This is a genomic window from Martelella sp. NC20, from assembly GCF_013459645.1.
Taxonomy (GTDB): domain Bacteria; phylum Pseudomonadota; class Alphaproteobacteria; order Rhizobiales; family Rhizobiaceae; genus Martelella.
Genome location: NZ_CP054861.1, coordinates 980,001 through 1,037,671, shown reverse-complemented (window position 1 = coordinate 1,037,671; position 57,671 = coordinate 980,001). Strand labels below are relative to the sequence as shown.

General features: G+C 64.1%; 49 protein-coding genes and 1 tRNA gene (2 of these 50 cut by a window edge). 36 read left to right on the top strand and 14 right to left on the bottom strand.

Annotation, left to right across the window (positions count from 1 at the left end; translation table 11 throughout):
- Positions 1-336: the 5' portion of a TetR/AcrR family transcriptional regulator gene (locus HQ843_RS05070; RefSeq protein WP_180899543.1), read on the bottom strand. It extends 219 nt beyond the left edge of the window; only the first 336 of its 555 coding nucleotides appear in the window; its start codon is at positions 334-336; its stop codon lies beyond the left edge, outside the window.
- Between the two features lie 44 nt (positions 337-380).
- On the opposite strand from HQ843_RS05070, the gene HQ843_RS05065 reads away from it, so the two are divergent.
- A complete protein-coding gene (locus tag HQ843_RS05065; protein ID WP_180899544.1) occupies positions 381-926 on the top strand; it encodes a dihydrofolate reductase family protein in 546 nt (181 codons plus the stop codon).
- On the opposite strand, the gene nadC is transcribed toward HQ843_RS05065, so the two are convergent.
- The 4 genes from nadC to HQ843_RS05045 all read right to left on the bottom strand — a co-directional run bounded on the left by nadC (position 905) and on the right by HQ843_RS05045 (position 5,310).
- Positions 905-1,753 (bottom strand): carboxylating nicotinate-nucleotide diphosphorylase, encoded by an 849-nt coding sequence (nadC, locus tag HQ843_RS05060; RefSeq protein WP_180899545.1) that lies wholly within the window; start codon positions 1,751-1,753, stop codon positions 905-907. The two genes, HQ843_RS05065 and nadC, sit on opposite strands and share 22 nt — an antisense overlap.
- Before the next feature lie 11 nt (positions 1,754-1,764).
- Positions 1,765-3,291, bottom strand: coding sequence for an L-aspartate oxidase (locus tag HQ843_RS05055; RefSeq protein WP_180899546.1), 1,527 nt, complete (start codon positions 3,289-3,291; stop codon positions 1,765-1,767).
- Positions 3,288-4,259, bottom strand: a complete 972-nt coding sequence (nadA, locus tag HQ843_RS05050) for a quinolinate synthase NadA (protein ID WP_180899547.1) — start codon at positions 4,257-4,259, stop codon at positions 3,288-3,290. The genes HQ843_RS05055 and nadA overlap by 4 nt, the downstream gene beginning before the upstream one ends.
- A 154-nt stretch (positions 4,260-4,413) precedes the next feature.
- A complete protein-coding gene (locus tag HQ843_RS05045) occupies positions 4,414-5,310 on the bottom strand; it encodes an NUDIX hydrolase (RefSeq protein WP_180899548.1) in 897 nt (298 codons plus the stop codon).
- A 482-nt stretch (positions 5,311-5,792) separates the two neighbouring features.
- Between HQ843_RS05045 and HQ843_RS05040 the strand changes: the two genes are divergently transcribed.
- From HQ843_RS05040 to HQ843_RS05020, 5 genes are all read left to right on the top strand, one after another.
- A complete protein-coding gene (locus HQ843_RS05040) occupies positions 5,793-7,388 on the top strand; it encodes an ABC transporter substrate-binding protein (protein ID WP_180899549.1) in 1,596 nt (531 codons plus the stop codon).
- Between the two features lie 220 nt (positions 7,389-7,608).
- Complete coding sequence (locus tag HQ843_RS05035) at positions 7,609-8,616, top strand: ABC transporter permease subunit (RefSeq protein ID WP_180899550.1); 1,008 nt, start codon at positions 7,609-7,611, stop codon at positions 8,614-8,616.
- Between the two features lie 10 nt (positions 8,617-8,626).
- Entirely contained in the window at positions 8,627-9,535 is a 909-nt protein-coding gene (locus HQ843_RS05030) for an ABC transporter permease subunit (protein ID WP_180899551.1), read from the top strand.
- Between the two features lie 5 nt (positions 9,536-9,540).
- Positions 9,541-10,383 carry an ABC transporter ATP-binding protein gene (locus HQ843_RS05025; protein ID WP_180899552.1) on the top strand — a complete coding sequence of 281 codons (843 nt, stop codon included), beginning with the start codon at positions 9,541-9,543 and terminating at the stop codon, positions 10,381-10,383.
- Positions 10,380-11,225, top strand: coding sequence for an ATP-binding cassette domain-containing protein (locus HQ843_RS05020; RefSeq protein ID WP_180899553.1), 846 nt, complete (start codon positions 10,380-10,382; stop codon positions 11,223-11,225). Before HQ843_RS05025 ends, HQ843_RS05020 begins: the two co-directional genes overlap by 4 nt.
- A gap of 260 nt (positions 11,226-11,485) precedes the next feature.
- Here the strand turns inward: HQ843_RS05020 and HQ843_RS05015 are convergent, their stop codons facing one another.
- Entirely contained in the window at positions 11,486-12,772 is a 1,287-nt protein-coding gene (locus HQ843_RS05015) for an Hsp70 family protein (RefSeq protein ID WP_180899554.1), read from the bottom strand.
- A gap of 155 nt (positions 12,773-12,927) precedes the next feature.
- Here HQ843_RS05015 and HQ843_RS05010 point away from each other — a divergent pair, with 155 nt between their 5' ends.
- From HQ843_RS05010 to HQ843_RS04990, 5 genes are all read left to right on the top strand, one after another.
- Positions 12,928-13,275: an MliC family protein gene (locus HQ843_RS05010; protein WP_180899555.1), complete on the top strand. Its 348-nt coding sequence runs from the start codon at positions 12,928-12,930 to the stop codon at positions 13,273-13,275.
- Between the two features lie 6 nt (positions 13,276-13,281).
- Positions 13,282-13,800 carry an AAA family ATPase gene (locus HQ843_RS05005; RefSeq protein ID WP_180899556.1) on the top strand — a complete coding sequence of 173 codons (519 nt, stop codon included), beginning with the start codon at positions 13,282-13,284 and terminating at the stop codon, positions 13,798-13,800.
- Between the two features lie 104 nt (positions 13,801-13,904).
- Positions 13,905-14,810, top strand: a complete 906-nt coding sequence (locus tag HQ843_RS05000; RefSeq protein WP_180899557.1) for a DMT family transporter — start codon at positions 13,905-13,907, stop codon at positions 14,808-14,810.
- 45 nt (positions 14,811-14,855) lie between these two features.
- Positions 14,856-15,467 (top strand): GTP cyclohydrolase I FolE, encoded by a 612-nt coding sequence (gene folE / locus HQ843_RS04995; RefSeq protein WP_180899558.1) that lies wholly within the window; start codon positions 14,856-14,858, stop codon positions 15,465-15,467.
- Between the two features lie 102 nt (positions 15,468-15,569).
- A tRNA-Thr gene (locus HQ843_RS04990) sits at positions 15,570-15,645 on the top strand.
- Positions 15,646-15,700: 55 nt separating this feature from the next.
- Here the strand turns inward: HQ843_RS04990 and HQ843_RS04985 are convergent.
- The 3 genes from HQ843_RS04985 to HQ843_RS04975 form a co-directional block, all read right to left on the bottom strand.
- Positions 15,701-16,069, bottom strand: coding sequence for an XRE family transcriptional regulator (locus tag HQ843_RS04985; RefSeq protein WP_180899559.1), 369 nt, complete (start codon positions 16,067-16,069; stop codon positions 15,701-15,703).
- Positions 16,069-16,425 carry a type II toxin-antitoxin system RelE/ParE family toxin gene (locus HQ843_RS04980; RefSeq protein ID WP_180899560.1) on the bottom strand — a complete coding sequence of 119 codons (357 nt, stop codon included), beginning with the start codon at positions 16,423-16,425 and terminating at the stop codon, positions 16,069-16,071. The genes HQ843_RS04985 and HQ843_RS04980 overlap by 1 nt, the downstream gene beginning before the upstream one ends.
- A 110-nt stretch (positions 16,426-16,535) precedes the next feature.
- Positions 16,536-17,318: a helix-turn-helix domain-containing protein gene (locus HQ843_RS04975; RefSeq protein WP_180899561.1), complete on the bottom strand. Its 783-nt coding sequence runs from the start codon at positions 17,316-17,318 to the stop codon at positions 16,536-16,538.
- A gap of 104 nt (positions 17,319-17,422) precedes the next feature.
- On the opposite strand from HQ843_RS04975, the gene HQ843_RS04970 reads away from it, so the two are divergent.
- The 6 genes from HQ843_RS04970 (at position 17,423) to HQ843_RS04945 (ending at position 23,216) form a co-directional block, all read left to right on the top strand.
- Positions 17,423-18,361 (top strand): DUF6282 family protein, encoded by a 939-nt coding sequence (locus HQ843_RS04970; RefSeq protein ID WP_180899562.1) that lies wholly within the window; start codon positions 17,423-17,425, stop codon positions 18,359-18,361.
- 78 nt (positions 18,362-18,439) lie between these two features.
- Entirely contained in the window at positions 18,440-19,417 is a 978-nt protein-coding gene (locus HQ843_RS04965; RefSeq protein ID WP_180899563.1) for a fumarylacetoacetate hydrolase family protein, read from the top strand.
- A 46-nt stretch (positions 19,418-19,463) separates the two neighbouring features.
- The gene (locus HQ843_RS04960) at positions 19,464-20,480 is read left to right on the top strand and encodes an NAD(P)H-quinone oxidoreductase (protein ID WP_180899564.1); all 1,017 of its coding nucleotides are present in this window, start codon (positions 19,464-19,466) and stop codon (positions 20,478-20,480) included.
- Positions 20,480-20,953: a MaoC family dehydratase gene (locus tag HQ843_RS04955; RefSeq protein WP_180899565.1), complete on the top strand. Its 474-nt coding sequence runs from the start codon at positions 20,480-20,482 to the stop codon at positions 20,951-20,953. The genes HQ843_RS04960 and HQ843_RS04955 overlap by 1 nt, the downstream gene beginning before the upstream one ends.
- On the top strand, positions 20,950-22,464 hold the full coding sequence (locus HQ843_RS04950; RefSeq protein ID WP_180899566.1) for a class I adenylate-forming enzyme family protein: 1,515 nt from the start codon (positions 20,950-20,952) through the stop codon (positions 22,462-22,464). The genes HQ843_RS04955 and HQ843_RS04950 overlap by 4 nt, the downstream gene beginning before the upstream one ends.
- On the top strand, positions 22,461-23,216 hold the full coding sequence (locus tag HQ843_RS04945; protein WP_180899567.1) for an SDR family NAD(P)-dependent oxidoreductase: 756 nt from the start codon (positions 22,461-22,463) through the stop codon (positions 23,214-23,216). The genes HQ843_RS04950 and HQ843_RS04945 overlap by 4 nt, the downstream gene beginning before the upstream one ends.
- A gap of 197 nt (positions 23,217-23,413) precedes the next feature.
- Here the strand turns inward: HQ843_RS04945 and HQ843_RS04940 are convergent, their stop codons facing one another.
- The gene (locus tag HQ843_RS04940) at positions 23,414-24,910 is read right to left on the bottom strand and encodes a M81 family metallopeptidase (protein ID WP_180899568.1); all 1,497 of its coding nucleotides are present in this window, start codon (positions 24,908-24,910) and stop codon (positions 23,414-23,416) included.
- Positions 24,911-24,944: 34 nt separating this feature from the next.
- Positions 24,945-25,421, bottom strand: a complete 477-nt coding sequence (locus HQ843_RS04935) for a hypothetical protein (protein WP_180899569.1) — start codon at positions 25,419-25,421, stop codon at positions 24,945-24,947.
- Between the two features lie 199 nt (positions 25,422-25,620).
- On the opposite strand from HQ843_RS04935, the gene HQ843_RS04930 reads away from it, so the two are divergent.
- From HQ843_RS04930 to HQ843_RS04910, 5 genes are all read left to right on the top strand, one after another.
- On the top strand, positions 25,621-26,484 hold the full coding sequence (locus HQ843_RS04930; protein WP_180899570.1) for a MurR/RpiR family transcriptional regulator: 864 nt from the start codon (positions 25,621-25,623) through the stop codon (positions 26,482-26,484).
- Between the two features lie 51 nt (positions 26,485-26,535).
- Positions 26,536-28,467, top strand: coding sequence for a beta-N-acetylhexosaminidase (locus HQ843_RS04925; RefSeq protein WP_180899571.1), 1,932 nt, complete (start codon positions 26,536-26,538; stop codon positions 28,465-28,467).
- 7 nt (positions 28,468-28,474) lie between these two features.
- Positions 28,475-29,938, top strand: a complete 1,464-nt coding sequence (locus tag HQ843_RS04920; protein ID WP_180899572.1) for a M81 family metallopeptidase — start codon at positions 28,475-28,477, stop codon at positions 29,936-29,938.
- Between the two features lie 75 nt (positions 29,939-30,013).
- Positions 30,014-31,207 (top strand): MFS transporter, encoded by a 1,194-nt coding sequence (locus HQ843_RS04915; RefSeq protein ID WP_180899573.1) that lies wholly within the window; start codon positions 30,014-30,016, stop codon positions 31,205-31,207.
- Entirely contained in the window at positions 31,204-31,914 is a 711-nt protein-coding gene (locus HQ843_RS04910; RefSeq protein WP_180899574.1) for a copper homeostasis protein CutC, read from the top strand. Before HQ843_RS04915 ends, HQ843_RS04910 begins: the two co-directional genes overlap by 4 nt.
- 163 nt (positions 31,915-32,077) lie before the next feature.
- On the opposite strand, the gene HQ843_RS04905 is transcribed toward HQ843_RS04910, so the two are convergent.
- Together HQ843_RS04905 and HQ843_RS04900 are read right to left on the bottom strand one after the other, a co-directional pair.
- Positions 32,078-33,124: an alanine racemase gene (locus tag HQ843_RS04905; protein WP_180899575.1), complete on the bottom strand. Its 1,047-nt coding sequence runs from the start codon at positions 33,122-33,124 to the stop codon at positions 32,078-32,080.
- Positions 33,125-33,135: 11 nt separating this feature from the next.
- Positions 33,136-33,930 carry an SDR family oxidoreductase gene (locus tag HQ843_RS04900; RefSeq protein ID WP_180899576.1) on the bottom strand — a complete coding sequence of 265 codons (795 nt, stop codon included), beginning with the start codon at positions 33,928-33,930 and terminating at the stop codon, positions 33,136-33,138.
- Between the two features lie 180 nt (positions 33,931-34,110).
- On the opposite strand from HQ843_RS04900, the gene HQ843_RS04895 reads away from it, so the two are divergent.
- The 9 genes from HQ843_RS04895 to rlmN all read left to right on the top strand — a co-directional run bounded on the left by HQ843_RS04895 (position 34,111) and on the right by rlmN (position 49,932).
- Positions 34,111-34,497 carry a RidA family protein gene (locus tag HQ843_RS04895; protein WP_180899577.1) on the top strand — a complete coding sequence of 129 codons (387 nt, stop codon included), beginning with the start codon at positions 34,111-34,113 and terminating at the stop codon, positions 34,495-34,497.
- Positions 34,498-34,950: 453 nt separating this feature from the next.
- A complete protein-coding gene (locus HQ843_RS04890; protein ID WP_180899578.1) occupies positions 34,951-36,183 on the top strand; it encodes an MFS transporter in 1,233 nt (410 codons plus the stop codon).
- 320 nt (positions 36,184-36,503) lie between these two features.
- The gene (locus tag HQ843_RS04885) at positions 36,504-39,005 is read left to right on the top strand and encodes a PAS domain-containing sensor histidine kinase (RefSeq protein WP_180902315.1); all 2,502 of its coding nucleotides are present in this window, start codon (positions 36,504-36,506) and stop codon (positions 39,003-39,005) included.
- A complete protein-coding gene (gene tsaE, locus HQ843_RS04880) occupies positions 39,002-39,445 on the top strand; it encodes a tRNA (adenosine(37)-N6)-threonylcarbamoyltransferase complex ATPase subunit type 1 TsaE (protein ID WP_180899579.1) in 444 nt (147 codons plus the stop codon). Before HQ843_RS04885 ends, tsaE begins: the two co-directional genes overlap by 4 nt.
- A gap of 287 nt (positions 39,446-39,732) precedes the next feature.
- Positions 39,733-42,903 carry a double-strand break repair protein AddB gene (gene addB / locus HQ843_RS04875; protein WP_246710281.1) on the top strand — a complete coding sequence of 1,057 codons (3,171 nt, stop codon included), beginning with the start codon at positions 39,733-39,735 and terminating at the stop codon, positions 42,901-42,903.
- Entirely contained in the window at positions 42,893-46,414 is a 3,522-nt protein-coding gene (gene addA / locus HQ843_RS04870) for a double-strand break repair helicase AddA (RefSeq protein WP_180899581.1), read from the top strand. Before addB ends, addA begins: the two co-directional genes overlap by 11 nt.
- Before the next feature lie 37 nt (positions 46,415-46,451).
- Positions 46,452-46,841, top strand: coding sequence for a thioredoxin (trxA, locus tag HQ843_RS04865; protein ID WP_256432940.1), 390 nt, complete (start codon positions 46,452-46,454; stop codon positions 46,839-46,841).
- Positions 46,842-46,970: 129 nt separating this feature from the next.
- Entirely contained in the window at positions 46,971-48,539 is a 1,569-nt protein-coding gene (locus HQ843_RS04860; protein ID WP_180899583.1) for a glucan biosynthesis protein, read from the top strand.
- Between the two features lie 175 nt (positions 48,540-48,714).
- On the top strand, positions 48,715-49,932 hold the full coding sequence (gene rlmN / locus HQ843_RS04855; protein ID WP_180899584.1) for a 23S rRNA (adenine(2503)-C(2))-methyltransferase RlmN: 1,218 nt from the start codon (positions 48,715-48,717) through the stop codon (positions 49,930-49,932).
- Positions 49,933-49,938: 6 nt separating this feature from the next.
- Here rlmN and HQ843_RS04850 read toward each other — a convergent pair whose 3' ends face one another.
- Complete coding sequence (locus tag HQ843_RS04850; RefSeq protein WP_180903422.1) at positions 49,939-50,589, bottom strand: LysE family translocator; 651 nt, start codon at positions 50,587-50,589, stop codon at positions 49,939-49,941.
- Positions 50,590-50,741: 152 nt separating this feature from the next.
- Here HQ843_RS04850 and HQ843_RS04845 point away from each other — a divergent pair, with 152 nt between their 5' ends.
- The 5 genes from HQ843_RS04845 to HQ843_RS04825 all read left to right on the top strand — a co-directional run.
- The gene (locus tag HQ843_RS04845; protein ID WP_180902317.1) at positions 50,742-51,707 is read left to right on the top strand and encodes a phosphoribosylaminoimidazolesuccinocarboxamide synthase; all 966 of its coding nucleotides are present in this window, start codon (positions 50,742-50,744) and stop codon (positions 51,705-51,707) included.
- Positions 51,707-52,309 (top strand): TetR/AcrR family transcriptional regulator, encoded by a 603-nt coding sequence (locus HQ843_RS04840; RefSeq protein WP_180899585.1) that lies wholly within the window; start codon positions 51,707-51,709, stop codon positions 52,307-52,309. The genes HQ843_RS04845 and HQ843_RS04840 overlap by 1 nt, the downstream gene beginning before the upstream one ends.
- A gap of 145 nt (positions 52,310-52,454) precedes the next feature.
- Positions 52,455-53,699 (top strand): efflux RND transporter periplasmic adaptor subunit, encoded by a 1,245-nt coding sequence (locus HQ843_RS04835; protein WP_180899586.1) that lies wholly within the window; start codon positions 52,455-52,457, stop codon positions 53,697-53,699.
- Between the two features lie 48 nt (positions 53,700-53,747).
- On the top strand, positions 53,748-56,882 hold the full coding sequence (locus tag HQ843_RS04830) for an efflux RND transporter permease subunit (RefSeq protein WP_180899587.1): 3,135 nt from the start codon (positions 53,748-53,750) through the stop codon (positions 56,880-56,882).
- Between the two features lie 96 nt (positions 56,883-56,978).
- Positions 56,979-57,671, top strand: partial view of an efflux transporter outer membrane subunit gene (locus HQ843_RS04825; RefSeq protein ID WP_180899588.1) — the 5' portion only. The gene runs 705 nt beyond the window's last position; the window shows 693 of its 1,398 coding nt (coding positions 1-693); the start codon lies at positions 56,979-56,981; the stop codon falls past the right edge of the window.

Below are 57,671 nucleotides of genomic sequence, written 5' to 3'. Positions count from 1 at the left end.
GTTGCGCATGTCTTCCCGCAGAAGTGGCAAACCACCATCGAGACCATGTTCGGGATCGGGCGTGAGATGCAGAAGAAGATCGACCGCGCCGCGGGGCGAAACCGGGAAAGCGGCATCGGCGGCTTCTGTCGCCTCATCGAGCTGGTCCCAGGCGAACAGCAGTATGGCCTCGATCATCGCCTTGCGATCGCCGAATCGCTGCACCAGCGTCGGCGCAGAAAGGCCGCTTCGCGCCGAAGCCTTCGCGAAGGTCAGGCCATCCGGGCCGATCTCGGCCACGGCGTCGAGCAATATGGCGAGGAGAGCCAGCTCGGAAATTGTCTTGTTTCTAGGCATGAGACGTTTATAAATGAATATTCATTTATAAACAAGGAGCGCACATGGCTAAAATTGTGGGTTATATCGCGGCCAGCCTTGATGGCTTCATCGCGGGGCATGACGACAATCTCGATTGGCTGTTCCGCTATGACGGCCTCGACCTCGGCGAGCATGACTATAATCGCTATCTGGAGCGGATCGGCACCGTGGTCATGGGGCGGGGCACCTATGACTTTCTGGACCGCATGGAAGGCCCCTGGCCATACGATGGCAAGCGGGCGCTGGTCGTTACATCACGCCCCATCGACCGCCCGAAGGGCGCGATCGAGGCAAGGACGGATATCGACAGCCTGATTGCGGAATTGCGGGCGCTGGCCGATGGCGACGTCTGGATGCTCGGCGGCGGCAAGCTGCAGATGGCATTCATCGAGCGGAGCGCGCTCGATGAGATCGAGATCTATCTCATGCCGGAACTCATCGGCGGGGGCCAACCGCTGTTTCCGGCAACGGGATTTGCGGCACAGCCGCGCCTGATCAGCGCGAAGGCGCTCGACCGGGGCTGCGTCAGGCTGCATTACGCGTTCCCTCAGGCTTCCGTCGTCCGGTAGTCGAGCCCGATATCGAGTACCGGGGCGGAATGGGTCAGCCAGCCGATCGAGATCAGGTCGACGCCGGCCCTGGCGACCGCACCTGCCGTCTCGGGCGTGATGCCGCCGGATGCCTCGGTGATCGCGCGGCCGGCGACGATCGCGACGGCTTCGCTGAGCGTCTCCGGCGACATGTTGTCGAGCAGCACGGCGTCAGCGCCCTCGTCCATCGCCTCGCGGAGCTGGTCGAGCGTGTCGACTTCGACCTCGATCTTGACCATATGGCCGGCGTTCTTCTTCGCCGCCTGAAGCGCCGGGCGGATGCCGCTGGCGATCGCGATGTGGTTGTCCTTGATCAGCACGGCATCGGCGAGCGAGAAGCGGTGATTGCCGCCGCCGCCGGCCTTCACGGCGTATTTCTCCAGCGCCCGGAGCCCCGGCGTGGTCTTGCGGGTGCAGACGATCGCCGCGCCGGTGCCGGCGACTGCCGCAACGACCCCGGCGGTCACCGTCGCTATGCCGGAAAGGTGGCCGAGGAAATTGAGCGCGGTGCGCTCGCCCGTCAAGAGCCCGCGCGAGGGGCCGGTCACGGTCGCGACGACATCGCCGGCTTCGACCTTCCCGCCATCCTCGACATGCCGGGTCATGACGATTGCGGGATCGGTGAGCGTGAAGGCGAGTTCGGCGGCATCGAGGCCTGCGATCACGCCCGGCCTGCGCGCCGCCATCACCACGGTGGAGCGGTGGCCGGCCGGGATCACGGCATTGGCGGTGATATCGCCGGCAAGGCCGAGGTCTTCCTCAAGCGCGCGGCGGACAGTGGGTTCGATGATCAGGCGGGGCAGCATGGATGTGGTCCTCAGGCGCTTCGGGCGAGGGCGACCCGTCCCGGCATTGAAAGGGCGCGGGCATGGGCAATCACGGCGTCGAGCGTCATCGTCCGCCGCTGGCTTCCGGCGTTTCTTTGCGGAAAATCGATGCGGGCATGGCCGCCGCGGGATTCTTCGCGCAGTGCCGCAAACACCGCAATTGCGAGCGCGACGATCGCCGGATCGGCCTCCGCGCCGTCGCCTTCGGCAAGCGGCAGCAGGGCGCCGATCGCATGGTCGAGCGCGGCGCGATAGCGGGTGACGCCGAGCGTTTCCGACACGATGGCGCGTACCGTTTCTAGCCGGGGCGTCGGGGGCGGCGCGATCGCCGGAAGCGACTGCTGCGGAGCGCTGGGCGCGGCTTTGATGACCGAGGCAGCGGCAAGGCCGGTGACGGCGGCCTCCAGCAGCGAGTTGCTCGCCAGCCGGTTGGCGCCGTGAAGGCCGGTGGCCGCGCATTCGCCGACGGCATAGAGACCTGGAACCGTGGTGCGTCCCGCCGCATCCACGGCGATCCCGCCCATATGATAATGCTCGGCCGGGCGCACCGGAATGAGGTCCGTGGCCGGGTCGATACCGGTGCGGGCGCAGATCGCGAAGATCTCGGGGAAACGAGCTTTGAACCGGCTGCCGAGAGCGGTGCGCGCGTCAATGAAAACCCTGCCGCCCCGGGCGATCTCGGCAGCGTTCGCGCGGGCGACGACATCGCGGGGCGCAAGCTCGGCGCCCGGCGTTGCGGCCAGGAAGCGCTCGCCCTTCTCGTTCACCAGGATCGCGCCCTCGCCGCGCACCGCCTCGCTGATCAGCGGCAGCGGGCGGATGTCGCTCGCAAGGGCTGTCGGGTGGAACTGCACGAATTCCATATCGGCAAGGGCCGCACCGGCGCGGGCGGCAAGCGCCACGCCCTGGCCGAAATTGCCCGATGGATTGGTCGAGGCATCGTAGAGCCCGCCAATGCCGCCGGTCGCGATCACAATCTGGGAGGCGGCGAGCCGGATCGGTTGGCCATCCTTCACGCCGGCAAGCCCGCAGATTGCATTGCCCTGAACCAGCAGGCGGCGGACCTCGAAGCCGGAAGACACCGTGATCGAGGGCGTTTCTGTAACGGACCGCGTCAGCGCCGCGACAATGGCGGCCCCCGTGGCATCGCCGCCGGCATGGATGATGCGTCGCCGGAAATGCGCCGCCTCCAGACCGAAGGCAAGCCGGCCATCGGGAGCGCGGTCGAAGGCGACGCCGTGGCGTTCGAGGAAGGCGATGGCGTCCGGCGCGGCCCGCAATATGCGCGCGGCCGCCTCAGTGTCGCACAGCCCGTCGCCGGCAGCGAGCGTGTCGGCGAGATGCAGCCCGGCATTATCGTCGTCGCCAAGGGCGGCCGCGATACCGCCCTGCGCCCAGCCGGTGGAGGTCTCGGCGCCGAGCGCCGCCTTCGTCACCAGCACAACCGGCAGCGGCGCAAGCGCCAGCGCCGTCGCCAGCCCGCCGATCCCGGAGCCGATGATGACAACGGGGGTCATACCGCCAGCATCCGCTCGACGGCGCGGCGCGCATCACCGGCAATCGCGGGATCGACCGTCACTTCGTGGCGCATCTCCTGAAGGGCTTCGCGGATATTGCCGAGCGTGATCCGCTTCATGTGCGGGCACAGATTGCAGGGCCGGACGAAATCCACATCGGGATGATTGACCGCGACATTGTCGCTCATCGAGCATTCCGTCAAAAGCACGACCCGGCCGGGCCGGGCGCTTGCGACATAATCCGACATGCCGGCGGTGGAGCCGGAAAAATCGGCCTCGGCCACGACTTCGGGCGGGCATTCGGGATGGGCGATGATGGTGACGCCGGGCCAGGACTCGCGCATCTCGCGCACATCTTCCGCGGTGAACAACTCGTGGACCTCGCAATGGCCGCGCCAGGCGATCAGCTCGACATCGGTCTCGCGGGCGACATTGCGGGCGAGATATTCGTCCGGCAGCATCAGCACTTTCGGCACGCCGAGCGATTCCACCACCTTCTTGGCATTGCCCGAGGTGCAGCAGATGTCGGAGGCGGCTTTGACGGCGGCGGAAGTGTTGACATAGGTGACCACCGGGACGCCGGGATGGGCCTTGCGCATCAGCGCGATATCCTCCGGCGTGATCGAATCCGCCAGCGAACAGCCGGCGGCCATGTCGGGGATCAGCACCGTCTTTTCCGGGTTCAGCAGCTTGGCGGTCTCGGCCATGAAGTGGACGCCGGCGAGCACGATGACATCGGCATCGACCCTTGTCGCCTCGCGCGCCAGCGCCAGGCTGTCGCCGACGATATCGGCGACGCCGTGGAAGATCTCGGGCGTCTGGTAGTTGTGGGCGAGGATGACGGCGTTGCGCTCCCGCTTCAGGCGGTGGATCGCCTCGATATCGTCGGAAAAGCTCAGCCATTCAGCCTTCGGAATGACATGGGCGACGCGGTCGTAGAGGCTTGCTGCGGAAAAGGGCGCGTTCATCTGCGGTATCTCCATTGTTCGGCCCGGCGCGGAAAAATCGGGGAAGTCGCGCCGGGCCTGCCAGGGGAGGCGTTGGGGAAACCTCGCTCTGGTTTATTAATACTCACATTGAGTATATCATGGGCGCAAGCAATAAGCCTTTATTGACGGAGAGTCAAGAACGCGCGAGCGGGAGTTTCGAAAGCGTCAGCGCCCGTTCCTCGACGATCGCGTGGCGATAGCGGTAAAGCTTGGCCGGCCGGCCGCCGGCCTTGTCGGATGTCTGCCCGGTTTCCTCGATCAGGTTCTGCTGGTCGATCTGGCGCCGGAAATTCGGCTTGTGCAGCTTGAGGCCCGCCAGCGCCTCGACGCATTTCTGAAGCTGAAGCAGCGTGAAGCTTTCCGGCATCAGTTCGAAGATCACCGGCCGGTACTTGATCTTGGCGCGCAGTCTTGCGATCGCGGTCGCCAGAATCCGGCGGTGATCGGCGGCCATCGGCTTGCCGAACCAGAAGGCCGGCGTCTGTCCGGCCTCGGCGATCAGCCCGGCCTCATACATCAGCTCGAAGCGCTGCAGCACCAGCTCCTCGTTCCAGGCCATGCCGTCCATGCCGAAGGCGAAGCGGATGCGGTGGCGGCGTTCGGCCCGGCCGGGCCGCTCGCTCATCGCCCACTGCATCATCATCTCGCTGACCTGTTCCAGTATCTCCGGCCGGCCCTCGCGCAGATCCTCCCACGGGAAATAGGTGTACCAGTCCTTCCACAGCGGCCCGCCGCTGCCGGGCGGCGGCTGTTCGCGCACAAGGCCCAGATAGCTGATCGAGATGGTGTGCTCGCCGTCAAACCCACGGTCGCGGTCGGCGAAGGTATAGAGTTGCTCGAGATAGCCGACGGGATGGCCGGTCTGGGCCCTGATCCAGGAGTTGAGACCGCCCTGCAGCGTGCGGTGGCCGTTCTCGAACGGGCCGGAGGGCAGCGCCGCCCCCATGCGCACGGTCATCACCCGCGGCGCGTCATTGGTGAGCGCGGTCAGGACGGCGATCAGTTCGGCATGGACGCGGGCTTCGGTCACGGACGCTCCGGGTGAGGCTTTTGAGCCGCTTCATTTCAGGCTGAAGGGTACCAGACAGGATAGCACCAAACCGGTCATATCGATAAGCCGCGAAATCAAGGGCTCTCAGACTTTCGCATGATTGGCAAATGGCGTGCTGCTTGTATGGTCGCCTGTGGAAAGCAATTTCTGGAAAATTATGGCGGGTTTGGCGAAACAGGATTACGCGCTTATTGCCATATTTTGCCGAAAATAAGAAAACGATGGAAAATGCAAGGATTTCATGCGTTTGCCGCGCCTGACGCGAGAACGGGAACATGTTTTTTGATTGCACGGTCAATAAAAAGCGCTAGTCTCACCACATGTGTGACGTCCGCGGTTGGGCGCGGACCCGCACTCAGTTCAGCATCTGTCGGAGCCGTGCGCAAAGCCAAACGGTGCCGGAAGAGGCAAGACCTTGGCGGCGAGACGCCGTCGACGAAATGAACCACAAGGGGAAAATGATGAAAAAACTGAAGGCTCTAGCGCTCGCCACGAGCGTCTTCGTATCGCTCGGCGGCGCGGCCAGCGCGTCGACGCTGGTCTATTGCTCGGAAGGCTCGCCCGAGGGCTTCGATCCGGCGCCCTATACCGCAGGCACGACATTCGATGCCTCCTCGCGCGCCATTTACAACCGCCTCGCCGAATTCAAGCACGGCTCCACCGAGGTCGAGCCCGGTCTTGCCGAGAGCTGGGACGTGTCCGATGACGGTCTGGAATATACCTTCCACCTCCGTCCGGGCGTCAAGTTCCAGACCACCGACTATTTCACGCCGACGCGCGAGATGAACGCCGACGACGTGATCTTCTCGTTCATGCGCCAGATGGATGAAACCAGCCCGTGGTACCAGTACGCGCCCGGCATCTCCTGGGAATATTTCAATGGCATGTCGATGCCGGACCTGATCAAGAGCATCGACAAGGTCGATGACATGACGGTCAAGTTCGTGCTCAACCGGCCGGAAGCGCCGATGATCGCGAACCTCGCCATGGACTTCGCCTCGATCATGTCGAAGGAATATGCCGACCAGCTCGAAGCCGCCGGCAATCTGGAGCAGTTGAACCAGAAGCCGGTCGGCACCGGTCCGTTCACCTTCGTGAACTACCAGCAGGATGCCGTCATCCGCTACAAGGCCAATCCGGACTATTACAAGGGCGCTGAAGAACTCGACACGCTGATCTTCGCGATCACCACCGATGCCGCCGTTCGCCGCCAGAAGCTCGAAGCCGGCGAATGCCAGGTCATGGTCTATCCCGCGCCCGCCGATCTGGAAGCGCTGGAAGCCAATGACGACCTCACCGTCATGGCCAAGGAAGGCCTCAATGTCGGCTATCTCGCCTACAACACCAAGGTCGCGCCCTTCGACAATCCGAAGGTCCGCAAGGCGCTGAACATGGCCGTCGACAAGCAGGCCATTCTGGAATCGGTGTTCCAGGGCGCCGGCGAGGTTGCCAAGAACCCGATCCCGCCGACGATGTGGTCCTATAATGACGCGGTTCAGGACGACCCTTACGATCCGGACGCCGCCAAGGCGATGCTGGAAGAGGAAGGCGTCACCGATCTGTCCATGAAGATCTGGGCGATGCCGGTGCAGCGTCCGTATAACCCGAACGCGCGGCGGATGGCCGAGCTGATGCAGGCCGACCTCGCCAAGGTCGGCGTCGATGCCGAGATCGTTTCCTATGAGTGGGGCGAATATCTGGCCCGGTCTTCGGCCGAAGACCGCGACGGCGCCGTGCTGCTCGGCTGGACCGGCGACAATGGCGACCCGGACAACTTCCTGGCCGTGCTGCTTGGCTGCGATGCCGTGGGCGGCTCCAACCGCGCCCAGTGGTGCTACCAGCCGTTCGAGGATCTGATCCAGAAGGCCAAGATCACCTCCGACACCGAAGAGCGCACTGAGCTTTATAAGCAGGCTCAGGTGATCTTCAAGGAACAGGCGCCGTGGAACACGATCGCCCATTCCAAGGTGTTCATGCCGATGACGACCTCGGTTGAAGGCTTTGTCATGGATCCGCTCGGCTATCACCGCTTCGATGATGTGACCATCGCCGAATAAGGCTCGCACAGGAGAAGGGGGCCGGTAACGCGGCTCCGGTTTGCCGAAACCTCTCCCGATCGGGAGTCACCCTCGGGCTTGACCCGAGGGTCCAGGCCGCGCCCACCGTGTGGCCAGGATGCTCGGGTCAGGCCCGGGCAGGACCCCTGACGGGGATGACAGGCTTGGCAGCAGACCGGGGCGCCGGCAATGCGGCCCTCTTCCGTTTCCGGGAATCGCCATGCTCAGATTTCTGTTCAGCAAGCTTTTGCTGATTATCCCGACCTTTATCGGGATCACCATCGTTGCCTTCGGCTTCGTGCGCGTCCTGCCCGGCGATCCGGTGCTGCTTCTGGCCGGCGAGCGCGGCATGGACCCCGACCGATACCAGAAGCTCCTCCACCAGTTCGGTTACGACCGTCCGATCGTGGTGCAGTATCTCGATTATGTCTGGGGGCTGCTGCATGGCGATTTCGGCGTTTCGATCGCCACCAAGCAACCGGTGTTCCGGGAGTTCCTGAATCTGTTCCCGGCCACCGCCGAACTCGCGATCTGCGCGATGCTGCTTGCCATCATCATCGGCATACCGGCGGGCATCCTGTCGGCGGTCAAGCGCGGCTCGGTGTTCGACCAGGCGACCATGGGCGTCGCGCTCACCGGCTATTCGATGCCGATCTTCTGGTGGGGTCTGCTGCTGATCATCCTGTTTTCCGGGATTCTCGGCTGGACGCCGGTGTCCGGCCGCATCTCGCTGCTCTATTATTTCCCGGCGGTCACCGGCTTCATGACGATCGACTCGCTGCTGTCGGGCGAAAAGGGCGCGTTCACCTCGGCGCTTTCCCACCTGATCCTGCCATCAATCGTGCTGGCCACCATCCCGCTTGCGGTGATCGCCCGCCAGACCCGCTCGGCGATGCTGGAAGTGCTGGGCGAGGACTATGTCCGCACCGCCCGCGCCAAGGGGCTTTCCGGCAGGCGCGTCATCGGGGTTCATGCGCTCAGAAACGCGATGATCCCGGTGATCACCACGATCGGCCTGCAGGTCGGCATGCTGATGGCCGGCGCGATCCTGACCGAGACGATCTTTTCCTGGCCGGGCATCGGCAAGTGGATGATCGATTCGATTTCGCGCCGCGACTATCCGGTCGTCCAGGGCGGGCTGGTACTGATTGCCGGGCTGGTGATGCTCGTCAATCTGCTCGTCGACCTGACCTACGGCTTTATCAACCCGCGCATCCGCCACCAATAGGAGCTCAGCCATGTCAGACAGCACGCTGGGCCAGCCGGTCCAAAAAAGAAATATCCGCCTGCAGATGCTGTCCGAATTCTGGCACTATTTCAGCCAGAACAAGGGCGCGGTCGTCGGCCTCGTCATCATCATTTGTCTGGTGCTGGTTGCGGTGTTCGCGCCGCTTCTGGCGCCGCATAATCCGGATCAGCAATATCGCGACATGTTCCTGACCCCGCCATTCTGGCAGGAAGGCGGAACGCTGACCTTCCCGCTCGGCACGGACGCGGTCGGCCGCGACATGCTCTCGCGGCTGATCTTCGGCTCGCGCTATTCGCTTGTGATCGGCCTCGTGGTGGTGTCGGTGGCGCTGCTGCTCGGGATCACGCTCGGGCTGCTGGCCGGCTTCTTCCGCGGCTGGGTCGATGTCGCGATCATGCGGGTGATGGACGTGATCCTCGCCTTCCCGCCGCTGCTTCTGGCGCTGGTGCTGGTCGCAGTGCTCGGCCCCGGCCTGTTCAATGCCATGATCGCCATTGCCCTTGTGCTGCAGCCGCATTTCGCGCGGCTGACGCGGGCGGCGGTAATGGCGGAAGCGCGCCGGGAATATGTGGTCTCGGCCCGCGTCGCGGGCGCGCGCAATCTGCGGCTGATGTTCAAGACCATCCTGCCGAATTGCCTTGCGCCGCTGATCGTGCAGGCCACGCTCTCCTTCTCCAACGCCATTCTGGAGGCCGCCGCCCTTGGCTTTCTCGGCATGGGCGCGCAGCCGCCGACGCCGGAATGGGGCACGATGCTGGCGGAGGCCCGCGAATTCATCCTGCGCGCCTGGTGGGTCGTCACCTTCCCCGGCCTTGCCATCCTGATCACGGTTCTGGCGATCAATCTCGTGGGCGACGGCCTGCGCGACGCGCTCGATCCCAAGCTGAAGCGGAGTTAGAGACCATGCCGCTGTTGGACGTTCAGAACCTTTCCGTCAGCTTCCCGACCGCCGCGGGCGAAACCACGGTGCTGCACAACGCCTCCTACCGGATCGACAGGGGCGAGGTGCTGGCGATCGTCGGCGAGAGCGGGTCCGGCAAGTCGGTGGCGATGCTCGCCGTGATGGGCCTGCTGCCGACGACGGCGACCGTGAAGGCCGATCGCATCGCCTTCGAGGGCCGCGATATCTCGAACCTTTCGGCAAAGGAAAGGCGCCGGATCATCGGCAAGGATATCGCGATGATCTTTCAGGAGCCGGTCGCGAGCCTCAACCCGTGCTTCACCGCCGGGTTCCAGATCGACGAGGTGCTGAAACAGCATACCGACCTCGACAGGAAGGCCCGCCATGCCCGCGCCATCGAACTGCTTCAGGCCGTCGGCCTGCCGGACCCGGAAGACCGTCTGAAGGCTTATCCGCACCAGATGTCGGGCGGCCAGTGCCAGCGCATCATGATCGCGATCGCCATGGCCTGCGCACCGAAGCTGCTGATCGCCGACGAGCCGACCACCGCGCTCGACGTCACGATCCAGAAGCAGATCCTCGAACTGCTCGCCAATCTTCAGGCCGAGACCGGCATGGCGCTGATCATGATCACCCATGACATGGGCGTGGTGGCTGAAACCGCCGACCGGGTGGTGGTGCAATACAAGGGCCGGATGATGGAGGAGGCCGACGTGCTGTCGCTGTTCGAAAACCCGAAACACGCCTACACCAGGGCGCTGCTTTCGGCGCTGCCCGAAAACGCCACCGGCGACCGCCTGCCGACCATCGACTATTCCGCCGATTACACCGGAGGTGCCGCATGAGCGAGATCGTAGCGAAAGGCACCGGTATCGTGCGCGATTACATCGTGCCCGGCGGCATGTTCAGGAATGCCCGCACGGTGCGTGCGCTGAAGGGCGTCGATTTTTCCGTCGAGCGCGGCAGGACGCTGGCGCTTGTGGGGGAATCCGGCTGCGGCAAGTCCACGCTTGCCCGGATCATCACCATGATCGATGCCCAGACCGGTGGCGACCTCGAAATCGAGGGTCAGGCCGTCGACATTTCGAAAACGCGGCCGACGCCCGGGCAGCGCCGCAAGGTGCAGATCGTGTTCCAGAACCCGTACGGCTCGCTCAACCCGCGCCAGAAGATCGGCGACGTGCTGATGGAACCGCTGCTGCTCAATACCGATGACACGGCGAGCGACCGCCGCGACAAGGCCCATGACCTTCTGAAGAAGGTCGGCCTCGGGCCCGAGCATTTCGACCGTTATCCGCACATGTTCTCCGGCGGCCAGCGCCAGCGGATCGCGATCGCCCGCGCGCTGATCCTCAATCCGAGCCTGCTGGTGCTCGACGAGCCGGTCTCCGCGCTCGATCTCTCGGTGCAGGCCCAGATCCTGAACCTGCTTGCCGACCTTCAGGACGAGTTCGACCTCACCTATATCTTCGTTTCCCACGACCTGTCGGTGGTGCGCTATATCTGCGACGAGATCATGGTGATGTATTTCGGCGAAGTGGTCGAACGCGGCACCCGCGACGCCGTGTTCTCCGACCCGCAGCACGACTATACCCGGACCCTGTTCAAGGCGACGCCGAAGGCCGACGTGGAGAGCATCCGCGCAAGGCTCGCCGCCAAGCAGGCGAAGATGGCGGCTGGCGGATAGGGTGAGGTCTCGCCTCCCACAATCTCCTTCTTCGAAACGGAGATAGTCAAGTTACAAAACCCGCCATCCAACTCCGTCACCCCGGCCTTGAGCCGGGGTCCAGGGCCCTGCGACGGGCATCGGATATGTGGCCCTGGATGCCGGCTCAAGGCCGGCATGACGGAAGACAGCGTGGCGACGACCCACAGAGGGATCGCTGTTTGTTTTCCGCTCTACTCCGCGCGGTCTCCCGCTCGGCTGATTTTCAGCAACGCCTACCCTCAGACCTCTCGCGGAAACGCCTCGCCCGCCCCGATCAGCGCCAGACCGTGGGCGATCGAAAGCAGTTCGCCGCCCGTCTCGATCTCCGAAAACCTGTTCTCGAAAATCTTGCGCACGGCCGGAACGAACGAGGTGCCGCCGGTCAGGAACACCTTGTCGATCTCCTGCGGTGAAAGCCCGGCACCCTCGATCGCCTCGTCGAGCGCTGCCTCCATCTGGCCGAGCTCGCCGGAAATCCAGCCCTCGAAATCGGCGCGGCGGATGGTGCGGCGGCTGTCGCGGCCGAGCGGCGCGAAGAAGAATTCGGCCTCGTCGCCGTCCGACAGCGCCCGCTTGGCGGCCGAGACGGCTTCATAGAGCGGATAGCCCTCGTCATTCTCGATCAGGTCGATGAACAGGTCCAGCGCGTCCGGGTCTGTCGCATCGCGCACCAGGCTTTTCAGGTCGGTGAAGTCGCGGGTGGTCTTGAAGATCGAAAGCTGGCTCCAGCGGCCGAAATTGGCGTAGTAATTCGACGGCACGTCGAGGGTCTTGCCGAAGCTTTTGTAATGCGTGCCCTTGCCGATCATCGGGCTCACGACATTGTCGATGATGCGGTAGTCGAACATGTCGCCGGCAACGCCGACGCCGGAATGCGACAGCGGCTCGGCGGAGAGCTTTCCCGCCGTCCTCGAAAACCGGATGATCGAATAGTCGGTGGTGCCGCCGCCGAAATCGGCGACCAGCACATTTGCATCGCTTTGAAGCCGCTCGGCGAAATACCAGGCCGCCGCCACCGGCTCCAGCACGAAGCGGATCTCGGGAAAGCCGAAGCGCGACAGCGCGTCGTTGTAGCGCGCGAGCGCCAGCGCCTCATCCGCGCCGATGCCGGCAAAACGCACCGGCCGGCCGGCGACGACGCGGCTGATATCCGCCGGCCAGCCATCGCCGGCATAGCTCATCAGCTTTTCCAGAAACACCGCCATCAGATCGGCAAAGGAATGGCGGCGGCCGAGAACCGCGGTTTCCTTGAACAGCGGGCTTGCCGCATAGGTCTTGATCGATTGCAGGAACCGGCATTCGCCGGGATGGTCGATCAGCGTGCGGATTGCGGCGGCACCGGCCTCGGTGGCAAGCGGCGCGCCGAAGCCCGCCTGCCTATCCTTCATGAAGGACAGGCAGGTGCGCATCGTATCGGTGATGCCGGCGCGGCTTTCGAAGGAGAGCGACCGGGTCTCGCCGGCATTGTCGCCGGGGATCGCGATCACGGTGTTGGTCGTGCCGAAGTCGAGGCCGAGCGCGCTCATGGGGGATATCCTGTTGCGGTGCGAAAGGGCCGGCGTTTATACGCCGCCTTGGAGTGATTGCAAGGGACCGGAAGCAATTTAGGGATATAAACCTATGCGTGTCGGCGTCGACGGCGAAGCCGTGTATCATGGCGCGGCAACGACAGGAGGACTTCATGAAAGCCGCAATTTTCATCGCAATTTCGATTTCGCTCGCCGCCCTTCATGCCAAAGCGGAGGACAAGGTTTCGCTCGCGCTGCCCGAAGGGACCACGGAGATCTCGGCCAGCTACGACTGCGGCGATTTCACGCTCGACGCCCGCTACATCAATGGCGGACAGATCGCGCTCGCGGAGCTTCAGTGGCCCGACAATCACGTCATCGCCGCCAACGTCATCGCAGCCTCCGGCGCGCGCTATGCCGCCGGTCCCTATGTCTGGTGGAGCAAGGGCAATGACGGCACGCTTTACAACGTCACCAAGGGTGAAAACGATCCCGGCATTGCCTGCACCGGCAAATCCTGAGAGACGGTGGACAATTTCTTCGTCATTTCCGGCTGTTCGGGCGGGGGCAAGACGACGCTGATTGCAGCCCTTGCCCGCCGCGGCCATGCGGCCGTGGAAGAGCCCGGCCGCCGGATCGTGGCGGAGGAACTGGCAGGCGATGGCGCGGCCCTGCCATGGGTTGATCCCGAAGCCTTCGCCCGGCGCGCCATCGACATGGCGATCGCCGATTTCGAGCGAATGCGCCGCCATGATGGCCCGGTGTTCTTCGATCGCGGCCTTGTGGATGCGGTGGCAGCACTTTCTCATGTCACCGGTGCCGCACCCGGCCTGCTTTCGCAATACCGCTACAATGCCGTCGCGTTCATGACGCCGCCCTGGCCGGAGATCTTCGAAAACGACGACGAGCGCCGGCACGGGCTGGAACGGGGCGTGGAAGAATATCAGCGCCTGCTGAAATTCTATCCCGCGCACGGCTATCGCCCGGTCATCCTGCCGAAGATGGCGGTGGAGGCGCGGGTCGATTTTGTCCTCGGCCATGTTTGAACCGGTCAGCGAACCGCTGGGCCGGTTCTGCGGCTTGACGGTCCGCATCGGCGGCGCTATCGGCTGATGCGTTGCCCGGTATGCGCGCGGGCGGGAGGCGTTTCATGGCAGCAGCAAGCCGGATGTCCGGCGTCGGCCTTGCGGTGGCGGCGGTGGCCGTGCTTTCGGGCGTTGATGCGCTGGCCAAGAGCCTCGGCGCGGAACTGTCGAGCTTTCAGGTCGTGTTCCTGCGCTATGCCGTCTCGGCGCTGTTTCTTGCGCTGTTCGTCTGCATCTTTGTTCGCAAATGGCCGCGCCGGGGGTTCATGAAGGCCCATATCCTGCGCGGCTTTCTGGCGGCGGTGACGGCCAGCCTGTTCTTCTACGGCCTTGTCGGCATGCCGCTTTTGATGGCGCTGGCGCTGGCGATGACGGCGCCGATCTATATGGCGATGCTGGGCGCGCTGGTGTTTGGCGAACGGCCCGGCCGCTCGGTGCTGATCGCGCTGGCGCTCGCGGTTTCCGGCTCGGCGCTGATCGTTGCCGCCAAGGGCTCGGGCTTTGCCGGCCCGCCGGTCACGCTGCCGGTGATCGCGGCGGGGCTTGGCGCGCCGCTCGCCTATGCCTTCACGGCGATCGCGATGAAGAAGTCCTCGGCCGACGATCATCCGGTGACGCTGAGCCTGATGCAGACCGTCTTCGCCGGGCTTTTCTGCCTGCCGCTGGCCATCGTGCTGTGGCAGACGCCCGCGCCCGCGCTCTACTGGCAGATCGGGCTGATCGGGCTTTGCGGCGCGGTCGGCTTCATCTGCCTGATTTCCGCCCTTGCCCGCATCCCCGCCTCGCTTTACGCCGTCATCGATTATTCGGCGCTGGTCTGGGCCGGCTTCTTCGGCTTCGTGTTTTTCGGCGAGATACCGGCATGGCCGACGCTGTTCGGCGGTGGGCTGATCGTGATTGCCTGCCTGCTGACGGCGCGCGACCAGCGGGCGCCGGATCGGATCACGACGAAATCAGGGCTTGAACCCTGATGGTCCGAAGGCCTACATAAGCCCGCGACAGAACACAGGTGACGCGTGAACACAATTGCGACCGATATCGATGCCCTCGAGGCCGCCCGTCTTCAGCGCGAGGCGATCATGAAGGCGGTTCATGATATTCTGGTGGCGCTCGGCGAGGATCCCGCCCGCGAGGGCCTGCGCGATACGCCCCTCCGGGTCGCCAAGATGTACCAAGAGGTGTTTTCCGGCCGCGACGAAGACCCGCGCACCCATCTTGATACCGTGTTTCAGGAAGACGGCCATGATGACATCGTCGTCGTCAGGGATATCGTGTTTCACACCATGTGCGAGCATCATCTGCTGCCGTTCTTCGGCAAGGCCCATATCGCCTACCTGCCCGATGGCGGCCGGCTGACCGGCCTTTCCAAGCTCGCCCGCGTGGTTGATACCATTTCCCGCCGCCCGCAATTGCAGGAACGCCTGACCGGCCAGATCGCGGATGCGATCGAAGACGCGCTCGCGCCGAAGGGCGTGATGGTGATGGTCGAGGCCGAGCACATGTGCATGGCGATGCGCGGCATCAAGGCGCACGGCTCCAAAACCGTCACCCTCGTCACCCGCGGCCTGTTCGATACCGACCGCGACCGCCGCGCTGAAACGCTGTCGCTGCTGAAGGGCGCTGCCTGACCGGCGGCGCGCCAGCCATTTTTTTCAGCCCCCGCCCCCAAGACGCTTGAAAAATCGCCGAAGAGCCTGTAACAGCGCACTGCAACGCGCAACCGCGTTCGGGCCGCCTTAGCTCAGTTGGTAGAGCATCGCATTCGTAATGCGGGGGTCACGTGTTCGAGTCACGTAGGCGGCACCATTAAGCTTCCAAATCATAATGTTTTCTTGTTTGATCTGCTGTCCGCGTCGAAGGACTAGGCCGCGACGGAACGGGACTGGCTCCGCTTCCGGGGGACTTCCGAAATTGACTTTTCACCGATCCCTGCAAGGCGAACGGGATCGTGGCCTTCGAACTTGACGACCAACTCGAGTTCTCCGCCGAGAGCCTCAACATATTCCCGAAGCGTGGAAAGCAGGAAATCGGAGCGCTTTTCAAGCTGCGCCACCGACACCTGCTTTTTGCCCATCTTCTTTCCAATATGCTCCTGTGTAAGGTCGAGCGCCTTGCGAAGCTTCTGAAGGGTATCGTATTCCTCCAGTAATTCCTTCGCCCGGAGGTCGGACGCCGCGATCATCTCAGGCGTCATTGTTTCGGCAAAAACGTCTTCTGCGGATTTGGCCATCACTTCTTCTCCAACGCGTTCAAATGCGCCTTGTAACGCTTATCGGCCGTACCGATCAGCGTCTTGTAAAACTTCTTCTCGCTAGTGCCCGATTTGTCAGCCGCGACGAGGATAACGGCTTTCCTGTGGGGGTCGAATGCAAAGGCGGCCCTCCAGGCTCCATCAGCGGCATTAAACCGAAGCTCCTTCATGTTTGCGTATTTCGAGCCGTTGAGTGTGTCAGCCCGTGGTCGTCCGAGCTCAGGTCCACGCTCCCCGAGCAGCAGGATCATTGCGCGCAACTCGATCTTGACCTCTTTGTCGAACGCCTTGAACTCGTCGGCGAAGCTATCATCGAATACCACATTCCATGCCATCAGATATAACTTTCACCTTATATAATTTCAACCCTATAAATTATGTCGCGCGCAGCAGGTTACGCTGTTTGTCATCGAAGAATAATGCCTGCACTGTCGCTATCGCCCTTTCAAACCAAAGCACTGCTCTTCAACCGCGTCAGATCCCGCGTGATCTCCTTCGAGGCGGATTTCAGGACCGGGGCGTAGCGTTCGCAGGCTTCGCGCTGGGAGGAGAAGGCGGAGCGGAAATAGGTGAGGCCGAGGCTTGCGACCACGCGGCCGGCGTCGTTGAACACGGGCACGGCGATGGTATCGGAGTTGCGCGGCTCGACATGGGTGGCGCGGGTGGCATAGCCGCGCGCCTTGGTCATCGCGATCAGCCGCGCCATTTTTTCCGGGTTGCGGGCAAGCTCGTTTTCGGGGTCGTCCGACATCTGCAGCATGCGCAGGATCAGCACCAGTTCCTCCTCCTCGGCAAAGGCGACATAGGCAAGTCCGAGGCCGCGGGTGATCAGCGGCAGGCGCATGTTGACGGTCTTGTGGAACGGCGAGACCGAACTGTCCGGCACGGTCGAAAACCGCACCACCACGGCATCGCGGTCCAAGAGCGCGATCGAGACCGGCCACTGATATTTGCGGGTGACGGCCACGGCCCAGGGGCGGCCTGCCTCCACCACCATCGGCTCCTTGTGGTAGCCGGAACTGAGCGAGGCCACCAGCGCGCTCAGCTGATAGCCGCCGACGCGCGGATCGTTTTCCACATAGCCGGCCTGTTCCAGCGTCTTCAGGATCCTGACCAGCGTCGGCTTCGGTAGCCCGGTGCGCTCATGAAGGCTGGCGATGGATGTATAAGGCTGCAGGTTCATTTCCTGCAGCACGCGCAGTCCGCGCTCTATCGAACGAATGCTCACCTTGTCCTCCCGGCGTTTCGTCTGTCGAAACGGGTGGGGTTTGCACGTTGTCGGCGCAAATTGTCAAGCCCTATACCTTTTTCCAGTGAGACAAGGAGAATGGCATGGCAGACGTCGGGGCGGACAACAGGGAGAAGGCGCGCGCGCTGATGGCAACGATCGATGACGGCGTCGTCGACGGGCTGATGAAGGGGGCGGTGGATCTGCACGTCCATTCCGGCCCCTCGACGATGGCGCGCCAGCTCGATCATTTCCAGGCCGTGGAACAGGCGGCGGCCGCCGGCATGCGCGGCATCATGTTCAAGGATCATCACTATTCCGTAGCACCCTTCCTGCCGATCATGGAACGGGTGCTCGGCCATCTGAACGTGGCGATGTATGGCGGGCTGGTGCTGAACAACACCACCGGCGGGCTGAACCCCTTCGTGGTCGACGCCCAGCTCAACCAGGGCGCAAAGCTCGTCTGGATGCCGACGGCGCAATCGGCCAACCACATCCGCTCCTCCCACCGCAAGTCGCGGCTTGCCTCCAACGTCCAGCTCAAGAAGTCACCGGGCATCACCGTGCTCGACGCCTATGGCGACATTCTCGACGTGGTCAAGGAGATCCTCGATTCGATCGCCGCCTTCGACGCGATCCTGTCGTCGGGCCATCTCCACGTCTACGAGATCTGGAAACTGTTCGAGGAGGCGAAGAAGCGCGGCGTCAAGCGGCTTCTGGTCAACCATCCGATGTATGGCCTGCACTTCACCTATCAGGACATCACCGAGCTTGCCCGGTTCGGCGCGCTGATCGAGCAGTCGGCCTGCCTCTATGTGGATTCGCGCTTCAACGTGTTCTCGCCGGACGAACTGAAGGAGCACATCCTGGCCGCCGGCGTCGAGCATTCCTCGATCGGCTCCGACCTTGGACAGGTCGATAACCCGTCGCCGGTCGAAGGCATGCGCCAGGCGATCAAGCTGCTGCTCGCGCTCGGCTTTTCCGAGGCGGATGTGCGCGTGATGGTCCGCGACAATTCGGCGAAGCTCGTCGGCCTCGACTGAAACCCTTTCTCCGTGTGCCGGACGGGCGCCGAGACACGAAAACCGACATGAAGCCCGCCCGAACAGCAGGAGACTACCTTGAAACTAGGAATGATCAATCATCAGGGACGCCCGGCGCTGGTCGCCGAGAAGGACGGCAGGCCCGTGCTTCTGTCCGAACTCTATGCCAGCGCCGGCCTCGGCGATGCGCCCCGTTCGATGCTCGATCTGATCGAGGATGGCAGGCTGGCGGAAGTGCGTGACGCCTTCGACAAGGGCACCGCCGCGCCGCTCGATGAGGCCACGCTCGACTGGCTGCCGCCGCAGCCGCGCCCGACCAAGGTGCTCGGCGTTGCCTTCAACAATATGGGCATCCGCAAATCCGCGCATCGCGATCCGGGCGTCCCGAATTTCTTCCTGAAGGCGCCGTCGTGCCTGACCGGCCACAACAAGCCGGTGATCATGGAAGAGCATTTCGGCGAGACCATTCCGGAACTGGAGCTTGCCGCCGTGATCGGCAAGCGCTGCCGGAAAATCTCCGTGGAGGAAGCCAAGGACGCGATCTTCGGCTTCACCATCACCAATGACGTCACCTCGCATGGCCTGAAATTCGGCCTCGATTCGATCGCCACCACGCGCGAGAAGGAGCTGATCCGCCCGCATCATCTGGCATGGCGCAACCGCAAGGGCGAGGACGACAACGACGTCTATTTCGTCTACCACACCCGCTCCAAGGCGACCGACACGTTCGGCCCGATGGGACCGTGGATCACCACCGCCGACGCGGTTTCAAACCCTGACGCGCTGGAGGTCAAGGGCTGGTTCGACGGCGAGCCGTTCGCGGTCGATTCGACGGCGAGCTACCGTTTCAAGGTCGCGGAGGTGATCGCGGAGGCGAGCCGCTATTTCACGCTGGAGCCCGGCGACATCATCTGCTTCGGCACCTCGGCCAAGGGCGTCGGCAACTTCCCCAATGGCCATCGTTCGGTCAATATGCACAAGCTTTCGGGCGTGATCGATATCGAGATCGAGGGTCTCGGCAGATTGTCGAACCCCGTCGTGCACGACTGGAAATGATCTGACAAACGCATCGGCCAGCGGTCGATGCCGGGAGGAGGCCGGAATGCGGCTGGTGGAAATAAAGGGCGCCGGGGGACCGGAGGTGCTCGCGATCGTCGACGGGCCGGAGCCTCAACCGAAACCCGGCGAGGTGCTGATCCGGGTAATCGCGGCCGGGGTCAACCGGCCGGATGTCCAGCAGCGGCGCGGCCTCTATCCGCCGCCGCCCGACGCCTCGCCGATCCCGGGGCTGGATGTCGCAGGCGAGATTGCCGCCATCGGTGAAGGCGTTACCGGCCTCAGCGTCGGCGATCCCGTCTCAGCGCTCGTCAATGGCGGCGGCTATGCCGAGTTCTGCACCGTTCCGGCGCTGCAATGCATGACGGTGCCGCGCGGCCTGACCTTCATCGAGGCGGCCTCGCTGCCGGAGGTCTATTTCACCGCCTGGAACAATGTCATCTGGCTCGCCCGGCTGGCGGACGGCGAAAGCCTGCTGGTGCAGGGCGGCACCAGCGGCGTCGGCATGGCGGCGATCCAGATTGCCCGCAAGCTCCGCAATGCCACCGTGTTCGCCACCGCCGGCAGCGCGGAAAAACTGGCCGTCTGCGAAGAGATCGGCGCGCAGCATGCCGTCAGCTATCGCGGCGACTGGGCCGAAGAGTTGCGCGCGCTCACCGACGGCTTCGACGTCATTCTCGATGCCCAGGCCGGGTCCTATACGCAGAAACAGCTCGATCTTCTCAGGCCCGATGGCCGGTTGGTGTTCATCGCCAGCCACCAGGGCGAGACGGCCGAGGTCAATATCCGCGCGATCGTGCGCCGCCGGCTGACGCTGACCGGCTCGACGCTGCGCCCGCGCACCGCCGAATACAAGGGCCGGATCGCGGCCGAGCTGATGCGCGACGTCTGGCCGCTTCTCGAAAGCGGCGAAATCCGCACCCGCATCCACAAGGTCTTCGCCTTCGATGATGTCCGCGCCGCCCATGAACTGATGGACAGCAATGAACAGATCGGCAAGGTCGTGCTCGCCATTGATGGGGCCCGCGCCGCAACGGCGCCGTTCGAAAGAGGAGAAAACTGATGCTCACGGTCGATCATGCTCGCGATCTTGCAGACCATGCCGGGGAACGGCTCGGCCATTCCGAATGGGTGGCGGTGACACAAGACGCGATTTCGGAGTTCGCGCGGCTGACCGGCGACGACCACTGGATCCATGTCGATGTCGATCGCGCGGCCCGGGAGATGCCGGGCGGCAAGACCATCGCCCACGGTCTCTATCTCGTCAGCCTGATGCCCCACCTGCAGCGCGATATCTACCGGATCGAACATCGCGGGCGCGGGCTCAACTACGGCTATGACCGGATGCGCTTCGTGATGCCGGTGCCGGTCGGTAGCCGCATCCGGCTGGCGCTGACGCTGGTGGAAGCCGAGGCGCATCCGAAGGGCACGAGGATCGTCAACGACACGGTGATCGAGCTTGAGGGGGCAGAGCGCCCGGCGATCGTCGCGCGCCATATCCTGCTGATCGAAGACCCGGCGGGGGAGGGCGCATGAGCGAGGAAGGCGGACTGATCGCCGCAATTCTTGGCCATGCCGACACCCGGCCGGAGGATACGGCGCTTATCTGCAATGGCGAGACCGCAAGCTGGGGGCAGTTGCGGGGCGATGTTCTGGCAACAGCAGGCGCGCTTTCGGCTCATGGCGATGTTGGTCGGGTCGCGCTTCTGGGCACGGCCGATATCGGGCTCGTCACCGCCTATCTCGCCATCATCGCCGCCGGCGGATGCGCCGTGCCGCTGCCGGCCTCGGCCCATCCCGATGCACTTGCCGGCATGTTGGCCGATTGCGAGCCGGCGCTGGTGTTCGTTGAGGAGGGCTATGCCGGGTTGGTGCCCGAGGCCTATGCCGGGCGCGTCGTCCGGCTCGATGCCGATGTGGCGGGCAGCGTGCCGGCGGACTTCCGCAACGAGGCGCCGCCCCTTGCCGCGCCCGTCACCGCCGATCCCGATGCGCCGTTCAACATCATCTATTCCTCCGGCACGACCGGGCGGGCCAAGGGCATCGTCCATCCCCACCGGATGCGCTACCGCCAGGCGGCGCGCACGCTGTTCGGGCTCGACGCCGGCTCCACCATGCTGCTCGCCACCCCGCTTTATTCCAACACCACGCTGATGCCGATGCTGTCGGCGCTCCATCACGGGGCCCGCGTGGCGCTGATGCAGAAATTCGACGCCGAACGGTACCTCGAACTCGCCGAAAGCCTCGGCGCTACCCACACCATGCTGGTGCCGGTACAATACCAGCGCATCCTCGCGGCAGACAGTTTCGGCAAACGCGATCTCTCCGCCTTCAGGGTCAAGCAGAGCACCGGCGCGCCGCTGCCGGCCGCCGCCAAGCGCGCGATCCTCGATCATTGGCCGGGCGATTTCTTCGAGGTCTACGGGCTGACGGAGGGCGGCTGCACCGCGATCCTCGATGCCGCGCGCCATCCCGACAAGGCCCATACCGTGGGAAAACCCGCCGCCGGCAACACGATCCGCATCATAGACGACGATGGCAACGACGTCAGACAAGGCGAACGCGGCGAGATCATCGGCCGCTCGGCGATGATGATGTCCGGCTATTTCCGCAATGACGAGGCCAACCGCGCCTTCTACTGGCACGATCGCGACGGCACGCTCTATCACCGCACCGGCGATATCGGCATGTTCGACGAAGACGGGTTCCTGGTCCTGCTCGACCGCAAGAAGGACATGATCATTTCCGGCGGCTTCAACATCTACGCCTCGGATCTGGAAGAGAAACTGCTTTCCCATCCCGGCGTGCTGGAAGCCGCCGTGATCGCGATCCCGAGCGACAAATGGGGCGAGACGCCGCTCGGCTTCGTGGTTGCGAAGAATGGCGCGGCGCTCGAACCGCAGGCGCTCCGCGACTGGGTCAACCAACGGCTCGGACGGATGCAGAAGATTGCCGCCGTCGAAATCCGCGATGCGCTGCCGCGCAATTCGGGCGGCAAGGTGCTGAAGCAGGAACTCAGGAAACCCTATTGGGAGAAGCGTGCATGAGCGACGACACATTGCCGGTCCGTCCCCGCGTCGCCGTCATCACCGGGGCCAGCGGCGGCATCGGCCGGGCGACCGCGGAGCGGCTGGCGGCGCTGGGCGCGACGATCGTGATCGGCTTTCACGGCAATCGCGAAAAGGCCGAAGCGCTGGCGGCGTCCCTGCCGGGCGAGGGTCACATGGCGCTCCGGATCGCAATCGAGGAGGCCGACAGTATCGCGGAGGCCGCCGCCGACGTGGAGGCGCATTTCGGCGCAATCGACCTGCTGGTCAACAATGGCGGCGCCACCGAAGTCGTGCCGGCGGGTGATCTCGACGGGCTCACCGACGAGTTGTTCGACCGGATCACGCAGGTGAACCTGCGCGGCCCGTTCGCCATGGTCCGCGCCTTCCGCCCGCTTCTGTCGCGCGGGAAAGACGCAGCCGTCGTCAACGTGTCCTCGATTGCGGCGCGCACCGGGGTGGGCAGCAACCTTGCCTATTGCGCGGCCAAGGCCGGGCTCGATTCGCTCACCATCGGCCTTGCCAAGGCGCTCGCGCCGGAAATCCGGGTGTTCTCGGTCTCGCCCGCCGGGGTCGATACCGGTTTCGTGCCGGGCCGCCCGCGCGAACGGCTGGAGGCGATGGCAAAAACGCTGCCGCTTGCCAGGATCACCACGCCGGACGATGTCGCCCGGGCAATCATCGCCTGCGCCTGCCTGCTGACGAGTTCCACCGGCATCGTCGTCCCGGTCGATGAGGGCAGGCATCTGTAGGGCAACGATCCAGCCGGAATCGGGCCGCATAGCCCGCCAATCTTCTCGCCCCGGAGGGGAGAGATGTCGCGACAGCGACAGTGAGGGGGGAGTCTACCCCCACAAAAGCCCTTACGATTTGACGTACTGCTTCACCCTCTTTTCGGCGTATCTCTCCCGCAGGCGCCGCAAGCACGCGGAGCAAGGCCGCAAAGCCCTCACGCTTCGCCCGAACCGACACTGGCCTCCGCCGCGCCGAGCCCATGCGGATCGTCCGCCATCGGCCAGATGTCGCGTGGCGCGTGCTTATAGGCGGTGAGCGCGGGATTGTTGGGATAGGGCGTACCGGCCGAGCAGTAGATGATCTCTCTGGAAATCCGCGAGAACGCCGCGTGGAAATGATTGGTCGATTTGATGACCAGAATGTCCTTTTTGAGCGGATCGATCCCCATCACTGAGAACAGCGAGGGGTCGTAGCTTTGCGCGCGCACGGTGTTGAGGATGATCTCGATGCCGTCGAGCCTCACCGTCACCGCCGGGCCGAACGGCACGATACTGTCGCCGAAGCGCATTTCGGCGTGCGGGTTGATGTTTTCGACCCGGACGATGCCATCGATCGGCGCGCCGGTGCCCGGCGCCGATTTCGCCCCGATGCGCAGCGGGATCTCCGCGCCTTCGCCGGCGGCCATGGCGATGCTGACGGCGACCGGATCCCAGATCGTGCCGACCGCGGTATTGGTCGCACCCTGGCGCAGCAGTTCGGCCAGCACCACAGTGGCGTCGCCCGCCGTGCCGCCGCCGGGATTGTCCCACATATCGGCGATCACCACGGGATGGTTTTCCGAACGCAGCGCCTGGCGCACGGCCTGGCGCTCGTCGATCTCCGGCATGCGGAAGGTGCCGCGCTTTTCGAAAAGCGCCATGCCGAGTTCGCGCGCCAGCCGGGCACCCTTTGCCGGATTGCCATTGGTGACCGCGATCATTTTCGTGCCCATTTCCGGCACGTCGCCCGCCATGAAGCCGTGGATCACCGACAGCGACAGGATATCCGGATCAGCCTTTTCCAGCGAGATCAGCCGGTCGACGAAGCCGCGCATCGGATCGCGCGAGGTCGGATAGACGTCGATCATGCGACAGTCGAACACCGACATCACCGGCTTCACCCGGCCTTCCAGCGTATCGAGCGCGATCCGCCACAGATCGCCCGCGCGCTCGACGAAATCGGTATGGGGGAATTCCTTGAAGGCGACGAAGAAATCGGCGGCCGCCACCCGTTTGGCGGTCAGGTGGCTGTGCGGGTCGAGCTCGGCGCAGACCAGCACGTCCGGCCCGACCATGTCCCTTATGCGCGACAGCAGATCGCCCTCGGGATCGGGGTAGCCGGCGGCCACCATCGCCCCGTGCAGGCCAAGCACCACGGCATCGACCGGCAGGGCGGCCTTCAACTGATCGAGGATTTCGTCGCGCAGGCCCTCATAGGCCTGGCGGTTGACAAGGCCGGCGGGATCGGCCCAGGCGGCGCTGCCCTCGATCAGCTCGAAATTCCGCGCACGCGCAAACGCGCGGCCGACCGTGATCGGCGCGGTGCAGAGCGTCGGCGTTGCCGGATGTTGGCCGGGCGGGGCGTAAAACGAGGCGATGAAGGCCGAGCGATCGATGCAGATCGGCGAGAACGTGTTGGACTCGGTTGCCAGCGCCGCCGTGAATATCCGCATTTTCCGTTCCTCCCTGCCGCCCGTCAGTGTCCGATCAAAACGGATGCGGCAGGTAGCCGGTAAAGCCGGCGATCTTCCAGCGGCCGTCCTCGCGCCGACAGTAATAAAGCGTCTGCCAGTTCATGCTGTCAAATCCGCCATCGGCCCGTTTGATGCCGCCATCGAATTTCTTGCGCACCAGCGCGCCGTCGCCGGAAATCTCGATCTGTTCCAGTCGTGTGGCGTTGAAGATCGCGGCGCGCGGATCGTCGGCATATTGGCCGCTGGCGAATGCCCGCGCCTGGCGCAGCCATTCATCGCGGTAATGATCGAGATCGGGGAAGCCGAGCCGCCAGTCGTCCGGATGCCTGTTCTTTCCGGCATCGATCGCGAAGAAACCGATCGTGACGAAATCATCGGCGACCATCGACCAGTCGGCGGCGAGAAAGGCGTCGATATCGCGCGGCACCAGCATGTCCCAGATCGCGCGCCGGTCTTGGTCGGAGAAAGGGTTGGCGAAAGGATCACGCATTTGAGCCGCTTGTCTAATTGTCTAAATTTTTTTCGTAAATGGGGATTTTCTCTAGCCAGAAGACCGTTTTTATGGTGCCATGTCAACGAATAAAGAAAATAATTTGCATAACCCGACCATCCTGAAACCTTCGGTTTTGGGATAAGCTGGCGTAGATTCGGGGATGGCCCGCGCCGGTAAAGGGAGAGTGTCGCAGGACATGGATATTTTCGCGGTTCTACAGGAACAGCAGGCCCAGTTTTCGCAGGCCGAAAGGCGCATCTGCGATATCCTGCTCAACGAGTTCGATTTCGCGGTCAATGCCTCGATTGTGGAGCTCGCCGAGCGCGCCGGGGTTTCGGCGCCGACGGTGACCCGTTTCTGCCGGCGACTGTCGTGCCAGAACTTCGCCGATTTCAAGGTTCAGCTCGCCAAGACCGCCTATGTCGGGGTGCGCTATCTCAACCCGGAGGCCAGAAGCTCCGGCGCATCCGAAGTTGCCGCCGATGTCATCACCAAGGCGCAGAACGCATTGTTCCTGATGCATCGCGCGCTCGATCTCGACGCGGTCGAGAAGGCGTCGGCCATGATCGCCGATGCACGAATGATCTATGCCTTCGGCGCGGGCGGCAATTCTTCGATGATCGCCTCGGAACTGCAGAACCGGCTGTTCAGGCTCGGCAAGCAGATCACCGCCAGCGCAGACCATTCGATGCAACTGATGATGACGGCCGCCGCCGATGCCGGGGACGTGATCGTCGGCTCCTCGTTTTCGGGCCGCAACCACGAGCTTGCCCGCACGCTCGAGATCGCCAGCAGGGCGGGGCTGAAGACGGTGGCGCTGACCCAGAGCGACAGCGTTGTCGCCAGGGCCGCCGATTGCGTCATCGGCATCGACCTGCCGGAGGGGGAAAACATCTTCCGCCCGACTTCGACCCGCTTTGCCTATATGGCGGCAATCGACATTCTCGCCAATCTGGTCGCCTACCGCACCCGCGACCATGCCGCCGTCACGCTCCGCAACATCAAAACCCAACTCGTCCTTCACCGCGACAAGGAAGACAGTCAGCTTCTCGGCGACTGATTTTTTTCGCGCGGCAACACCGAACCGACACATGCTTAAAAAGAGGGGTCCATGACCAACGCCGCGTCCAGTTCCGCATTCCGTCTCGAAAACTCATGGCGTCCGGTGGCAGGCGATCCGACCGGGGCCTTCGATTTCCGCCTCGTCAATCTCTCCGACGCGCCGATTTCCGGGTTTTCGCTCGCCTATACCTCGCTCACCCGCGTGAGCGGCGCCTCGGTGTTCGAAAATGCCGTTTTCGTGCAGCGCAATGCCAATTATCACGCATTCCGGGCCCCGGACGACCTTGTGCTTCAGCCCGGCGAATCCTGGGAATTCTCGGTGATCGGGCTGACGCGCCCGGCCAAGCACCGCACCGACGGCGCCAAGTCCGCTTTCCTGATCCTTGAGGGCGATCGCTATGTCGACGTCGCCTGCGACGACCTGATGCTGGCCGGCGGCGTGGCCGAACGCCCGCGACCGCTGCTGCCGGACGGAAAATGCGATGAGCCCTGGTTCATCCTGCCCTGGCCGGCGTCGCTCGCGCTCGAACCGGGGGAGACGCCGCCGGTAGCGCTCTATCCCGCCGGTGGCACCGCCCTTGAGGCTCTGAAGTCGGTCGATGCCGTGATTTCGCTGTTTGCGCGGCTGTTTGAAGGCGGGCATGTGCCGTTCAGCCTCGCGCCTGTCGAAGGCGGCAGGGCGGTGACGTTCGCGACCGATACGAGCATGGGAAAAGAATCCTATTCGATCCGCTTCGGCGACAGGATCGCGATCCGCGCGGCGACCGCCACCGGCCGGCAATACGCGCTGACCGTTCTGGCGCAGATGCTGTCCGCCGCCCGCGAAAAAGGCTCGGCCTTCCGGTTCCCGGCCTCCGGCACGATCGACGACGCGCCGCGCTATGGCTGGCGCGGCACCCATCTCGATGTCTCGCGGCAATTCTACCAGACCGCCGATGTGCTGCGCCTCCTCGATATCCTCGCCTGGCACCGGATGAACATCTTCCACTGGCACCTGACCGATGACGAGGCCTGGCGGCTGGAGATCAGGGCCTATCCGGAACTCACCGAAATCGGCGCCACCCGCGCGCCGGGAACGAAAATGCCGCCGCAGCTCGGCAATGGCGCCGAACCGGTCCGGGGCTTCTACACCCAGGACGATGTCCGCGCCGTGGTCGCGCATGCGGCCTCGCTCGGTATCGAGATCATTCCGGAAGTCGATATCCCCGGCCACGCGACCGCGGCGCTTGCCGCCCTCCCGGAACTTGCCGACGGGCAGGAAGCGCCGGAGAGCTATCACTCGGTGCAGGGCTTTCCGAACAATGCGCTGAACCCGGCGATCGAGGAAACCTATGTGTTCCTCGGCACGGTGTTCGACGAGATGGTCGCGCTGTTCCCAGCCCGCTACATCCATATCGGCGGCGACGAGGTGGCCGGCAACACCTGGCTCGCCTCGCCGCTTGCCCGGGCGCTGATGGAGAAGGAAGGGATCGACGGCACGTTCGGGCTGCAGTCCTATTTCATGAAGCGCATCCAGACCATGCTCGCCGAGCGCGGCAGGACGCTTGCCGGCTGGGACGAGGTCTCCCATGGCGGCGGGGTTGCGCGCGAGGGCACGCTGCTGATGGCGTGGCAGAAGCCCGAGGTCGGCATCGCGCTCGCGAAGGACGGCTATGATGTGGTGATGACGCCCGGTCAGGCCTATTACCTCGACATGGTGCAGGACGAGGCGTTTCAGGAGCCGGGCGCAAGCTGGGCCGGCACCGTGCCGCCCGAGCACAGCTATCATTACGAGGCCGAGGGCGATTTCCCCGAGGAGCTGAAGCAGAAGATGCGCGGCGTCCAGTCCTGCATCTGGAGCGAGCACTTCCTGTCGCGCGGCTATTTCAACCATCTCGTGTTCCCGCGGATCTCGGCGGTCGCCGAGGCCGGGTGGACGCCGAAGGCGAACAAGAACTGGCTGCGGTTTGCAGCCCTTGCCCCCGCAAGCCCGAAACTGTGAGGCCATCATGACATTCAGGATCGCCGTCGGCGGTATCCACACCGAGTGTTCAACCGGCAACCCGGCGCTGATGCAGGCGGAAAATTTCCGGGTTCTCGCCGGAGACGACCTGGCGCAGGCAGATTATTTCAGCTTCCTGCGGGACGCGGGCAATGTCGAAATCCTGCCGCTGCTCCATGCTCGCGCCGTGCCCGGCGGCCCGGTCTCGGCCAAAACCTATCAGGCCTTCAAGGCCGATTTCCTGGAGCGGTTGCAGGCAAGCCTGCCGCTCGACGGGCTCTATCTCGCCATGCATGGCGCGATGAATGTCGAAGGCATGGACGATGCCGAGGCTGACTGGATCTCGGCGGCGCGCGAAACGGTGGGCGAGGATTGCCCGATCGCCGTCTCCTACGATCTCCACGGCAATGTCAGCCAGACGATCATCGACCGGATCGACATATTCGCCGGCTATCGCACCGCGCCGCATATCGATGTGCGCGAGACCATGGTCAGGGCATATTCGATGCTGGTGAAAGCGCTGGAAGCCGGGGTCCGCCCCGGCGTGATCTGGGCGCCCGTTCCGGTGCTGCTGCCGGGCGAGCGGACCTCGACCGAGGACGAGCCAGCCGCCTCGCTCTACCGCGGGCTTCCCGAGATCGACGCCCGCGAGGGCATATGGGACGCCAATCTGATGGTCGGCTATGTCTGGGCCGACGAGCCGCGCGCAACCGCTTGCGCCGTGGTGACGGCGACCGATTGGGTCGCGGCGGAAAAGGCGGCGGCGGAAATCGCGCTGTCCTACTGGAACGCCCGCGACGATTTTTCCTTCGGGCCCGTTACGGGGCCGCTGGACGAGATGCTCGACATTGCGGAAAAGGCGGACACGAAACCGGTCATCCTTGCCGATTCCGGCGACAATCCCACCGGCGGCGGCGTTGGCGACCGCGCCGATGTGCTGGTGGCGCTGATCGAACGCGGTTTCGACGATGCCCTGATCGCCGGCATTGCCGACCGTCCTGCCGTGGAAGAGTGCTTTGCGGCCGGCGAAGGCGCGGTCCTCGACCTGTTCATCGGCGGAACGCTCGATGAAAATAGCCCTTCGGCGACCGCGACAGCCAGGATTATCCGCCTCGATGATCCGGCAGGCGACGACGAGCGGCAGGCCGTGGTCGTGGCCGGCGGCATCACCATCGTGCTTTCCGCAAGACGGCGTCCCTACCACACTATCGAGGATTTTTCCCGGCTCGGGCTCGATCCGAAGGCGGTGCGGCTGCTGGTGGTCAAGTCCGGCTATCTGTCGCCCGCGTTGGCACCCATCGCCAACCCGAACCTGATGGCGCTCACCGATGGGGCCGTCAATCAGGATATCGCGTCCCTGCCCAATCTCAGGCGGCACACGCCATGCTATCCGTTCCAGCGCGATTTCGGCTATGTGCCGAAACCGCGCCCCTCGAAGCGGTGGGGAGCGGCGCATGATGCCGGCGCGTGAGGCTTTCGCCGGGGGCCGATCACGGATATTGATTCCGGCCCGCCAATGCCTCCTTTCCGACGGCTCGAAACGCTCATGCCCGACACATTCTCGCTCATCCTGAAAAACCCGGCGATCCGTATTTCCTCGGCGGGTATTTTCTTTTTTGGCACCGCCGGTGCTGCAACCTCTCCCTATCTCTCGGTCATCGGCATTCAGGAGCTCGGCATGAGCGACCGGGCCTATGCGCTGGTGATGGCGCTGGGCGCGCTGATCTCGGTGGCGGCAAGCGTTCTGATCGGCAACCTTACCGACCGGCTCGGCAGCTACCGGCTGACGCTGGTTCTGTGCGGCATGGCGGGGGTGGCGGGCTTCGCGGGCGTCTATTTCCTGCCTTCGATCGCAAGCTTCGCGCTGGCGAAGGTGATGTTCATTCCGCTGTTCACGGCGCTCTACCCGCTGCTGTTCGCCAATGTCCGCACCGAAACGGCAAACCGCCCCTCGGCGGAAGTGGCGTCGATCAATTCCGGCGTCAGGGCGGTTCTGTCGCTGTCCTGGGTGCTGGTGCCGGGCGTGGTCGGCGTCGCGCTCGCCGAAAGCCGCGACATGCTGCCCGCCTTTCTGTTCGCCGGCATCGCTGCCCTGGTCTGCGTTCTGCTGTTTACCTTCGGCATGGCAAAGCCGGACAAGGCGCTCCGGGTGCGGCCGACGGAGCCCTTTTTCAGGGCGTTCTCGGCGTTTTCGGGCAGCGGCCTGTGGCTGCGGCTGCTGGCGGTCTCGCTGATCACCGCCATGCTGCATATGAACGCCGCGGTGCTGCCGCTGATCGTGACCGATCAGGCCGGCGGCGCGGTTGCCGATGTCGGCGTGCTCGTCGGCATCGTCGCCGCCCTCGAGATCGTGTTCATCATCGGCTGGGGCTATGCCGAACGTTATGTTCCGCAGCTTGCGATCTTCGTTATCGGTACGGTGATCTACGCGCTCTATCTGTTCCTGCTCGGCCATATCACCGCGGTCTGGCAGGCCTATGCGCTGACCGGGATCGCCGGCCTCGGGGCGGCGGCGATCATCTCGATCCCGGTGACCTATCTGCAGAACCTGATCGCCCACAAGGCCGGCCTCGCCGCCTCGCTGATCTCGGTCAACATGTTCGCCAGCGCCGGCATCGCGGCCGCGCAGTTCGCGCTCGGCACAAGGGTGACCGATTACGCCGGAACCGCTATCCTTTCCGCAGCCGCCGGTTTTGCCGGCGGGCTGCTGGTGTTTTATCTCGACCGGAGACGTTCATGACCACGCTTCTCGAAATCTGTGTCGGCGATGTCGGCGGGCTTGAAACGGCGGTGGAGGCCGGCGCCGACCGGATCGAGCTTTGCGCCTCGCTCGACCAGGGCGGGCTGACACCGTCGGCCGGGCTGATCGAGGTCGCGGCGGCAGCGCCGGTGCCCGTTCACGTCCTGATCCGCCCGCGCGCCGGCGGCTTCGTCTATACCGCGCGGGAATTCGAGACGATGCTGCGCGATATCGCCTTTTGCCGGAGGGCGGGTGTTGCCGGCGTGGTGATCGGCGCGCTCGACCGCCATCACGATCTCGACGCGGACGGCCTTGCGACCCTTGTCGGGGCGGCCAGGGGCATGGATATCACCCTGCACCGGGCCTTCGACCTGACCCGCGATCCGTTCGCGGCCCTCGAAACGGCGGTCGCGCTCGGCATCCCGCGCATCCTGACCTCCGGGCAGGAGCAGCGCGCCAGCGAGGGCCGCGATCTGATCGCGGTATTGGCGGAGGCGGCAGGGGAACGGATTTCGCTGATGCCGGGCGGCGGGCTCAACGCCGAAAATGCCCAACTGTTTCTGGCGATCCCCGGCGTGCGCGAACTGCACGCCTCCTGCAAGACGCGCTATCAGGCCGAGGCATTGAAGCTCCAGGGATTTGACAGCGCCGCGCCCGGGCGCACCGACGCCACGGCGATCCGGGCGATGAAGGCGGCGATGGTATGAGCCTTCTGGCGCTTCTGCCTCAGACAGTTGACAAAGTTCTTACCAGGCCCATTCGTCATCCCGGCCTTGAGCCGGGATCCAGGGCCACACGTGGTGAGCTGAGTAAAGAGCTTTTGCGCTCAAGGACTTGCGCTTACTGGATTCCGCCTGATTGCGAACTCCTCTATCGCGTCAGGCCCCGGGCATCCACGGGCCACTCGGTGATCTCGCCATCGGCCATAACCCAGATCGCATCATGCAGGTTGGTAACCGGGCAGACATGGTTGGGCACGACCCGCAGCCGCTCGCCGATTTCGGGCTTGGCGGCCGAGTTCGACAGGTCGACCATGCCGTGTTCCTCGCTCAGCCGGTCGATCACGGCATCGGGATAGGCGCGGATCAGGCCATGGCCGGGACCGCCCTTGCCGGCGGGATCGCTGGTCAGCGATTTCGAACCGGCATCGATGACCGCGCGATTTTCCTCCGGGCGGCTGACCACGGTGACGATCACATCGAATGCGCAATCGGCAAGGCTCGCATGGCCGGCGCCGAGCATCATCCGGTCGTTGTAGATATAGGTCCCGACCCGAAGCTCATCGATCACGCCAAGCGCGTGGACGCTGAACGCATCCGGCGTGCCGCCGCCGGAAACCATCGGGATCGCGATCCCTGCGTCATCGAAGGCTGCGCGGGCGGCGTTGACGAAGGCGACGGTCTGCCGGTTTGCCGGATAGGTCATCAGCCCGGCAAAGGTCAGCTGCGGCGTATCCATGATCTTGCGGGCGAGCGCCAGCGCATCCTCGACCCGGACCACGCCAGTGCGTTTCGCGCCGCTGTCGAATTCGACGAGAACGCCGATCGGGTATCCGGCGATCGCGGCCGCCTCGGCGACGTTGGCGAGCGCCGTTTCGCTGTCGATCGCGACCGTCATCTTCACCCGCGCGGCAAGGGAAGCGAGCCGTTTCTGCTTGCCGATCAGCGGATAGGAAATCAGGATATCGTCGATCCCGGCATCGGCCATCACTTCGGCTTCGCCCAGTTTCTGGCAGGTGATGCCGCGCGCGCCCAGCGCCAGCTGGCGCCTGGCCATGGCAATGCTCTTGTGGGTCTTGATGTGGGGCCGGAGCGCAATCCCGTGGCGGTCGCAATAATCCTGCATCCGCCTCAGATTGGCGTCGACCACGGCAAGATCGACAAGCGGCGCCGGGGTTTGGAGGTCTTCAAACGTCACATCGGTTCCTTTCAGCGATCTTCCAGCGTCAGTTCGCGCGCCATCGCCAGATTGCCGGCCATCAGGCCGCCATCGACCGGCAGCGTCACGCCGGAGATGAAGCCGGCATCGTCGGAGGCAAGGAAGGTCACGGCCTTTGCGATGTCACAGGGGGTAGCGACGCGGCCGAGCGGGTACCATCGGGTCAGTCCGTCCAGCACGTCGGGTTTCTGGGCGATCCGGGCATCCCAGGCCGGCGTCCGCACCGTGCCCGGGCAGATGATGTTGGCGCGGATATTGTGCGCGCCGTATTCGGTCGCCATGGTGCGCGTCAGGCTTTCAAGCCCGGCCTTGGCGGCGCTGTAGGCCGGCTGGCCGAGCGTGGTCAACCCGTTGACCGAGCCGATCACCACGATCGCGCCATGGCGGGCCGCCTTCATGCCGTCGATCACCGCGCGCACGGTGTTGAACGTGCCGGCGAGATTGTCGGCGACATCCTGGCGGAAACTCTCCGGCGTGGTCTTGTCGAGCGTTGGCGAGACACCGCCGACAAAGGCATTGGCGACGACGATATCGACCGGGCCAAGCGGGCCGCTCGCCGCGTCGACGGCAGCCTTGAAGGCGTCATAATCGGTGATGCTGGCCGCAGCGCCCGCGACGGCGTGTCCCTCGGCCCGGAAAGCCGCGACCGCTTCTTCCACCTTGTCGGCGCGGATATCCGAGATGATGACGGCGGCGCCTTCGTTCAGAAAATCCCTCACAACCGCCGTGCCGACACCGCCGACGCCGCCCGTGACGAGCGCGACCCGCCCTTCAAGTCGTTTCATCCGGTTTTCCTTCCGGTTCGGGTTGGTTTACCGATGCATAGCCGATGGATTGCCGCTGCGAAAGTCTTCGTTGGGGGCGGAGGGAACACAGGCTGCCGCGTTGCGTGGCGCAGGTTTTTTGTGTCAGGACTGTGCCAGGGGCTTCGGCCCGTTCTGCACATCGGAGAAAGGCCACATCATATGAGCACGATCGAGCATCTTCACGCAGCCGGCGGGGCCAGCAATCCCGCACCCTTAAGCCCTGCCGTCCGGGCCGGCGATTTCGTGTTCGTGTCCGGCCAGGTGCCGACGCTCGCCGATGGCTCGGTCGTGGCCCATGATGTCGAGACCCAGACCGCGCAGGTGATGCGCAATATCGAGGAAGCGCTGAAACTGGCCGGCTGCGAACTCTCCGATATCTGCAAGACCACGGTGTGGCTGCACGACGCCCGCGATTTCGCCCGGTTCAACAAGGCCTATTCGGCGTTTTTCGAACAGGGCAAATTCCCGGCCCGCTCGACAACCGAAGCGCGGCTGATGATCAATATCCTGGTCGAGATCGAGGCGGTGGCCTACAAGCCGGTTTGATTGGGGCCGGTTTGATTTGGGCCGGTTTGCGTGGGTAAGAGGGCATTTGGGCGTTGTCGGTTGGGAGCTGGAATGGCTTTCGGTCCGGCTTTCCCGTTTCGTTGGGATGCTGATTGATCTTGTTGAGCCGGCAGCCATCGATCTCCCCCCTCAAGGGTGGAGATTGCGAGCGGCGGCGTTTCCGCCCAATTCTACGTCCCGTTGAAACGGGTAATGCGTAAAAGGGATGTTGTGGCATGGCGAACAAAGCTCAAGTTTAAACCGGACAGTAGCGGGCTTGGCCGAGCGTGACGCCGAGTAGGTGGTTTCCCGGATTTCTCCTTCCGAACGAAACCACTGGCGTCTCCGCGCACCCGATACATCACAGAAACCTTGGTTATCCTTCAAATCTATTCACTGTTTTTATGGCGGAAACGCTGCTAGATCGGGATTTTCGGATGGTTTGAGGGGCAGATGCGCGCGCAATCGGACACCACCCAGAACATGACCAGCATCATGGTCGCCGGCGGGCTCGTGCTGGCGCTTTCCTTCGGGGTGCGCTCGGTGCTGGGCGGTGTGATCGAGCCGCTGTCCAACGATCTGTTCGGCGGACGGCTGGAAATCTTTTCGATCTCGATCGCGATCCAGAACCTGGTGTGGGGGCTTGCCCAGCCGTTCTTCGGCATGCTCGCCGACAAATACGGCGACCGGCGCGCGATGTGGCTCGGCTTTGCCTTCTACGTGCTCGGCATGGGCATTTCGATCATCGGCACCACGCCCTTTGCCCAGCATATGGGCGCGGGCGTGCTGGTCGGCATGGGCATTTCCGGCACCGCCTTCGGCACGGTGCTTGCCGTCGTCGGCCGCGCCGCGCCGCCGGAAAAGCGCGGCTTCTATCTCGGCGTCGCCTCTGCCACCGGCTCGGCCGGACAGGCGCTGCTGCCGCTGCTCGTCGCCTTCCTGATCGCCCATTTCGACTGGCGCACGACGATGGCCGTCCTGACGGCGCTGCTGGTGCCGATGGCCTTTGCGATCCCGTTCCTCAAGGTCAAGCAGGCAGGCGGCGCAAGCGCTCCGCCGCCGATCGACCTGCCGCAGACGCTGCGCCAGGCCTTCGGCCATACCAGCTTCCTGATGCTGGGGCTCGGCTTTTTCGTTTGCGGCTTTCACCTCGCCTTCATCACCGCTCACCTGCCGACCTATGTGCAGAATTTCTGCGCCGGCACCGGCATGTCGCCCTCGCAATTGCGCGGCCTCGGCCTGCAGGCGCTGGCGCTGGCGGGTTTCGGCAATATCTTCGGCACGCTCGCCGCCTCGAAACTCGGCAATATCTTTGCCAAGCCGCATGTGCTGGCGGCGATCTATGCGCTCCGGGCCGTGGTGATCCTGGTCTTCATCTGGCTGCCGCTGACGCCCGCCTCGGTGCTGATCTTCGGCATGATGATGGGCGGGCTCTGGCTGTCCACCGTGCCGCTCACCAGCGGGCTGATCGTGGCGATGTTCGGCCCGCGCGCCATGGGCACGCTGTTCGGCTTCGTGTTCCTGAGCCACCAGATCGGCGGTTTTGCCGGCGTCTGGCTCGGCGGCGCGTGGTTCGACCGCTACGGCAATTACGACATGATCTGGTATGCCGCGATCATTCTCGGTCTGGTCTCGGCGCTGGTGCATCTGACGGTGCGCGAGCGCCCGGCCCCGGCTTTCGCCTGAAACCCGGCCCCGCCCTTGAGACTCCGCCCCCTTTAAGATCTCGGCCCCTTTTAAGACTTCGGCCCGCTTTTAAGACTTCGGAAAGCATAACCGGCTAATCTGCCCAGGCTCCGGCGAGAACGGAGGCGCTTGCTTTATTTCCGCCGGACTCTTTTCGCGGATTCGCCAAGCGTCTATGTTTTGAAGGGGCGCGATTCGGCAATCGGCCGGATCTTCATGAACATGAAATGCCTTGGGGCGGATCCGTTTGTAAAAACGGCGCGGCTCCGACAATGGCGACGCCAGCGGCAGCGCGGCCCGCCGGAATGACGGATGGATTGATGGGCCGGGGCGGCACTCACAACAACAAGCGGTATCGTCGCGTCGGGCGGCAGGGTCTGAGCCTGCTTCTGGCCGGCACCGCCCTGTCGCTGACGGCCGCCTCAGCCTTTGCGGCCGAAACCGCGCCGCCGATGCTGTCCTCGCGCGAGGTCATGGCGCTTGCGACCTTTGGCGGGGTGCTGGCCGCCACCGTGCTGTCCACCCTCTGGTTCATGCGCCTGCGCGGCCGCACCGAGGCCGAAAACCATCGCCTTTCCGCCGAGCTCGAGGCCGAGCGCGAGCGGATTTCCAACCTCAAGGCGCTGAATGCGGAGAAAAACCGCCGCATCATTTTCTGGGAAGGTCCAGACAGCGCGCCGGAATTTCTGGGCGCCCTGCCGGACGAGGCCGGGGCTCCGGAAGATGACCACGCCTTTCTGGCGTTTTCCGAGTGGCTGTCGCCGGGCAGCACCAGGCAGGTCGATGCCGCCGTGGCCGCGCTGCGCAGCCGCGCCAAGGCCTTTGAAATGCTGGCCGAAACCAAAGGCGGCTATGTGCTGGAAGTGATCGGCGGCACCACCGGCGGACGCGCCCATGTGCGCTTCGGCGCGCTGGAATCGCTGCGCGCGGAGCTCGCCGAACTGAAGCTCGAGCACAAGCGCGCCAAAGCCGCGCTTTCGCGGTTCGAGACGCTGCTGAACGGCATCGACGCGCCGGCCTGGCAGCGCGATGGCGAAGGCCGGCTGATCTGGGTGAACCGCGCCTATAGCGCCGCCGTCGAGGCGAAGGACGCCGATGACGCGCTTTGCGAAAACCGCATGCTGCTGTCGGCCGCCACCCAGGACAAGCTTGACGGCAAGATCAGGGCCGGCGAGGCTTTCAAGGGCCGTCAGCCCGTGGTGACCGCCGGCGAACGCGCCTTTTACGACCTGATCGAGGTGCCGACCGGCGATGGCTCGGCAGGGCTTGCGACCGACGTCTCCGCGTTGCAGGCCGCCGAAACGGCGCTGGAGCAGACGCTTGAAAGCCATGCCGATACGCTCAACCACCTCAATACCGCGGTCGCGATCTTCGATGCCGACCGGCGGCTGAAATTCTACAATCAGGCGTTCGAGAAACTCTGGAAGCTCGATATGGGCTTTCTCGAAAGCCATCCCGACAATGGCGAGCTGTTCGAGCGGCTGCGCGCCGATGGCAAGCTGCCGGAGCCGCATCTGTGGCGCGAATGGAAGGACAAGGCGCTTTCGGTCTATCATTCGGTCGCGCCCTATAACGACCTCTGGTACCTGCCGAGCGGCGAGACGCTGAGCGTGTTCGCCTCCGCCCATCCGCGCGGCGGCACCACCTGGGTGTTTGAAAACCACACCGAGCAGGTGGCGCTCAAGACCCGCTACAACACGCTGGTCAAGGTCCAGGGCGAGACTATCGACCATCTGTCCGAAGGGGTCGCGGTGTTCGGGCCGGACGGGCGGCTGAAGCTCTCCAACCCGGCGTTTCTCGGCCTGTGGCGGATCGGCGAGAACGAGGCCGAGCCCGGCACCCATATCCGTTCGCTGATGCAGATTGCCGAAAAGGACGAGGGCGCGGCCAGGGGCTGGCGGCTGTTTGCGCGGATGATCACATCATTCGACGACGAGCGCGTTTCGCGCCAGGGCCGGCTGGAGCTTTCCTCCGGCGTGGTGCTCGATTACGCGGTGACGCCGCTGCCCAACGCCCAGACCATGCTGACCTTCGTCAACAAGACAGATTCGGTCAATGTCGAGCGCGCGCTGACGGAGAAGAACGACGCGCTGCGCAAGGCCGAGGAACTCAAGAACGCGTTCCTGGAACACGTCTCCCACGAGTTGCGCACGCCGCTGACCTCGATCATGGGCTTTGCCGAACTGCTGAAATCGTCGGAGATCGGACCGCTGACGGCGCGCCAGAGCAATTATGTCGATCACATCGCCAATTCCTCCTCGGTGCTGATGACGATCGTCAACGACATGATCGACCTGAAATCGGCCGATGCCGGCATCCTCCAGCTTGAGCGCGACCGGATGTCGCTCGACGATCTGATCGATTCGGTCGCCGACGATATTTCGAGCCGGCTGCAAGAGACCGGGGTGACGCTGGAAATCACCGCGCCGCCGAAGCTCGGCGAGATCACCGCCGATTTCCAGCGGTTGAAACAGGTGCTGCTGAAGATCCTCGGCAACGCCATCCGTTACGCGCCGCGCGGCTCGATCATCGCGCTGTCGTGCTGGCGGGAAGATGGCGATTTCGTCTTCACCGTCACCGATAGCGGCCCCGGCATCAGTGACGACGCGCTCGAAAACGTGTTCTCCCGCTTCGAATCGGGCGGCCGGCAGGCGCAATATGCCGGCGCCGGCCTTGGCCTTGCGATCGTCGAGAGCTTCGTCGGCCTCCATCACGGCAAGATCTTCATCGATTCCGAAGCCGGCGCCGGCACCACCGTTTCCTGCCGGATTCCCGATGCCGTCGGCGAGAAGGGTTCCGCCGACATCATCGCGGCCGAATGAGCAGTGTCTTTCTCCCCGATGAAGCTGCCACCATCGCCTTTGCCGGGCGCCTCGCGCCGCTTCTGATCGCCGGCGACTGCCTGCTGCTCGATGGCGATCTCGGCATGGGCAAGTCGACCTTCGCCCGGGCGCTGATCCGCGCCCGCCTCGGCGATCCGGCGCTTGAGGTGCCGAGCCCGACCTTCACGCTGGTCCAGATCTATGACGGCGCGCCGCCGCTCTGGCATTTCGACCTCTATCGGCTTTCCGACCCCGACGAACTGATCGAACTCGGCATCGACGAGGCGCTGGCAGAGGCGATCAGCCTGATCGAATGGCCGGATCGGGGTGAAGGGGTGCTTCCAAGGGACGCTTTGCGGCTGACTTTTGCCGAGGAAGGCGCGGGGCGGCGGGTACGGCTTTCCGGCCGGCGGGTGGGGGAACTGGCGGCGGCGCTGTAGGTGGGCTGAAAGGCCCTGATTTTCCTCCATGTCAGTGTGATGAGGAAATGCCGTCTCCCCTCACCCGGCGCATCCGCGCCACCCTCTCCCCTCCGGGGCGAGGGGGAACCATGCAGCTCTCTCAGAGATAAGTGGAAAGGCCGAGCCTCGACGGCTTCCCCTTCTCCCCTTGGGGAGAAGGTGGCCGAAGGCCGGATGAGGGAACGGCGCTTGCGTCCCGGCACCATGCTTCGTAAAACCTCAACAGCGAAGCAGGGAGCGATTAGGTGGCGCAAGGGCGGGCGAGATTGTGGACGATACCGCCGGGGGTCGCGTTCCTGGACAGCCTTGCCGCCCGCCTACTCGATGGCAGCCTGACGGATAAATTCCGTCATGACCCCGAAAACCCGCTGGCGCTCGCCGATGTGAAAATATTCCTGCCCACCCGCCGCGCGGTCCGCGAACTGCGGGCCTCTTTTGCCGCCCAACTCGGCGGCGAGGCGGCGATATTGCCGGAAATTCGCGCGCTTGGCGAAGTCGACGAGGATGAGGGGTATCTCGGCGAAAGCCTGCCGGAGGCCGCGGAAGCGCTGCCGCCGATCGAGCCGGTGCCGCGCCTGCTGGAGCTTGCCGGCCTGATCCTGCCCTGGCGCAACCGGCTTTCCGATGAGCTTGCGGGCCTTCACGGCGGCTCGCCGCTGGTGGCGCCGGCAAGCCCGGCGGATGCGGTCTGGCTTGCCCGCGACCTTGCCGAACTGATCGATGCGCTGGAGACCGAGCGGGTCGGCTGGGATCGGCTTTCGGCGCTGGAACAGGACAATTACGCCGTCTGGTGGCAGTTGACCGCCGAATTTCTCGGCATCGCGGCAATCTATTGGCCGGGCCGGCTCGATGAGCTTGGCCGTTCTTCCGCGGTCGCCCATCGCAACGGCCTGCTTGCCGGCGAGGCGGAGCGGCTTGGCACCCTTTCATCACCCGTCATTATTGCCGGCTCGACCGGCTCCGTGCCGGCGGTGGCCGAACTGATCGCGGCGGCAGCGGCGATGGAAAACGGCGTGATCGTGCTGCCCGGCCTCGATACCGCCATGCCGGAGGCGGACTTTCAGGCGCTGACGGCGGCCGACCCCAACCCGGCCATGCCCGATCCCTCGATCCGCAGCCATCCGCAATATGAAATGGCGCGGCTGGTCGCGCGTCTCGGGCTTTCGCGAGCCGATTTCGCGACGCTGGAGACGCCGGAGCCCGACCTGGCCGCGCGGCACGCGGTGCTCGCCGCCGCCTTCGCGCCGGCCGAGGCGACCGATCGCTGGGAGGGCTGGCGCGAAGCGATCGCGCCCGCCGATATCGCGCGCGGCTTTGGCGATGTCGCGATGATCGAGGCGGCCAATGAGCGTCAGGAAGCGGTCGCGGTCGCCATTGCCCTCCGGCTGGCGCTGGAACAGGAAACGGAGCACGGAAGGCCGGCGCGCGCGGCGCTGATCACGCCCGACCGCGATCTCGCCCGGCGTGTGGCGGCCGAACTCGGGCGATTCCAGATCGAGGCGGATGATTCCGCCGGCACCCCGCTTGCCGCGACCGGACAGGGCACGCTGCTGGCGCTGATGCTGGAGACGGCGCTGAAGCCGGGCGATCCGGCGACCCTTGCCGCGCTTTTGAAACATCCGCTGGCCCGTTTCGGCCTTTCGGCCCGTGCCATGCGCGGGGCGGCTGCCGCCTTCGAACTGCTGGCGCTTCGAGGCGGTACGCGGCCGGTCGCGCTCGGACATCTCGAGGGATTTGTCGATGATGCGCTGGAAAAGCAGAAGGACGACCGGCATCCGCCGCGCTGGCGCACGGCGCTACCGAAAACCGCAGGCGAGGATGCCCGCGATCTTGCCCGCCGCATCGATGCCGCGCTCGAGCCGCTGATCGAAACCCATGTGGCGCGCGGGCCGGACCGGGCGCCGATCACCGAAAGCCTGGCGCTTGCCGACTGGGCGGCGCGCACCGGCCGGGCGCTGGAGGCGGTGGCGCGGGGCAGCGACGATGATCTCTCAGTGCTGTGGAGCGGGGAGGCGGGCGAGCGCCTTGCCGCCATGCTTTCCGAAATCATGGGGTCCATGACGCCGATCGAGGCCGACGGGCCGCAATGGATCGAGATCGTCGCGGCGCTTTCCGCCTCCGAGGCGGTCAAGCCGCGCCAGATGGGCAATCCGCGCGTGTTCATCTTCGGGGCGGTCGAGGCCCGGCTGCAACAGATGGATACGATCGTGCTCGGCGGCATGAATGAGGGCGTCTGGCCGACCCAACCGAAGAACAATCCGTTCCTGTCGCGCGGCATGAAGGCCGAGATCGGGCTGGAGCCGCCGGAAAAGCGGGTCGGCCAGCTCGCCCATGATTTCTGGATGGCGGCCGGCGCGCGCCGTCTCGTGGTCTCGCGGGCGCTGCGGCAGGGCACAGCGCCGACGGTCGCCAGCCGCTGGCTGCAACGGTTGCTGGCCTTTGGCGGGCCGGACCTTGCGGCAGATCTCGCACGTCGCGGCGCGGTCTATCGCGACTGGGCCGGAGAACTGGATGCCGCCCCGCGCCAGCCGATCCCCGGCCGCCCGGCGCCCTACCCGCCGGCCGAGCGCCAGCCGGAACGCTATTCCTTCTCCGAGATCGGCAGGCTCAGGCGCGACCCTTACGCGGTCTATGCCCAGAAGGTGCTGAAACTCGATCCGCTGCTGCCGTTCAACGCCGATCCCGGCGTCAAGGAGCGCGGCATCCTCTATCACGCGCTGGCCGAGCGCTTCGTCAAGTCCGGGGTGAGCCCGGACAGCGATGAAGGCAGGGCGGTGATGGACGAGATCATCGCAGCACTATTGTTTGCGGCCGAGCTTGCGCCGCATCTGGAGGTGAGCTGGGTGCCGCGCCTTCGTTCGGTCGCCGCCGAGTTCCTGGCGTTCGAGACGCGCCGGCGGGCGCTGACGCCGATCGAGCAATCGCTGACGGAGGTTGCGGCCGGCTTCGATATCCCGCTGGCGGGGGTGCGGCTCACCGGCATCGCCGACCGGATCGACATGCTGGCTGGCGGCGGCGCCGAGATCATCGATTACAAGACCGGTTCGTCGCCCTCGCTGAAACAGGCCCGCACCCTGCTCGACCCGCAACTGCCGCTGGAGGCCGCGGCGCTGGCAGCGGGCGGCTTCAAGGGCGTTGCGCCGACGGAGGCTGCAAGCCTGCAATATGTGCGGCTGCGCCCGGCCCACCGGTTTATGAGCGAAATGCTTGAAAAGGCGGAGACCGGCAAGGAAGCGGCGATCACCGCGGAAGACCTTGCCCGCGACGCGCTCAGGGAATTCACCCGTTTCGTGATCGCGCTGAAATCCGGCGAGCGGCCTTTCGCCTCGCGGCTGGTGCCGGCGAGCGCGCGCGATTTTTCAGGCGAGTATGATCATCTGGCCCGCGTTGCCGAATGGTCGACCGCCGATGACGGGGAGGGCGGCGATGACGATTGAGAGCGGCCCCGGTCATGATGCCGACGCCGAGACCTGGCTGTCCTGGACCACGGGCCGCCAGCGGCTCGCCTCCGATCCGGCCCGTTCCGTCTGGGTGTCGGCCAATGCCGGTTCGGGCAAGACCCATGTTCTGACCCAGCGCGTCGTCCGGCTGCTGCTGGCGGGCGCAAGGCCGTCGGCGATCCTCTGCCTCACCTATACCAGGGCGGCGGCATCGGAAATGTCGAACCGGGTGTTCCGCAGGCTGGCCGAATGGGCGGTGCTGCCGGAGGCGGCCCTTGCCGGCGAGATCGCCGAGATCGAGGGCGCGCGGCCGGATAGGCTGAAGATCGCGATGGCGCGGCGGCTGTTTGCCCATGCGCTGGAAACGCCGGGCGGGCTGAAGATCCAGACCATCCACGCCTTTTGCGAAGGCCTGCTGCACCGGTTTCCGCTGGAGGCCAATGTCGCCGGGCATTTCTCGGTGCTGGACGATACCGCCGCCGCCACGCTTCTGGCCGATGCCCGGCTCGGATTGCTGACGGCGACGGCCAGCCGCGATGACCCGGATCTGTCGCGGGCGTTTCAGACCGTGCTGGACATCGCCGATGACAGCGGACTTGAAAAGCTGCTGGGCGAGATCGTGCGCAACCGCCATGCGATCCGGCCGTTTCTGGAGGCTGCCCGCGGGCGGCTCGGGGAGGCCTTGCGCAAGGCCTATGATCTTGCCCCGGACGCCTCGCTCGAAACGATTGCCGGGGCGGCGTGGCCGCTTCCGGAGCTTGGCGAGGGCAATCTTTCCGCCTTGATCGCGATCGCGCGGGCCGATGGCGGCAGCCGCGCCGGGCAATTCGCCGATACGCTTGCTGCGGCGTTTTCAGTCGATGATGCGACCGTCCGGTTCGGTCACCTGGAAGAGGCGTTTCTGACCAAGGCCGGCGTGCCGAAGGCGGAGCGCACGCTGGTGTTCAAGAGCCTGCGCGACAAGGCGCCCGAGATTGCCGAGGCGGTGATGGCTTCGGCAGAGCATGTTTTCGCGGTGCGCGATATGCTCGTCCGCTACCGGATCTTTGAAAAGACGCTTGCGGCGCTGACGCTCGCCGACCGGCTGGACCGGCGTTACGAGGAACTGAAGCGGCGGCGCGGCAAGCTCGATTTCGAGGATCTGATTGCCCATGCCGCGGGCCTTCTGACCCGTCCCGATTCCGGCCAGTGGATCCACTACAAGCTCGATCAGGGCATCGACCATATTCTGGTCGATGAAGCGCAGGACACGGCCCCTTTGCAATGGGACGTGGTGCGCGCGCTGAGCGAGGACTTCTTTTCCGGGGCCGGCGCGCGGCCGGGCCGGCGCACCATGTTTGCCGTTGGCGACGAGAAGCAGTCGATCTATTCGTTTCAGGGCGCGCGGCCCGAGCGCTTTGCCGCCGAGGGCCGGATGACGGAGCGGCGGGTCTCGGCGATCGACGCCGATTTTGTCCGGATCGGCCTGCCGCTGTCGTTCCGCTCGACCGCCTCGGTGCTTTCGGCGGTCGACCTTGTGTTCTCGGTCCCCGAAAACCGCAAGGGGCTTTCGGCTGAAGATGAAGCCACCTCTCACATCTCCAACCGGATCGGCCATCCGGGCCGCGTCGAGGCGTGGGATGTGATCGCGCCGGCAGAAGTCATCGAGACCGACGACTGGACCGCGCCCTTCGACGCCACCCCCGACGAAGCGCCGGCGGCGATCCTCGCCCGGCGGATCGCCCACCGCGTCGCCGCCATGGTCGGAACCGAGACGCTGGTCGATGGCGATGTCAGCCGCACGGTGAGGGCCGGCGACATTCTGGTTCTGGTCAGGAAGCGCGATGCCTTCGTCAATGCGCTGACAAGGGCGCTGAAGTCGCCCTACGACATTCCCGTCGCCGGCGCCGACCGCTTGCGGCTGGCCGATCATATCGCGGTCAAGGACCTGATCGCGCTCGGCCGGTTCGCGGTGCTGCCGGAGGACGACCTTTCGCTTGCGGCACTGTTCAAGAGCCCGCTGCTTTCGCTTTCGGAAGACGATCTGTTCGCCGTGGCAGGGCTGCGCAAACCGGGCGAGCACGTCTGGTCGGCGCTCCGGCGGCTTGCGGGCGCGGGCGATGAGACGCTGGCCGCCGCAGTCGAGATGCTGGAACGGGTCGTCAGCGCCGCGCGAAGGCGCACCGCGTTTGACTTCTATGCCGGCATTCTGGCGCGGGAGGGCGGCAGGCGCGCCTTTCTCGCACGGCTCGGCAGCGAGGCCGGCGATATTCTCGACGAGTTCCTCAACGCCGCCAAGGGCCACGAGGATACCGGTCTGCCGGGCCTGCAGAGCTTTCTCGACATGCTGGAAGCCGGCGGGCTGGAGATCAAGCGCGAGCAGGATCAGGGCCGCAATGAAGTGCGGATCATGACCGCCCATGCCGCCAAGGGGCTGGAGGCGCCGGTGGTGTTTCTGGTCGATGGCGGCGGCAAGCCGTTCGAGACCCGCAATCTCTCGGGCTTTCGGGTGATGGCGGGCGATGTGCCGGTCTGGCACGGCAGCGGGCGCGATGCCGACAGTCTGGTTTCCGCCGATCTCGCCCGCCGCGAGGCCGAGGCGAAGGAGGAATATCGCCGGCTTCTCTACGTGGGCATGACGCGCGCCGCCGACCGGCTGATCGTGGCGGGCTATCGCGGCCGGACCGAGGTGCCGGATACCTGGCACCGGATCGTCTGGTCCGCGCTTTCAGGCGATCAGCGCACAAGCGAGACGGTGATGGCCGGTCCGGGCGGCGAGGAATGGCCGGCGCTGATCTTCGAGGAAAAAATTCCGCCGCGCCGGTTCGATGAGGCCAGGGCCGGAAAGGGGGCCTCGGAAAAGCCGCCGCTGCCCGAAGCGCTGCTGTCGCCGTTTCGCGAAGCCGCCCGTCCGCAGCCGCCGCTCAGCCCGTCGCGCGCCGGGATCGAGGTCGAAGACCCCGCGCCGTTGACGGCCTCGCCGTTGTTTGAAAAGCCGGAGATCAATCTGGCGTTGGAACGCGGCCGGCTGGTGCACCGGCTGTTGCAGATATTGCCGGGGTTCGAGACCGATGACCGCGACGCCGCCTGCCGGCGCTATCTCGACCGCGCGGCGTTTTCGCTGCCGGATGAGGAGCGCGCGGCGATTGCGAGAAGCGTGATGGCGGTGATCGGCGATCCCCGGTTGCAGCCTTTGTTTGCATCCTCGGCGCGTCCGGAAGTCTCGATTGCCGGAACCGTCCGGCTTGTCGGCGGAGCCTATACCGTTTCCGGCCGGCTCGACCGGCTGGCGGTTGAGGACGGGCGTGTGCTGCTGGCCGATTTCAAGACCAACCGCAACCCGCCGGGCGAGGGCGAGACGCCGCCCTTCAGCCATGTGGCGCAGATGGCGGTCTATCGCGAAATCCTGAAGCCGCTCTACCCGGAAAGCGCGATCGATTGCCTGCTGATCTATACCGAGACGGCGGCGGTGCGGGTGCTGACGGACGGGGAACTTGCCGTCGCCCTTGGGGCGCTTGCGACAAAGTGAAAGCGGCAGCATTGATTTTTTCTCAAACCATGCTCACATGACCGGCAAGATTTGCGAAAGAAGCCGGTCTCCGGGTGCTTTCGGCAACGCAAGGAGTTTTCAAATGACGACAGTCAAGGTCACTACAGCCAATTTCAAGCAGGAAGTGCTTGAATCCGACCAACCCGTCGTGGTCGATTTCTGGGCCGAATGGTGCGGCCCGTGCCGGATGATCGGTCCGAGCCTGGAGGAAATCGCCGCGGAAATGGACGGCAAGGTCAAGATCGCCAAGGTCAATGTCGATGACAATCCGGATCTGGCGGTGCAGTACGGGGTCCGTTCGATCCCGATGCTTGCCATGTTCAAGGGCGGCGAACTCGCCGACGTCAAGGTGGGCGCGGCACCCAAAACCGCGCTTTCGAGCTGGATTTCCGGCGTCGTCGGCTGACTGCCGCCACATTCTGCATCTACGAAGCCCGCCATTGCGCGGGCTTTTTTCGGTCGGGACGGAACCTGGCGGGCCTGGCGACGTTTCTGTCTTCAGCATATCCATGGCCAAACCGGAGTTTACCTCTCGATGACGATCCGTTCTGTTTCGCCCTCTGTTCTCCGCCTGCTCGTTGTCCCGCTGATCCTGCTTCCCGCAGCGGCCTTCGCCTTCGAGCCCGAACTCGGCCCGGCAAAGCCGTTCTCGTTCGAAACGCTCGCCGAAGACGCGAAGGCGCTTTCCGAAAAGCCGTTCGAACCCTATCCGGTTGAGCAGCCGGAACTGTTCGAGAAGATCGATTACGACGCCCACTGGAAGATCAGGTTCCGCACCGACCATACCGTCGATGTCGGCGATGCGCCGGTGCAGTTCTTCCATCAGGGCCGCTATTTCAAGGAACCGGTGACGATCAATCTGGTGACGGACGGCGAGGCCCGCGAGGTGGTCTACAGCGCCGATTATTTCGACATGCCGGAGGACAGTCCCGCAAAGGCGGTCGAGGATGTCGCCGGCTGGGCCGGCTTCCGGGTGATGCGGCCGGATATGAAAACCGACTGGATTTCCTTCCTCGGCGCCAGCTATTTCCGCACCGACGGCCCCGACAGGCAATACGGCCTGTCGGCGCGCGCGCTGGCGATCGATACCGGAATGTCGACGGCGGAGGAATTTCCGCGCTTTACCGCCTTCTATCTTGAGGAAGACGAGAAGGCGGCAGACAGCGCGGAAGACAGCATCGTCATCTATGCGCTGCTCGACAGCCGGAGCGTGACCGGGGCCTACCGGATCGAGGCTGAAAACGTCGATGGCGAGGGGCAGGTGCTGCATATCGAGAGCCGGCTGTTCTTCCGCGATGCGGTGGAGCGTCTCGGCGTCGCGCCGCTGACCTCGATGTACTGGTATTCCGAGACCCACCGCAACATGGCCTTCGACTGGCGTCCGGAAGTGCATGACAGCGACGGGCTGGAAATCGCGACCGGTTCGGGCGAGCAGATCTGGCGTCCGCTCAACAATCCCGACCGGGTGGTGACGTCGAGCTTCTATGACGACAACCCGAAGGGCTTCGGCCTGATCCAGCGTGATCGCGATTTCGATCACTATCTCGATGACGGGGTTTTCTACAACCGCCGCTCTTCCGCCTGGATCACGCCCGAGGGCGACTGGGGCAAGGGTGTGGTGCAGCTTGTCGAACTGCCCTCCGATGACGAGATCTATGACAATATCGTTGCCTACTGGCTGCCGGAAGACCTGCCTGAAGCGGGCGACGAGCGCGATTTCGCCTATACGCTGACCTGGGCGCCGAGGGGACCGGACAACGCGGTTCTGGCCGAAACAAAGGCGAGCCGGATCGGTCGCGGCGGTGTGCCCGGCCAGCCAAGGCCCGACGATCAGATCAAGGTGGTTGTCGAGTTTTCCGGCGCGGGCGTTGCGGGGCTGACGATGGAGGACGGGATCGAGCCCGAGGTCAGCGTCGGGCCGGGCGCCGAACTGCTCGATGCCTTCGCCATGCCGATCGTCGGGACCGATGACTGGCGGCTGACCTATGACCTGAAATTCGAGGAGACCGCCGATACGATCGATGTCCGCGCCTATCTTTCAAAGGATGGCGAGGCGCTGACGGAAACCTGGCTCGGCCAGTTCCATCCTGGGCAGTTCCGATAGGCGGCGCGATGGCGGCGGCGTCCCGCAAGGGATGACGCCGCCGCAATTTGGTGCTATAGGCTCGGCGCAAAAGGGCGGCTTGTGAGCGCGCCCTGCGTTTTTCATTGCTTTTTCGCGGGTTCGCCCTGCCGCCTGAATGGCTGGCGGCGAATGGCCGCATTGCCGGAGCCAGACCATGTCCGTAGCCGAAATCGAACTTGAAGCCCAGCGCGCCGGGCCGAGGCCTGCCAAGGGCAAGACGGCGCTGATCGGCCTTTCCAAGCCCGAGATGGCGGAAGCGCTGGCATCGATCGGGGTTGCCGACAAGCAGCTCAAGATGCGGGTCAGTCAGCTCTGGAACTGGCTTTATGTGCGCGGCGTCGCCGATTTTGACGAGATGACCAATATGGCGAAGGATCTCCGGCTGAAGATGGCCGAGGCCTTCGATATCGCCCGTCCGGAAATCGTCACCGAGCAGATTTCGACCGACGGCACCCGCAAATGGCTGATCCGCTTTCCGGCCCATGGCGCGGGCCGGCCGGTCGAGATCGAGACCGTCTATATTCCGGAAGAGGATCGCGGCACGCTCTGCATTTCGAGTCAGGTCGGCTGCACGCTGACCTGTTCCTTCTGTCACACCGGGACGCAGCGGCTGGTGCGCAATCTGAGGCCCGAGGAAATCCTCGCTCAATTGCTCGTCGCCCGCGACGCGCTCGGTGATTTTCCGAACCGCGACGCGCCCAATGGCGCCTTCATCCCGGAATCCGACCGCAAGGTCACCAATGTCGTGATGATGGGCATGGGCGAGCCGCTTTATAATTTCGACGCCGTGAAGAAGGCGCTGCTGATCGCCTCGGCCGAGGACGGGTTGTCGCTGTCGAAGCGCCGGATCACGCTGTCGACCTCCGGCGTGGTGCCGGAAATCTACCGCACCGGCGACGAGATCGGCTGCATGCTGGCGATTTCGCTGCATGCGGTGCGCGACGATCTGCGCGACCTGCTGGTGCCGATCAACAAGAAGTATCCGCTGCAAGAACTGATCAGGGCCTGCCGCGAATATCCGGGCGTTTCGAATGCCAGGCGCATCACCTTCGAATATGTGATGCTGAAGGACGTCAATGACAGCCTCGCGGACGCCCGCGACCTGGTGAAGCTGCTGAAGGGCGTGCCGGCCAAGATCAACCTGATCCCGTTCAACCCGTGGCCGGGTTCGAATTATCAGTGTTCCGACTGGGAGACGATCGAACGCTTCGCCGATTTCATCAACAAGGCCGGCTACGCCTCGCCGATCCGCACCCCGCGCGGCCGCGACATCCTCGCCGCCTGCGGCCAGCTCAAGTCGGAATCCGAGCGCATGCGCAAGACCGAACGCCTCGCCTATGAGGCGATGATGATCGCCAATCACGGTGATTGAGGCGGGTCAGCGCGCCTGCGTCAGCAATATCTTCACCGCAAACAGCGAAAACACGCCGGCGAACAGGTAGTCGATCATTCTGAGTACCCGCTTGTGAGCCTTCAGCCAACCGGAAAGCCGGTGGGCGGCGAGTACGATGGCGATCGTGGGCAGGATGGCGACCACGATGAAGGTGAAGCCGAGGAAGATCAGCTTGCCGGTCACGTTCGGATCATCGGGCGTGACGAATTGCGGCAGGAAGGTCATGAAGAAGATGATCACCTTGGGGTTCAGGAGATTGACCCAGAAACCGTTCGCCATCGCCGCCTTCAGCGAGCCGCGCCTGCGTTCGGGTCTCGCCTCCGCTTCCAGCACGAAATTATTGCCCTTGCGGATCGCCATCACCGCGATCCAGAGCAGATAGGCCGCGCCGCCGCTCTTGAGGATGAAGAAGGCGGTGGGTGAGGCGATGATCAGCGCCGACACCCCGAAGGCGACCAGCATGGTGTGGACGCAGATGCCGAGATTGGTGCCGACAAGCACCATCAGCCCTGCCGCGCGCCCCTCGCCGAGCGCCTTGTTGATCGACAGCGTCATGTCGGGGCCAGGCGTCAGCGCCAAGAGCAGCGTCGCCGCCGAAAACGCGAGAAGCACGGGAAGCGATGGGATGATATCCATGGTGTCACCTGAAAGCGACGGCGAAAAGAGCGCGCCCCTTCGCCATGTCATTGTGATTGCCGTGTAGGTTAACAATCTGTAATGAGGGCGGAGGGGCTTTGCAATATCGTGCCGCGGTCCCGATGCATGAGACATGAGCGAGGGACCTGTTGTTGCGCATTCTCGAGGAAGCCTTTTTTCCGGAGCTGCCGAATTATTACCGCGGCAAGGTCAGGGAAAACTATGACCTGCCGGATGGCCGCCGGATCATCATCACCACCGACCGCATCAGCGCGTTCGACCGGGTGCTGGCGTCGATACCGCACAAGGGCGCGATCCTGACACAGGTCGCTCGCTTCTGGTTCGAGGAAACCGCCGATATCGCCGCCAATCACGTGGTCGCCTATCCCGATCCGAATGTGGTGGTCGGCAAGCGGCTCGAGATCCTGCCGGTCGAGATCATCGTGCGCGGCTATCTGGCCGGCACCACTGATACCTCGATCCTGACCCGCTACAAACGCGGCGAGCGGACGATCTACGGCATCGATTTTGCCGATGGCATGCGCGACAATGAAGCACTGCCCGACCCGATCATCACGCCCACCAGCAAGGCTTTCGATGGCGGCCACGACGAACCGCTGACGGCGGCCGAGATCGTTGAAAAGGGTCTTCTGACCGAGGCCCAGTGGGATGAGGTCTCGTCGACGGCGCTGAAGCTGTTTGCGCGCGGGCAGGAGATTGCCGCCGGCCGCGGACTGATCCTTGCCGATACCAAATACGAGTTCGGCACGGATGCCGACGGCAATATCCTGCTTGCCGATGAAATTCATACGCCGGATTCGAGCCGTTACTGGATGGCGGAAAGCTATGACAGCCGGTTTGCGGCGGGCGAGCGGCCGGAAAGCTTCGACAAGGACTTCATCCGCTCCTGGGTGGCGGCGCGGTGCGACCCCTACAGCGATCCGATTCCGGAGATTCCGGCCGACGTCGTGCTTGCGGCATCGAAGGTTTATGCGAAGGCGTTCGAGATGATCACCGGCCAGCGGTTTTCCCCGGATGAAAGCGGCGACAGCGTGAAGGCGCGGATACGCGCCAATCTGATGGCCTATTACCCCCAAGGGAACTGGGACCGGGCGTGATGCGCAGACCACGGCGAACCGGCGAGGAGACAAGAGAGGCGATACTCGCGACGGCCGAGCGGCTTTTCCGCGAGCGCGGGTTTGCCGCCGTGTCGATCGCCGATATCGCTGCCGAACTCGACATGTCGCCGGCCAATGTGTTCAAGCATTTCAAGAGCAAGCTGACCCTTGGCCGGGCGATCGCCTACCGGCACGGCCGCAGGCTTGCCGGGCGCTGCGGCATCGAGGATTCCTCCGCGCCCCCTGACCAGAAGCTGACGCTTTTCCTTTCACGGCTCGCCCGCGAGCATGTCTATGACAAGCTTGAGAATCAGTATCTTTTCGAGATGATTCCGCTGGTGCTCGAGGATCCCGCCAAGGGCGGGCGAATTTATCGCCGCCTGGTGGAGGATAAACTCTCCGCCCTGATCGGGGAAGCGATGGAGTCCGGAATATACCGGCCGGGCGATCCCGAGCGCGATGCCGGGGTGGTTGTCGACATGCTGGCAAGCGTACTCCACCCGAAAATGATGCATTGCGCCGATCCGGCAACGCTTTCGGCCAAAACGGCGCTGATCATCGAACTGATCGATGGCGGCCTGAAATACCGAGTTGCAAAGTGATGATTTCTAATATACGTCACTAAGACCATTATGGGGCAGTCAGCCTCATTCCGATCACGTGTGTGGCAGATATGTTGTTTCCTGCCACGTTTAGACTGTGTTAAGAAAACGACCATTGTTCATTTTCTATACTGGATAGGTGCCCATGCTGTCGCGCAAGCTTCCGATCGCTGCCTTTACCGTTCTCGCATTCGCGCTTGGCGCTTGTAGTGATGATGGCAAGAACCAACAGGCCGGTGGGCAGCAGCCTCCGCCGCCCAAGGTTGGCGTGATCACGATGTCGGAACAGACCGTTCCGCTGACCACGACCCTGCCGGCGCGGGCCGTCGCCTATCGGTATGCCGAGATTCGTCCGCAGGTGACGGGCATCATCGTCAAAAAGGCGTTCAAGGATGGCGCCCTGGTGGATGCCGGCGACCTGCTCTACGAGATCGAGCCGGATACCTACGAGGCCTCGCTTGCCTCGGCGCAGGCCAGTCTCGACAAGGCCAATGCGGTCGTTCCGGGCACCAAGGAAAATTACGAGCGCTATTCGCGGATCGTGAACACCGGCGCCACCGAGATTCAGGTGACCGACGCCAAGACCCAGTATGACACCGCGCTTGCAGATGTCAGCTCGGCGAAGGCGGCTGTGAAATCGGCGCAGATCAATCTCGATCATACCCAGATTACCGCGCCGTTCGGCGGCGTTCTCGGCGTTTCCAACGTCTCGGTCGGTAACCTTGCCTCCCCGACCGCGACCACCCAGCTGGTCGATCTCAGCCAGCTCGATCCGATTTATGTCGACATGTACGAATCAGCCGGGCAGGTTCTGTCGGCCACCGGCAAATATTCCGATTTCAAATCGGAAAGCGACCTCTCCAAGGTGAAGGTTGCGGTTCAGCTCGACGACGGCAGCACCTATGACGTGACCGGCAATCTCGACGTTTCGGCCCGCACGGTCGACCAGTCGACCGGCACGGTGAACCTGCGCGCCGTGTTCGATAACCCCGACCATGTTCTTCTTCCCGGCATGTTCGTGCGCGCGACGCTGACCGTTGCCGAGGAACAGGGCTATCTCATCCCGCAGCTCGCCGCCCAGATCGAGGCCGGTGGCAAGGTGTCCGCGATGTTCGTGACCGCCGACAACAAGATCGAGACGCGGGTCTTCGACGATGTGATGGTCTCCAACAATTCCTGGCTTGTGCAGAAGGGGGTTTCGGATGGCGATCGCCTGATCGTCGACGGCTTCCAGTCACTGGTTGGCGGGGTGACGCAGGTCACGCCGGTTCCGGCGAAGATCAATGACAAGGGCGTCGTGGTCGACGATACCCCCGCGTCCGGTTCTTCAGGCGGTTCTTCGGACGGTGGTTCGTCAAGCGCTACAGGATCAACAGGCGGAAATGGCTGAGCGTAAGGCTTGTTCAGGCACCAGAACCATGCGCTCGAGGTATGATTAATGGCTAATTTCTTTATCAACAGACCCGTTTTTGCCTGGGTGATCGCCATTGTGATCATGCTTATCGGCGGGCTTGGCATTTCCCAGCTCCCGATTTCCCAGTATCCGCAGATCGCGCCGACCACGATTTCGCTCAGCGCCAGCTATCCGGGCGCAAGCGCCAGAACCGTCGAAACGACAGTGACCAATGTTATCGAAGACGGGCTCACCGGCTTTGACGACATGCTCTATCTCACCTCGACATCGTCCCCGGGCCTCTCGCAGATTTCGGTGATCTTCGGGCCCGGCATCGATCCGGAAATCGCCCAGGTGGAGGTGCAGAACAAGCTGCAGCTCGTGCAGCCGCAGCTTCCGGACGTGGTGCGCAATCTCGGCATCACCGTCAGCCGTTCGTCCTCCAGCTTCCTGATGGTTGTCGCGCTGACCGACAGCAGCGGCCAGTATTCCGCCGCCGATCTCGGCAACATCATCGACAGCTCGATCAATGACAGCATTGCTCGCCTCGAGGGCGTTGGCAGTGTTCAGGGGTTTTATACCCCCTATGCGATGCGCATCTGGCTCGATCCCTACAAGCTCAACCAGTATAATCTGACGGTCGCCGACGTTTCGAACGCCATCCAGGCGCAGAACCAGCAGGTTGCCGTCGGCGATGTCGGCGGCAATCCCTCCGTTGACGGGCAGCAGCTCGTCATCACCGCCGTCTCCGCCACGCAGCTCGAAAACGTGACCGAGTTCCAGAATATCATCCTGAAATCGACCGAGAACGGCGCCACCGTTACGCTGTCGGATGTCGGCAGGGTCGAGCTCGGCCAGCAGTATTACCAGTACTACACCTATTATAACGGCCTGGCCGCGGCGGGCTTCGCCATCGAGCTTGCCAACGGCGCCAATGCGATCGACACCTCGAAAGCGGTGACCGATTTCATGGATTCGATCAAGCCGTCGCTGCCGCAGGGCGTCGACGTGATCTACCCCTACGACACCACGCCCTTCGTAGAATTGTCGATCGAGCAGGTGGTTGAAACCCTGTTTGAAGCGATCGTGCTGGTGTTCGTCGTTCTGCTGGTGTTCCTGCAGAACCTCAGGGCGACGATCATTGCCACAATTGTGGTGCCCGTGGTGTTGCTGGGCGCTTTCGGCGTGCTGGCCTTTGCCGGGTTCTCGATCAACACCCTGACCATGTTCGCCATGGTGCTGGCGATCGGTCTTCTGGTGGATGACGCGATCGTCGTTGTCGAGAACGTCGAACGCATCATGCATGAGGAGGGGCTGCCGCCGAAGGAGGCGACGCAGAAGTCCATGGGCGAGATCCAGGGCGCTCTGATCGGCATCGTGATGGTGCTGACGGCGGTGTTCATCCCGATGGCGTTCATCGGCGGCTCGACCGGCATTATCTATCGCCAGTTCTCGATCACGATCGTGGCGGCGATGATCCTGTCGGTCATGGTGGCGATGATCTTCACCCCGGCACTGTGCGCCACGATGCTCAAGCCCGTCGATCCGACCAAGAAGGATCGCGGACTTTCGGGCTACTTCAACCGCGGCTTCGAAAGGGTGACCAACGGCTACGTCCATGGCGTCGGGTTCATGCTGCGGTGGCTGGTCCCGGTTTTCGCGGTTTTCGCGGTCCTGCTTTTCGGGGTCTACCACTACTTCATGCAGCTTCCGGAATCCTTCCTGCCTGATGAGGACCAGGGTTCGCTGTTCGTGATCGTCAACCTTCCGACGGGGGCGACGACGGAGCGCACCGGCGCCGTCACCGAGCAGGTGGGCAATTATTTCCGAACACAGGAGAAAGATGCCGTCGAAGCCGTGTTCACGGTGCTGGGCTTTTCCTTCGCCGGTCAGGGCCAGAACTACGCCATGGCGTTCATCGAGCTCAAACCGTTCGACGACAGAACCAAGGAGAGCCTGACCGCCGCGGCCGTGGCGCAGCGGGCCAACGGCTATTTCTACATGAATGTGCGCGATGCGCAGGTCTATGTGGTGCAGCCGCCGTCGATTCCCGGCCTCGGCCAGTCGACCGGCTGGACCGGCTATGTCGTCGACAGCGGCAATCAGGGCCAGGACGCGACGCTTGCGACGACCAACCGGATCATCCGGCAGATGAACACCGGGGGTATAGCCTCGCAGGTCCGCACCGATACCCAGCCGGACGAAACCCAGCTCAAGATCGCGATCGACGACCAGAAGGCCGGCGCTTACGGCGTCAGCATTTCCGAAGCGACGAGCATGCTGTCGACCATCTATGCCGGCTCGAACATCAACAACTTCACGCTCGACGACAAGGTGAAGAAGGTCTACGTGCAGGGCGATACGCCTTATCGCATGCAGCCCGAAGACATCTATCGCTGGTATGCGCGCAATACCGGCGGCGACATGGTGCCGTTCTCCGCCTTCACCGATATCGATTGGACCACCGGCGCTCCGACCCTGGCGCATTACAACGGCAATTCCGCTGTCGACATCCAGGGCGGGACCATGCCGGGCTTTGCGTCCGGGCAGGCCATGAACCAGCTTGTGGATATGGTCGAGCAGTCGCCTGGCGGGTTCACCGTGGCATGGACCGATATGTCGCTGCAGCAGGTGATCTCGGGCAATGAGGTGACATATCTCTACATCATCGCCATACTGTTCGTGTTCCTGTGCCTGGCGGCGCTCTATGAAAGCTGGAGCATTCCGTTCGCGGTGATCCTTGCGGTTCCGGTCGGCATTCTCGGCGCGGTTCTGGGTGCGCACTTCCTCGGTCAGGACAATGACATCTACTTCAAGGTCGGTATGCTCACCACAATGGGCCTGGCTGCGAAGAACGCCATTCTGATCGTGGAGTTTGCCCGCGAGCAAAGCGAGAAGGGTGATTCGCTCTACGACGCCACCATCCACGCCGCGCGGATGCGTCTCAGGCCGATCATCATGACCTCGCTCGCCTTCATCCTTGGCGTGACGCCGCTGGTGTTGGCGACAGGGGCGGGATCGGCGGCACAGAACGCCATCGGCATTGCCGTGTTCTTCGGCATGCTGGCGGCCACCACCCTTGGTATCTTCTTCGTTCCCTCGTTCTTCGTCGCCGTCTGCCGCATCATGGGCATCGGCAAGAAGGATGAGAAAGCGGCAGAAGAGCAACAGGTGGTTTAAAACAGCGTTAAGCATATTGCGCCGGGACCGGCCCGGCGCTTAGTAATAGGCCGTTGGTCCGCGTTGCGGTCCAGCCGAACTGACAGGATATTTCAGATGTTGTTGCGCCGTATTGCATCCGTTCCGCTGCTAATGGTTCTCCTGTCCGGCTGTGTTGTCGGGCCGGACTATGTGGCGCCGACAGCGGCGCTGCCGGACAAGTTCAGCGAAGGCGGGACCCAGTCCGTCGGCGATGTGACCGATGTCGCCTGGTGGAGCGCGTTCAACGATCCGCTCCTGACCGGTTACGTCCAGCAGGGCATGGCGCAGAACCTTTCGGTGCTTCAGGCACTTGAGGCGATCGTGCAGGCCGAGACCAATGTCGTGACCGCGACGGCGGGCGCCTATCCGCAGGTGAACCTCAATGGCTATGATACCGGCGGCGCCTCCGGCGGCGACGGCGCCTCGGCGAGTTCGCGAAAGATCACCAATACCTTCGGCGGATCGGTTCCGGTGTCCTGGGTGCTTGACCTGTTCGGCCTTTATGCCCGTTCCGGCGAGGCCGCGCTCGACCAGCTCGACTCTGCCTATGCAAGCGCGGATGTCGCCAAGCTCACGCTGATCTCCCAGCTGATCGACGCCTATGTCAACGCCCGCCTTTATCAGGAGCGCCTGTCGATCGCGCGCTCCAACCTCAACAGCCGGCGCGAAACGCTGCGCCTGACCCAGTTCCAGCTTGATGCCGGCGCGGCCTCCCGGCTCGACGTGGTTCAGTCGGAAGGCCTGGTGAATGCGCAGCTTTCCACGATC

Coding starts and splice junctions, on each gene's coding strand:
- HQ843_RS05065 (WP_180899544.1), top strand. CDS start 381: ATGGCTAAAATTGTGGGTTATATCGCGGCCAGCCTTGATGGCTTCATC.
- nadC (WP_180899545.1), bottom strand. CDS start 1,753: ATGCTGCCCCGCCTGATCATCGAACCCACTGTCCGCCGCGCGCTTGAG.
- HQ843_RS05055 (WP_180899546.1), bottom strand. CDS start 3,291: ATGACCCCCGTTGTCATCATCGGCTCCGGGATCGGCGGGCTGGCGACG.
- nadA (WP_180899547.1), bottom strand. CDS start 4,259: ATGAACGCGCCCTTTTCCGCAGCAAGCCTCTACGACCGCGTCGCCCAT.
- HQ843_RS05040 (WP_180899549.1), top strand. CDS start 5,793: ATGAAAAAACTGAAGGCTCTAGCGCTCGCCACGAGCGTCTTCGTATCG.
- HQ843_RS05035 (WP_180899550.1), top strand. CDS start 7,609: ATGCTCAGATTTCTGTTCAGCAAGCTTTTGCTGATTATCCCGACCTTT.
- HQ843_RS05030 (WP_180899551.1), top strand. CDS start 8,627: ATGTCAGACAGCACGCTGGGCCAGCCGGTCCAAAAAAGAAATATCCGC.
- HQ843_RS05025 (WP_180899552.1), top strand. CDS start 9,541: ATGCCGCTGTTGGACGTTCAGAACCTTTCCGTCAGCTTCCCGACCGCC.
- HQ843_RS05020 (WP_180899553.1), top strand. CDS start 10,380: ATGAGCGAGATCGTAGCGAAAGGCACCGGTATCGTGCGCGATTACATC.
- HQ843_RS05015 (WP_180899554.1), bottom strand. CDS start 12,772: ATGAGCGCGCTCGGCCTCGACTTCGGCACGACCAACACCGTGATCGCG.
- HQ843_RS05010 (WP_180899555.1), top strand. CDS start 12,928: ATGAAAGCCGCAATTTTCATCGCAATTTCGATTTCGCTCGCCGCCCTT.
- HQ843_RS05000 (WP_180899557.1), top strand. CDS start 13,905: ATGGCAGCAGCAAGCCGGATGTCCGGCGTCGGCCTTGCGGTGGCGGCG.
- HQ843_RS04985 (WP_180899559.1), bottom strand. CDS start 16,069: ATGGCCAAATCCGCAGAAGACGTTTTTGCCGAAACAATGACGCCTGAG.
- HQ843_RS04980 (WP_180899560.1), bottom strand. CDS start 16,425: ATGGCATGGAATGTGGTATTCGATGATAGCTTCGCCGACGAGTTCAAG.
- HQ843_RS04970 (WP_180899562.1), top strand. CDS start 17,423: ATGGCAGACGTCGGGGCGGACAACAGGGAGAAGGCGCGCGCGCTGATG.
- HQ843_RS04960 (WP_180899564.1), top strand. CDS start 19,464: ATGCGGCTGGTGGAAATAAAGGGCGCCGGGGGACCGGAGGTGCTCGCG.
- HQ843_RS04955 (WP_180899565.1), top strand. CDS start 20,480: ATGCTCACGGTCGATCATGCTCGCGATCTTGCAGACCATGCCGGGGAA.
- HQ843_RS04950 (WP_180899566.1), top strand. CDS start 20,950: ATGAGCGAGGAAGGCGGACTGATCGCCGCAATTCTTGGCCATGCCGAC.
- HQ843_RS04945 (WP_180899567.1), top strand. CDS start 22,461: ATGAGCGACGACACATTGCCGGTCCGTCCCCGCGTCGCCGTCATCACC.
- HQ843_RS04940 (WP_180899568.1), bottom strand. CDS start 24,910: ATGCGGATATTCACGGCGGCGCTGGCAACCGAGTCCAACACGTTCTCG.
- HQ843_RS04935 (WP_180899569.1), bottom strand. CDS start 25,421: ATGCGTGATCCTTTCGCCAACCCTTTCTCCGACCAAGACCGGCGCGCG.
- HQ843_RS04930 (WP_180899570.1), top strand. CDS start 25,621: ATGGATATTTTCGCGGTTCTACAGGAACAGCAGGCCCAGTTTTCGCAG.
- HQ843_RS04925 (WP_180899571.1), top strand. CDS start 26,536: ATGACCAACGCCGCGTCCAGTTCCGCATTCCGTCTCGAAAACTCATGG.
- HQ843_RS04920 (WP_180899572.1), top strand. CDS start 28,475: ATGACATTCAGGATCGCCGTCGGCGGTATCCACACCGAGTGTTCAACC.
- HQ843_RS04915 (WP_180899573.1), top strand. CDS start 30,014: ATGCCCGACACATTCTCGCTCATCCTGAAAAACCCGGCGATCCGTATT.
- HQ843_RS04910 (WP_180899574.1), top strand. CDS start 31,204: ATGACCACGCTTCTCGAAATCTGTGTCGGCGATGTCGGCGGGCTTGAA.
- HQ843_RS04900 (WP_180899576.1), bottom strand. CDS start 33,930: ATGAAACGACTTGAAGGGCGGGTCGCGCTCGTCACGGGCGGCGTCGGC.
- HQ843_RS04895 (WP_180899577.1), top strand. CDS start 34,111: ATGAGCACGATCGAGCATCTTCACGCAGCCGGCGGGGCCAGCAATCCC.
- HQ843_RS04890 (WP_180899578.1), top strand. CDS start 34,951: ATGCGCGCGCAATCGGACACCACCCAGAACATGACCAGCATCATGGTC.
- HQ843_RS04885 (WP_180902315.1), top strand. CDS start 36,504: ATGGGCCGGGGCGGCACTCACAACAACAAGCGGTATCGTCGCGTCGGG.
- tsaE (WP_180899579.1), top strand. CDS start 39,002: ATGAGCAGTGTCTTTCTCCCCGATGAAGCTGCCACCATCGCCTTTGCC.
- addA (WP_180899581.1), top strand. CDS start 42,893: ATGACGATTGAGAGCGGCCCCGGTCATGATGCCGACGCCGAGACCTGG.
- trxA (WP_256432940.1), top strand. CDS start 46,452: ATGACCGGCAAGATTTGCGAAAGAAGCCGGTCTCCGGGTGCTTTCGGC.
- HQ843_RS04860 (WP_180899583.1), top strand. CDS start 46,971: ATGACGATCCGTTCTGTTTCGCCCTCTGTTCTCCGCCTGCTCGTTGTC.
- rlmN (WP_180899584.1), top strand. CDS start 48,715: ATGTCCGTAGCCGAAATCGAACTTGAAGCCCAGCGCGCCGGGCCGAGG.
- HQ843_RS04850 (WP_180903422.1), bottom strand. CDS start 50,589: ATGGATATCATCCCATCGCTTCCCGTGCTTCTCGCGTTTTCGGCGGCG.
- HQ843_RS04840 (WP_180899585.1), top strand. CDS start 51,707: ATGCGCAGACCACGGCGAACCGGCGAGGAGACAAGAGAGGCGATACTC.
- HQ843_RS04835 (WP_180899586.1), top strand. CDS start 52,455: ATGCTGTCGCGCAAGCTTCCGATCGCTGCCTTTACCGTTCTCGCATTC.
- HQ843_RS04830 (WP_180899587.1), top strand. CDS start 53,748: ATGGCTAATTTCTTTATCAACAGACCCGTTTTTGCCTGGGTGATCGCC.